The following is a 48,448-nucleotide window of genomic DNA, read 5'->3' on the forward strand; positions in this document are numbered from 1 at the left end:
GCGGCAGGCCGATAAAGCGGAAATTGACGAAGGTCAGGAGGGTGGTGAGGCAGATGAAAGCGGCGACGAGTTCAAGCATCCGGGGTCCTTTGGATGGAGAGTGAATGGAGCGCGACCGGAGGTTGGACGCAGGGGTTTGATGGGGCGGGGTTGGCTGAGGGCACATTCGAATGGCGCGTCATGCTCAACATCCCCCCACCCCAGCCCTCTCCCGAGGGAGAGGGAGCTGACCGAGGTGTCTGGCGAGGTGCATCGACCTCGATGACCGGGTCGAGCGCGGCGAACTCTTCCAGCCAGAAGCCGGTTTTCTTGCCGGTGTTGCCGATCATGGATTCAGCGAAGCACGGTCAGGTCGGCGCAGCTCTCAAGCATCCCCCGATCAGTCCCCTCTCCCTCTGGGAGAGGGCTAGGGTGAGGGCTCTATCCGACACACCACGATCAGCCAGACACATTGACCGCACTCGCCCGCCGACGTTGCAGGTAAATGAACAACAGCGCCGTCAGCACCGTCAGCACGCCAACCAGCGCCCCGGTCCACGGCAGGTCCGCCAGATCCGCGCCGCTGGCAACCACCAGCCCGCCGATCCAGGCACCTGCTGCGTTGCCAAGGTTGAACGCGCTCTGGTTCAGCGTCGAACCCAGATTCGGCGCTTCATGCGCCTGATCGATGATCAACAGCTGCAGAATCGGGCACAGCGCAAAGGCGAAAATTCCCCACAGCACCAGGGTGATCGCCGCCGGAATCACCGCGCGGCTGGTCTGGCTGAACGCCGCGAGAATCACCACAACTGCCAGTGCCACGCCGACCAGTGACGGCAGCAAGCGGCTGTCGGCCAGACGCCCGCCGAGCATGCTGCCCGCTGTCAGGCCGACGCCGAACAACAGCAGCATCACTGTCACGCCGTGGGGGCTGACGCCAGTGATGTCTTGCAGAATCGGCGCGATATAGGTGAACACGCTGAACAGGCTGGTCGAGGCCAGCACGCTCATGCCCAGCGCCAACAAGACGTTGGCCTTGCCCAGCACCTTGAATTCGCTGGCGAGATTGGCCTTGTCCATCGCGATGTGTTTCGGCAGCCACAACCACTGCGCCAGCGCGGCGACAATGCCGATCACCGACACCGCCCAGAAGGTCGAGCGCCAGCCAGCGTATTGGCCAAGCGCTGTGCCGAGTGGCACGCCGAGCACGTTGGCCAGGGTCAGGCCGGTGAACATCATGGCAATCGCCTGCGCACGTTTGTTCGGCGCAACCAGCCCGGCAGCAACCACCGAGCCAATGCCGAAAAACGCCCCGTGACACAGCGCCGTGACCACCCGCGCCGCCATCAGCGTCGCGTAGTTCGGCGCGAGCGCGCAGAGCACGTTGCCGAGGATGAACATCAGCGTCATGCCCAGCAGTGTCGCTTTGCGCGGCATATTGGCGGTGCCGATCGCCAGGATCGGTGCGCCGAACACCACGCCCAGGGCGTAACCGGTGATCAGCAGCCCGGCATGAGGAATGCTTACCGCCAGATCGCGGGCAACGTCGGGCAGCAGGCCCATGATGACGAATTCGGTGGTGCCGATGCCGAACGCGGCAACGGCGAGTGCAAGCAAAGCGAGGGGCATGCGCAAGGTCTCTGTCGGTAGTCTTGACGCTTTGATCAGGCATACGCGTGCCAGCGACCGTTTTCGAAGAAAGCGGAGCAGGCAGCTTTTATTGGAATTTTTTGGTGTGCAGCTGAGTACGGCGTGGTGGGTTGCAGTATAAACAGCTGCTGACACATGGCGAATCAATAATCTGACTAATCGACGGCGCGCTGGAAGTGCCGTGTTATATCCAGCTGAAAGAACCTTTCTGCCGGGCGCGGCTCTTAGCCTGTGGGCAGGTGCTGATCGGCATGCTGGTGATGAATTTCTGATCGCTCGCCAATTTCTCCAATCGAAAAAAGGACGACGTTATGACAGTGGCTCTGTGGTGTGTGTTGATCGCGATTTTCCTGCCTTACGTGTGCACGATCGTGGCGAAGGCCACCGGCGGTTTCCGCCTCAAGGACAATTATGATCCACGGGACTTTCTCGACAGCGTCAATGGCGTCGCCCGTCGCGCCCACGCCGCGCAACTGAACAGCTTTGAAGTAACGCCTGCGTTTGCCGCTGCGGTGATCGTTGCGCATCTGGTCGGCACTGCGCAGCTGGTGACGGTCAATGTGCTGGCGGTGCTGTTTATCACCAGTCGCCTGCTGTACATCATCTGCTACCTGGCTGACTGGGCTGCACTGCGTTCGGTGGTGTGGTTTATCGGGATGGGGCTGATTGCTTCGTTTTTCTTTGTGTCCATTTAAAAGCAAGGTCAAAAGATCGCAGCCTGCGGCAGCTCCTACAGAGGAATGCATACTCCTGTAGGAGCTGCCGAAGGCTGCGATCTTTTGCTTTTAGGGTTTGTCAGCCACCTGCGGCACTTGCGGCAACTCTTGTCCTTTAGGCCAGAGCATCCAGATCTGCCCCTGCTGTTTCATGTCCCCGGCCAGTTGCCCGGCCGCATCACCCGTGCCCCAGAACAGATCCGCGCGCACCTCGCCGGCAATCGCGCCGCCGGTATCCTGCGCCGCGACCGGGCGCACCAGTGGGGTGCCATCCGGCTTGGTGGTCGACAGCCATAACAGACTGCCCAACGGAATCACCTTGCGATCCACCGCCGCGCTGTAGCCGGCGGTCAGCGGTACGTTCAGCGAGCCGCGTGGCCCTTCGTTGCTGTCCGGGTTGCGGGTGAAGAACACGTAGCTCGGGTTGCTGGCCAGCAGTTCCGGAATGCGCGTGGGGTTGGCCTTGGCCCAGTTGCTGATCGCGCTCATGGTCACGTCTTCTTTCTTCAGCTCGCCTTGCTCGACCAGCCAGCGACCGATCGGCCGGTACGGGTGGCCGTTCTGATCGGCGTAGGCGATGCGCAACTGTTTGCCGTCCTCGGTCTGAATCCGGCCCGAGCCCTGAATCTGCAGAAATTGCAGATTCATCGGATCAGTCAGATAGGCAACAACCGGTGCGTTCACGCCTTTGGATTCAATGGTCGCCGCGTCGTCGTAAGGCTTGAGCACGCGACCTTCGAGGCGGCCGCGCAGGCGCTTGCCTTTCAATTCCGGGTAGATGCTGTCGAGCGAGACGATGATCATGTCTTCCGGCACGCCATACACCGGCACGTTTGCTGTTGCGGTTGGCGTCAGGCTGCCGGGGTACACCGGTTCGTAGTAGCCGGTGATCAGACCATTGGGGTTGTCATTCTCGGCGCGCAGGCCGTAGACATCGAGATTCTGCTTGAGGAATGCGCGAATCTCGGCGGCGCTTTGCGGCACATTCACCGCCGCAGCGCAGGTCGGCCCCCAGACTGCGTCGGCTTTGAGTCGTGTGCAGGCGCTGCGCCACGAGCCGAAACCGGCGACCAGATCGCTGTCGGAAACCGCTGGCAAGGCTTCCCAGGTCGCGCTGGAATAGGTGGCCAGCGCATGGGTTTTCGGTTTGGCGCTGTCGCCGCCTGTGCAACCGGCGAGGATGGCGAGCAGTGGAAGGGTGACGATAAGCGGGTGACGCCAGGCCGTGAAGCGGCTGTTCATGGAGTGATTCCTGTGCCGGTTGGCCGAGTGCTCCATGCGCTCGACCAACCCGTATTTTTAATAGGGCTATTGGTGTTTGGCGGTGAGCCGAGGATACTGGCCGCCGATTTCCGCGACCTGAAGCCACCATGACTCTGAAACCCATTGCTGTTGTATTGCTGGCCTGCCTGACCTTGTCCGCCTGTGGCGGTGTCGACCCGAATTCGCCGCTGGGCCAGCGCAAGGCGATCTTCAAGCAGATGCTCAAGACCAGCGAAGACCTCGGCGGCATGTTGCGCGGGCGCATTGCCTTCGACGGGCCGAAATTTGCCGAGGGCGCGGTCAGACTTGATGCGTTGGCCCATGAGCCGTGGAAGCATTTTCCGCAGGTGCGCGAGGAAGATCACACCAGCGCCAAAGATGATGTCTGGCAGAAACAGGCGCGTTTTCAGGAACTGGCCCGCGCCCTCGAAGCGGCTACCGGTGAATTGGTGGTCGCCAGTCAGGTTCAGCCGTACAAGGCCAGCAGTCTTGGGCCGGCAGTGCAGAAAGTTGAAGATGCCTGCAGTGCTTGCCATAAAGAGTTTCGCGATCATTGATTTGTGTCGCTTGAGCTGAACCTTCGCGAGCAGGCTCGCTCCCACAGGGGATATGCATTCCAATGTGGGAGCGAGCCTGCTCGCGAAAGCGGTCTGCCATTCCCCTCCAGACTAATCTCTTACTTATCGATTTCGTCCAGCGCTTCCTGCAGTTCCTTGCGCGACTCGGCGAGCTTTTCCTTGCGCTTGTTGATCTTCTCCGGATCGCCCTTCTTCATGGCCTTGTCGAGGTCCGCCTGACGCTGGCTCACCTCATGCTTGGCCTCAAGCACTTTGTTCTCACGTTCTTTCTTCAGCCCGGCGTCGGTGCAATGTTCGTTCACTTCACGCAGTGCGGTTTCCAGGCCTGCCTGCTGCTCCATGTTGCCGCGCGACTTGGCCTGTTCGATCTGATTGATGATGCCCTGCTTCTTGGCAGCGCAACCGGTCAGGCCCGGGCCGTCTTCTTCGGCCATGACCGGAGCGGCCATGACGCCGCAAAGAGTAAGCAGGGCGAGCGGTGCGAGAAATTTCATAAAAGCTCCATGTGCAAAGGCAATCGGGGTTGGAGGGCACTGCGCTGTTGGAGCGTCTGGCCGGCCGTTGGGTTCCCGTCGGGCGGGGATTGCATGTTCAGAAGCCGTCGATTCCGGCGGCTTTCAGAGTTTCACTCAAAGCCACTACCTGCGGGTCGCGAAAGAATGCACTCAGTTGCGCGGCGCGTCCCGGGCCGATGCCGGCTTCTGCCTGCCATTGTTCAGTGTCGCGTTGTGCCAGGGCCTGCCACGAATCGTCCAGTTGTGCCTGTCCGGTCGGCGGCATGCCCAGGGCTTTCAACCATCGAGCAAACGGCTGTTGCCGCGCGCCGTGAAAACTATGGATCAGACGTGCGCTGCTGCGCTCGCCGAGGCCGGCAATGTTAGCAAGCTCTGACGCATCGAGGGTCAGCCAATCCAGCAGGTGTTTCAGACGGCCTGTTTCCAAAAGTTTCTCCCAGGTGCCGCGACCGACATGCTGCATGGCCAGGCCCTGCTTGCCACTGAGCCAGGTCAGACGCGCGAGAAATTGGCTTTCACACCCCGGCGTCGGTTGCCAGCAGCTCAGGGCGTGGTAGTCGCCAGCATCGGGGATGTTGATGTCCGCCCGTTCGTTGGTGCGCAGCACGACACTGTCGAGGCGCGGAATGGTCAGCCCGGCCAGACTGATTGCCACCTGATCGCCGGGACGGATGTCGAGGGTTTGCCAGCGCTTGAGTGAGCTGACGCTGACCCGTTTGATTTCGCGGTCATCGAGTCTGACCGGCAGCAGTTCCAGCACCGGCGTGATCCGCCCGGTGCGGCCGATCTTGAAATTGACCTTGCGCACTTCGGCCAATGCCTGGGCGAAAGGGTATTTCCAGGCGATCGCCCAATACGGCGCGCGAGCCTGCCAGCGTTCGGCAGGTGGCCGTTGGCTCTGACGCAGCACCACGCCGTCGCTGGCAAAGGGCAGGGGCGAGCGATACCAGTGCTCGCGCCATTTTTGTGCGTCTTCGAATCGGCTGACGGGCTGTGTAAAGGGCTCGGTTGTGGCGAACCCCAATGTCTGAAGTTCGGACAATCTTTCCGGCAGCCGCACAGGACCTTGCGGCCAGTCCCATACAAACAGACCGATCCCGGCGGCCTGGTCGGCATCCAGGGATTTGCGCCCCATCAGCCCGGCGATGGTGGCGCGGACATTGACGCTGCCGGACTGTGATTGAACATGTGCGTTCAGGCGCCAATAGAGTTCGCCCTGTACCAGCAGATCCCGTGGCTGACTCAACCGTTGCGGAATGGCTGCGATCCTGCGCGCGGAGGCGGTCCAGTCCTGGCCGTTGACCCCGTCACCGCGACTGATCACCTGCTGCAATATTCCCTGGCGGTAGATCAGCGTGACAGCCACGCCGTCGACCTTGGGCTGCACCCAGACGTTCTGGCGTCCGCGCAACCAGTGGGCGACGTCTTCGGCTTTGTGCAGCTTGTCCAGACCGGTGTGGGCGATGGGGTGCGTAACCGTGCCGGACGCGGTGCGCAACGGCTGCGGGGATGATGGTTGGTTGAAACAGGCTTGCCATTCTTTCAGCCGTAGCTGGGACTGGTCATAGAGTTCGTCGCTGATCAATGAACGGCCTTCGCGGTGATAGGCGTCGTCCCATTGGTCGATCCGGTTTTGCAGCAGCGTGATTTCGCGTTGGGCTTGGGATAAGGGCCAGTCGGGGCAATTTGCTTGGCTGACGAGGGTGATGAGTGCCAGCAGGAAGGCCAGCAACAGGCGCAGTGTGAAGAGCATCGTTGAGCGTCCTTGCTCGGGGGTGATGCTTGAAGGGTAGGTGAGGATCTGAAGAACGTTGCGCGGCTTTTTTGCGAACTGTTTCGGGGCAGGGGAACTGGTGCTGCACGGGCGGGCGCCTTCGCGAGCAGGCTCGCTCCCACAGGGATCTCGAAAATCTGTAAGGCATGAAAAAGCCCCGCACGGCGCGAACCGTGCGGGGCTTTCATGCAGCCAGGGTTTTACAGGCCAGCGGCGGAACGCAGGGCGTCGGCGCGGTCGGTTTTTTCCCAGGTGAACGTGGTGAAGCTGTCTTCGCCAACGGTCTTGGTCTGCGGTGCACGGCCGAAGTGGCCGTAGGCTGCGGTTTCCTGGTACATCGGGTGCAGCAGGTCAAGCATGGTGGTGATTGCGTATGGACGCAGATCGAATACTTCACGCACCAGTTTGATGATCTTGTCATCGCTGATCTTGCCGGTGCCGAAGGTGTTCAGCGAGATCGACGTAGGCTGAGCCACACCGATCGCGTAGGAAACCTGAATCTCGCAACGCTCGGCCAGGCCGGCTGCAACGATGTTCTTGGCCACGTAACGGCCAGCGTAGGCAGCCGAACGGTCAACCTTCGATGGATCCTTGCCGGAGAACGCGCCGCCGCCGTGACGGGCCATGCCGCCGTAGCTGTCGACGATGATCTTGCGACCGGTCAGACCGCAGTCACCTACCGGGCCGCCAATGATGAACTGGCCGGTCGGGTTGATGTGAAACTGGGTGTCCTTGCTCAGCAGTTCGGCAGGCAGTACGTGCTTGACGATCAGCTCCATCACGCCTTCGCGCAGGTCTTTGTACGACACTTCCGGGTTGTGCTGGGTCGACAGAACAACAGCGTCGATGCCGACAACCTTGCCGCCTTCGTAACGGCAGGTCACTTGCGACTTGGCATCCGGACGCAGCCAAGGCAGCAGGCCCGACTTGCGTGCTTCAGCCTGACGCTGCACCAGCTGGTGCGAGAAGGTGATCGGCGCTGGCATCAAAACGTCGGTTTCGTTGCTGGCGTAGCCGAACATCAGGCCCTGGTCGCCGGCGCCCTGATCTTCAGGCTTGGCACGGTCAACACCCTGATTGATGTCGGGGGACTGCTTGCCGATGATGTTCATCACGCCGCAGGTCGCGCCGTCGAAGCCGACTTCGGAGCTGGTGTACCCGATGTCGCAAATCACGTCACGAACGATCTGCTCCAGGTCGACCCAGGCGCTGGTGGTCACTTCACCGGCAACGATGGCCACGCCGGTCTTGACCAGGGTTTCCACGGCCACGCGAGCGTGTTTGTCCTGGGCAATAATGGCGTCCAGCACCGCATCGGAAATCTGGTCGGCGATTTTGTCCGGATGTCCTTCAGACACGGACTCGGAGGTGAAGAGGGAGTATTCGCTCATCTCGATGTTTTCCTGAATTTACCGATGGTGAGTGTCGCCAGCCGGTCGCTGAAAGTGGCGAACCTGGATCTGGAAACCATTACGTAAGCCTACATAGAGGCTTTCCCCGGGAACGAGTCCCGCAGCGGTGGCCCAACGGGCCAGATCGTCCTGTTCAAACCCCAACCAGAGATCACCGCAGGCCTCCCTGGCCCAACTCTGGTTGTGGCTACATAACTCTGTCACGAGCAGGCTACCGCCCGGTTGCAGCAAGTCGGCCATGTGCCTGAGCGCATCGGCCGGGGCGGCGAAATGGTGCAGGACCATGTTCAACACCACGCAATCGGCTTGAAGGCTTGTGCCGTTCAATGCATCGGCCAATTGCAGGCTGACGTTAGCCAGCTGTTCACGTTCACACACCTGACGCGCCAGTTCGAGCATCGCCGGGCTGTTGTCCAGCGCGGTTACGGTGCCGAAGCGACGGGCCAGTTCTGGCAGAAAAGCACCATCGCCGGGGCCGACTTCAATGGCCGTGGCTGCACCATCGAAGTTCAGTTTGTCGAGCAGGGCCAGCACGCTGTCACGGTACTGCGGCAGGCCTGCGATCAAATCCTGCTGGGCACGGAATTTTTCCGCGACCCGGGCGAAAAAGTCCCGGCTGGCGGCGGCACGCTGACCATGAACCTGCTCGATGCGCGCTTGCACTTCATCAGGCAGATGCAGATTGTCGACTTCTTCCAGCAATGCCGCATGCAGCTTGCCGCCGAGCAATTCGCTGTGGGGCAGGGCGCGACGATAGAAAATCGCGTTGCCCTCACGGCGTGTCGCCACCAGATCGGCTTGCGCCAGCACCTTGAGGTGATGGCTCATGCCCGACTGGCCGATGCCGAAAATCTGCGCGAGCTCCAGCACGCCAAACGAATCGTTGGCCAGCGCGCGCAATACATTCAGCCGCAGCGGATCGCCGCCGGCCTTGCACAGGGCCGCCAGCTCGTCGCAATCGTCATGGCGAATGGAAGGCACGCGTAAGTTCATAGGGCTGGCAGTCTAGAGACGGGGGCAAGGCACCGCAAGGCCAATATCAAAAAGTTTTGATATTGCTCGATAAATGGCACTTCTCGGCGGACGGCAGTCTCTACAAACGAATAGCGGAAAGGTTTCACCAAGCGAAACCTGCTCTATCGATTGGAAAAACGCCTGTCGATGACTATCTGTCATTGCCCCGAGGCGCATGGGTGAGGGAAAATGCCCTCCTTTTTTCCGTTTCAGTCTATTCACACCCAGGAGATCAGCGATGCCTAGCCGTCGTGAGCGTGCCAACGCCATTCGTGCCCTCAGCATGGATGCCGTGCAAAAAGCCAACAGCGGCCATCCCGGTGCCCCTATGGGTATGGCAGATATTGCCGAAGTGCTGTGGCGCGACTACCTCAAGCACAACCCGAGCAACCCGTCGTTCGCCGACCGTGACCGCTTCGTGCTGTCCAACGGCCACGGCTCGATGTTGATCTACTCGCTGCTGCACCTGACCGGCTACGACCTGTCGATCGACGACCTCAAGCAGTTCCGTCAACTGCACAGCCGCACTCCAGGCCACCCGGAATTCGGTTACACCCCGGGCGTTGAAACCACCACTGGTCCGCTGGGTCAGGGCCTGGCCAACGCCGTCGGTTTCGCCTTGGCGGAAAAAGTCATGGGCGCGCAGTTCAACCGTCCCGGCCACAACATCGTTGACCACCACACCTATGTGTTCCTCGGTGATGGCTGCATGATGGAAGGCATTTCCCACGAAGTCGCCTCTCTGGCCGGCACGCTGGGCCTGGGCAAGCTGATCGCCTTCTACGATGACAACGGCATTTCCATCGACGGCGAAGTCGAAGGCTGGTTCACCGATGACACGCCGAAGCGTTTCGAAGCCTACAACTGGCAGGTGATCCGCAACGTCGACGGTCACGACCCTGAAGAAATCAAGATCGCGATCGAAACGGCACGCAAAAGCGAGCAGCCGACCCTGATCTGCTGCAAGACCACCATCGGCTTCGGTTCGCCGAACAAGCAAGGCAAGGAAGACTGCCACGGCGCCCCACTGGGTGACGCGGAAATCGCCCTGACCCGTCAGGCGCTGAACTGGAACCACGGCCCGTTCGAAATCCCGGCCGAGATCTATGCCGAGTGGGACGCCAAGGAAGCTGGCCGCGCGGTCGAAGCCGAGTGGGATCAGCGTTTCGCCGCTTACTCCGCTGCATTCCCGACTGAAGCCAACGAGCTGATCCGCCGTCTGAGCGGCGAGCTGCCGGCCGACTTCTCGGAAAAAGCCTCGGCCTACATCGCCGAAGTCGCGGCCAAGGGCGAAACCATCGCCAGCCGCAAAGCCAGCCAGAACACCCTCAACGCCTTCGGCCCGCTGCTGCCGGAAATGCTCGGCGGTTCGGCTGACCTCGCCGGCTCCAACCTGACCCTGTGGAAAGGCTGCAAAGGCGTCAGCGCTGAAGATGCCAGCGGCAACTACATGTACTATGGCGTGCGCGAGTTCGGCATGACCGCGATCATGAACGGCGTCGCCCTGCACGGCGGTCTGGTGCCTTACGGCGCGACGTTCCTGATGTTCATGGAATACGCACGCAACGCCGTACGTATGTCGGCTTTGATGAAGAAGCGCGTGATCCACGTCTACACCCACGACTCCATCGGTCTGGGCGAAGACGGCCCGACGCACCAGCCGATCGAGCAATTGACCAGCCTGCGCAGCACGCCGAACCTCGACACCTGGCGCCCAGCCGATGCCGTGGAATCGGCAGTGGCCTGGAAAAACGCTCTGGAGCGCAAGGACGGCCCGTCGGCGCTGATCTTCTCGCGGCAGAACCTGCAACATCAGGAACGCGACGCTGGGCAGATTGCCAACATCAGCCGTGGCGGTTATGTGCTCAAGGATTGCGCAGGCGAGCCTGAGCTGATCCTGATCGCCACCGGTTCGGAAGTCGGTCTGGCGGTTCAAGCCTTCGACAAACTGACCGAGCAGGGCCGCAAGGTTCGCGTGGTGTCCATGCCGTGCACCAGCGCGTTCGATGCTCAGGATGCCGAGTACAAGCAGTCGGTGCTGCCGTTGCAGGTCAGCGCACGTATCGCCATCGAAGCCGCCCACGCCGATTTCTGGTTCAAGTATGTGGGTCTGGAAGGTCGTGTGATCGGCATGACCACCTACGGTGAGTCGGCGCCGGCTTCGGCATTGTTCGAAGAGTTCGGTTTTACCCTGGAAAACATCCTCGGTCAGGCTGAAGAGCTGCTGGAAGACTAAATCTGACAGTTATGTTGTCCGGGCTGACGCCTTCGCGAGCAGGCTCGCTCCCACAGGGAAATGCATTCCAATGTGGGAGCGAGCCTGCTCGCGAAAGCGTTGGTTCAGGCAATATCGCACTGCATGATTCACCACGGTAATCGAGAACCCCATGCCTCAACCGCGTCCCTACAAAGTTGCACTCAACGGCTACGGCCGCATTGGTCGTTGCGTCTTGCGGGCGTTGTTCGAGCGCGGCGCGCAGGCCGGGTTTGAAATTGTCGCGATCAACGACCTGGCCGACATGGCCAGCATCGAATACCTGACACGCTTCGACTCCACCCACGGCCGGTTTCCCGGCGAAGTGCGGGTTGAAGGCGATTGTCTGCATATCAATGGCGACTGCGTGAAGGTCCTGCGCAGTGCCACCCCCGAAGGCATCGATTGGGCGTCGCTGGGCGTCGATCTGGTGCTGGAATGCTCCGGCGCTTACCACACCCGTGCCGATGGCCAGCGGTTTCTCGACGCCGGCGCACCGCGCGTGCTGTTCTCGCAGCCGATGGCCAGCGAAGCGGATGTCGACGCCACCATCGTCTACGGCGTCAATCAGGACTGCCTGACCGGCGATGAACTGCTGGTGTCCAACGCCTCCTGCACCACCAACTGCGGCGTGCCGCTGCTGCGTCTGCTCGATCAGGCGATCGGTCTGGATTACGTGTCGATCACCACGATTCACTCGGCAATGAACGATCAGCCAGTGATCGACGCTTATCACCACGAAGACCTGCGCCGCACGCGTTCGGCGTTCCAGTCGGTGATCCCGGTGTCCACTGGTCTGGCACGCGGTATCGAGCGCCTGCTGCCGGAACTTGCCGGGCGAATTCAGGCCAAAGCCGTGCGCGTGCCGACAGTCAACGTGTCCTGCCTCGACATCACGATGCAGACCGCCACCGCGACTGACGCCAATGAGGTCAACCGGATCCTGCGCGAAGCCGCCACCAGCGGCCCGCTCAAAGGCCTTTTGGCCTACACCGAGTTGCCGCACGCCAGCTGTGATTTCAACCATGACCCACATTCGGCCATCGTCGATGCCAGTCAGACCCGTGTCTCCGGCCCCAAACTGGTGAACATCCTGGCCTGGTTCGACAACGAATGGGGTTTTGCCAACCGAATGCTGGACGTTGCAGACCACTATCTGCAAACAGCAACTTCAAAAAAACCGTAGGAAGTGCGACCCATGACCGTGTTGAAGATGTCCGACCTCGATCTGCAAGGTAAGCGCGTATTGATCCGCGAAGACCTCAACGTCCCCGTCAAGGACGGTGTTGTCACCAGCGACGCGCGCATCCTGGCTTCGCTGCCGACCATCAAGCTGGCCCTGGAAAAAGGCGCGGCAGTGATGGTCTGCTCGCACTTGGGCCGTCCTACCGAAGGCGAATTCTCCGCCGAGAACAGCCTGAAACCTGTTGCCGACTACCTGAGCAAGGCGCTCGGCCGCGAAGTGCCGCTGGTGGCTGACTACCTCGGCGGTGTCGAGGTCAAGGCTGGCGACATCGTGCTGTTCGAAAACGTGCGCTTCAACAAGGGCGAGAAAAAGAACGCCGACGACCTGGCCCAGCAATACGCGGCCCTGTGCGACGTGTTCGTGATGGACGCTTTCGGCACTGCTCACCGCGCCGAAGGTTCGACCCATGGTGTAGCCAAGTTCGCCAAAGTCGCTGCCGCTGGCCCGTTGCTGGCCGCTGAACTGGACGCACTGGGCAAAGCCCTGGGCGCACCGGCCAAGCCAATGGCGGCCATTGTTGCCGGCTCCAAGGTCTCGACCAAGCTCGACGTACTCAACAGCCTGAGCCAGATCTGCGATCAACTGATCGTCGGCGGCGGCATCGCCAACACCTTCCTCGCTGCCGCCGGCCACCCGGTTGGCAAATCGCTGTACGAACCGGACCTGCTCGACACCGCCCGTGAAATCGCGGCGAAAGTCAGCGTGCCGTTGCCGGTTGACGTCGTGGTCGCCAAGGAATTTGCCGAAAGCGCTGAAGCGACTGTGAAGCTGATCGCTGATGTTGCGGCTGACGACATGATTCTCGACATCGGCCCACAAACCGCAGCCAACTTCGCCGAGCTGCTGAAGTCGTCGAAAACCATTCTGTGGAACGGCCCGGTCGGCGTGTTCGAGTTCGATCAGTTCGGTAACGGCACCAAAGTGCTGGCCCTGGCTATCGCTGAAAGCTCGGCATTCTCCATTGCCGGCGGTGGCGACACCCTGGCGGCGATCGATAAATATGGCGTGGCTGAGCAGATCTCCTACATTTCCACCGGTGGTGGCGCGTTCCTCGAATTCGTCGAGGGCAAGGTGCTGCCTGCCGTTGAAGTCCTGGAAAGCCGGGCCAAGGCCTGAGGCCGCCCGTTTGGCCAGGCAAAGGAGTGTTCACATGGTCAAGTCGTTAGCGCTGTTGTTGCTGACCGGTACGCTGGCGGCCTGCGGGAGCACCCCGAAGGCTGACGCGACGCCAGCACCGAGCGAGCCGCAGAAGGGCTGTTATCAGGCCGACTGGCAGGCCGAAACCAACCCGGTGCTGAACAAGCGCTCGGGCCCGGACGGCCTGGACAAATACGAGACGCAAACCCCGGTCAAGGAACATGGTTGTCCTTGACGGGTCTGACTCTTTAACTCAGGGCTGGCGGCGTGCGTCGTCAGTCGAGGAACACGGATGAAAGGCTTGATCGCCGTTGCGGCGTTGGCATTGTTAGGCGGTTGCGCGCAGTTGAACCTGTTTCAGGCGTCGGCCCCGGCGGACAACTGGACGACCTGGACCTGCGACAGCCAGGCCAAGGTGTTGTGGCGTTACGCCGATGCCGGCCAGAAGGCAGTCGACGTTCGCCTCGGCGGCGGTGATCAGGTCTATCGCCTGAAAGAAGAGCCGGGCGCCTCGGGCACGCTGTACAGCGATGGCATGCTGGCGTTTCACGTCAAGGGTGACGAAGGCCTGGTGTACTGGGTCGCCACCAATGACCTGATTGGCCGTGGTTGCAAGGCCGAGTAACACGATTGAATTGATGTACAAAGATCCAAATGTGGGAGCGAGCCTGCTCGCGAAAGCAATCTTGCCGTCGATGATGCAGTGTCTGTCAGACCGCTTTCGCGAGCAGGCTCGCTCCCACAGGGATTCTCTGTTGTTCACACAGTTTTGGTAACACCGAATCACCAGGCCGGGCCTCAACCCCCGATCTGCATTAACTTGAATAGCCGCCGCCGCTCCGGCAGGCTGGCACGATCAACGACCCTCAACCGGGAGAGACACACACAATGGCACTTATCAGCATGCGCCAGATGCTGGACCACGCAGCCGAGTTCGGCTACGGCGTTCCAGCCTTCAACGTCAACAACCTTGAGCAGATGCGCGCCATCATGGAAGCCGCTGACAAGACTGACTCCCCGGTGATCGTCCAGGCTTCGGCCGGCGCCCGCAAATACGCCGGCGCACCATTCCTGCGTCACCTGATCCTGGCCGCGATCGAAGAGTTCCCGCACATCCCGGTGTGCATGCACCAGGACCACGGCACCAGCCCTGACGTCTGCCAGCGTTCGATTCAACTGGGCTTCAGCTCGGTGATGATGGACGGCTCGCTGGGCGAAGACGGCAAGACCCCGACCGACTACGACTACAACGTCCGCGTTACCCAACAAACCGTGGCCATGGCCCACGCCTGCGGCGTTTCGGTAGAAGGCGAGCTGGGCTGCCTGGGTTCGCTGGAAACCGGCATGGCCGGTGAAGAAGACGGTATCGGCGCTGAAGGCGTTCTGGATCACAGCCAGATGCTGACCGACCCGGAAGAAGCCGCTGACTTCGTCAAGCGCACCCAGGTCGACGCCCTGGCCATCGCCATCGGCACCAGCCACGGCGCCTACAAGTTCACCAAGCCACCCACCGGCGACGTGCTGGCGATCGACCGCATCAAGGAAATCCACAAGCGCATCCCGAACACTCACCTGGTGATGCACGGTTCGTCCTCCGTGCCACAAGAGTGGCTGGCGATCATCAACCAGTACGGCGGCGACATCAAAGAAACCTACGGCGTCCCGGTTGAAGAAATCGTCGAAGGCATCAAGCACGGCGTGCGCAAGGTCAACATCGACACCGACCTGCGCCTGGCCTCCACCGGCGCCATGCGCCGTCTGATGGCCACCAACCCGAGCGAATTCGACCCGCGTAAATTCTTCGGCGCCACCGTGACTGCGATGCGTGACGTGTGCATCGCGCGTTACGAAGCGTTTGGTACTGCGGGTAATGCTTCGAAGATCAAACCGATCTCGCTGGAAGCGATGTACCAGCGTTATCTGAAGGGTGAGTTGAACGCCAAGGTTAACTGAGCCTGAGTGTTGAGCTGATTAAAAGAAACCCGCCGATAGGCGGGTTTTTTGTCGGCAAATATTACGCCTGACGAAGTGATTTAAAGTAAGAGCAATTTATAATGCTTCGAAGACTCAGCAGATCTCGCTGGAGGCGATCTATCCGCGTCATCGGAAGGATGAGATAAACGTTGAGGTTAACTGATTTATCCATTTTTGTCGGTAATAAAAAAGTCAGCTTCTTGTGAATTTGATTCCGTAGGTCTGGCCGACATTCGGCCCACCTGATTCAACTTTAACCGTACCTTCCAAGTAGCTGTCGGTCCCGTCAGACGATTTCATCTTGATCGAGAGAGAGCTTGGGCCATGGTTAAGCTCATCTCTTTTCGTGGCATCTGATTTCGCTTGAAGATTAAAAGATCTGGTGGGGTTTTGTATAGGTGCCAGTGACGATAAAATCGAGTCCGCAATAGTCCATGTAGCCTTTACTTATATTGCCGTTTTGCTGGCCTAGATCGTCAAATTTGAGTGTGGCGGCATGTTGCTCACTAGCGTTGAATACGAAGCCATTGTAAGTTTTCATAATGTTCACCTTCTGCATTCGAGTATTAAAGTCAAATAGGTTGTCTCCTGTTGCGTTCATGAGGTTAGGCAAGAAAGGCTCGCAGGTAACCTGATATAAATGACAGTTGTTTATAATCTTTAGCTATGGATGATGCATGCGGACTTAATTTTTTGATCTGTGAGATGAGCCAGTGAAATAATCTGCGGGGTTACTGGAGGAGTTCGATGTATCGGCGTGTCCCCTTTATCGGTCCCTTTGTCGATGAAGGTCATAGATGCTATTTAACATTATTCAATAGGTCTGGTGCATGCTGAGCCGTTGGACACCATAGAAAACGTAAAAGCAAAAATTCAAGATAAAGAGGGTATTTCACCCGATCAGCAACGCCTGATTTTTGCTGGCAAACAGCTCGACGATGGTCGAGCATTGTCTGACTACAAGAAAAAAAGGAGCAGTTCTTGACTTGGTCCTTAGATGGTAGAACGGTAATCACGGCTTCCGCTGTATTATTTTTTTTGTGATCGCCGAGCTGTAGATCCGGTTATTGAACGTCCGGTGATGCAGAAAGGATTTTGAAGGTCAATCCGATCTCGCTGAGGTGCGATCTTTCGATTTGTCTTTTCAGCATCCAAAACAATCAAAAGATCGTAGCCCGCAGTGGCTCTTACAGGAGGACGTAAGCTATTTGTCGTGATCAATATCCAGTTTGGTAAACGTCACCTGCCCACCTTCACTGGTGTAGCCAGTGTTGTCCTGCACATAAACCCCAGCCTTGAAGTACAACGGCTTGTCGCGCCAGGTCGCGCTGATTTGGGAGTCCCACTGATACCCCGCCGCACTCACGCCCAGGGCACCGCCGGGGCTCAAGTGGATGAGGTAGTTGAATTCGCGATCAAGCTTGACGCCGGTGGCGAGGGTGATGACGCGGCTTTCGGCGTCGTCCGGGCGCATGCGCACTTTGATCACCAGATTGCCGGTCTGGGTTTTTTCCTTGTACTGATATTCGAGCTTGACCATCGGCCGCTGGCTTTCGTACGCGTGGATCTGGCCGATGACGATCTTGCCCGAGCTCGGCACCTTGTTCACCGCGAGGGTCGCGCGCAGCAGGTTGTCGGCGTCCGGGTAGTACCAGTTGCGCAGGGTGCCGTTGCTGTAGGTTTCGCGCAGTTCGGTACGCGGGTAGATGGCGTTTTCGGTTTTCGAGCCAGTCACCGGGGACCAGAAGAACAGGGTGCCGGTGTCGGAATGGAAGTACTGATCCTTGAAGCCATCCACCAGTTTTGAGGTTTCGACGGTGTACGGCGGGCTGCCAACAGGAACGCTGAGGTTCCAGGTTGCGAGGTCGATCATGACGGTTCTTCCAATCAATTCATCCGGAACGCCGGTGCCAGAAGCTCTAGCCCGCGCGTTTTCGGGCGTCTTTATAAGCGTAGCGGCAATTTTTGTTAATGCCCGCCCGGCGATTACTTGACGTCAAAGTCCTGTCGAAATGCCATCCCGCCCGGTTTTCGGGGGCTGTAGCGGTGACCGTTAGTCGGCTGGGTTGAGCATTGTTTAAATGATGGCGGGATGACAGCTTCTGCTTTCACTGATCCGCGTCTAGAGTGAAGGCTCAGTACGTCTATGGTTTTGCCGGCAACCGGTCCCGATAAGAGAAGCAGCATGGAATGCGCGCAACCCCAGCCAGGTGAAGGCAGCTCGGTCCTTTTGATCGTCGATGATTACCCCGAAAACCTGATCAGCATGCGCGCGTTGTTGCAGCGTCAGGATTGGCACGTGATGACCGCCGCCTCGGGTTTCGAGGCGCTGAACCTTTTGCTCGAACACGACATCGACCTGGTCCTGCTCGATGTGCAGATGCCCGGCATGGACGGTTTCGAGGTCGCGCGCTTGATGCGCGGCAGCCAGCGCACGCGGCTGACGCCGATCATTTTCCTCACCGCCAACGAGCAATCCCAGGACGCCGTGATCAAGGGCTATGCCAGCGGCGCGGTGGATTACCTGTTCAAGCCATTCGATCCGCAAATCCTCAAGCCCAAGGTCCAGGCGCTGCTCGAGCACCAGCGCAATCGCCGTGCCTTGCAACGCCTGAGTCATGACCTGGAAGTGGCGCGCGCCTTCAATGCCTCGGTGCTGGACAACGCCGCCGAAGGCATTCTGGTATTGAGCGAGGACGGCGTGATCCGCTTTGCCAACCCGGCGATTTCGCGACTGCTCAATGCGCCGGTGAAGGATCTGGAAGGCAAGGAGTTTCTCGATTTCCTGCAGAAGCCACACATTCCCCTGTGGGCCGATTCCGAGTTCTACGCCGGTTACCTGCGCGGTGAAACCCTGCGCCTGCATGATGCGTTGTTGCGTACTGCGCCGGGGCAGCAAGTGCCGGTGGCATTGTCCTGCGCGCCGCTGCCCTCGGAGCAGCACGCGATGGTGGTGACGGTGCTGGACATGTCGGTGGTGCGTCATTTGCACCAGCAATTGGAATTTCAGGCGGTGACCGATCCGCTGACCGGCCTGCTCAACCGGCGCGGGTTCTACCAGACCGTGGAAAACCTGTTGTTGCGCGGCGAACGCAGCGACAGCAGCTGGGTGCTGCTCTACCTCGATCTCGATGGCTTCAAACGGGTCAATGATTCCCTCGGCCATGACGCCGGCGACCGCGTGTTGCGTTGGGTCTCCGAACAATTGAAGGCGTGCCTGCGGCCGTTCGATATTCTCGCGCGCATGGGCGGCGATGAATTTACCGCGCTGCTGGATCTGGAGTTCCCCGAGCAAGCGGCGAAGATTGCCGAAAAACTCATCGAACGGGTATCGGTCTGTCAGCAGATCGAAGGCCTGGATATCGTCCTTGGCGCCAGTATCGGCATCGCTACTTATCCCGACTGTGGCCGTAACCTCGACGGCTTGCTGCGCGCTTCGGACATTGCCATGTACGAAGCCAAGCGTGCCGGGCGTCAGCAATATCGCTTCTACGATCATGAAATGAACGGCCGCGCACGTTCGCGTCTGATGCTTGAAGACAGCGTACGCGAGGCTATCGAGAATCGTGATTTCAATCTGGTCTATCAGCCGCAGGTGGCGATCGGCAGCGGGCAGATTCGCGGGTTCGAAGCGCTGCTGCGCTGGCAGCACCCGAGCGTCGGCGATGTGCCCCCGGGGTTGTTTCTGCCGTTGCTGGAAGAGGCGCGCCTGATCAGTCGCCTCGGCAGCTGGATCTACCACCGTGGCGCCGGCCAGCGCAAAGCCTGGGAAGCGCTGTTTGCCGATGATCTGGTGCTCGGCGTGAGCCTGAGCAACACCCAGTTCGGCCTGCCGAATCTGGTCACCGAATTGCGTCAGGTCATGGAACGCCATGCGCTGCAACCGCAGCAACTGGAAGTCGAGGTCACCGAAGAAGCGTTGATGCAAAACCCCGACGAAACCCGCAAGCAACTACGCTTGCTGCGTCATCTCGGGGTGCGTGTGGCACTGGATGATTTCGGTTCCGGGCCTTGCTCGCTGACGCATCTGCGCGATCTGGAACTGGACACGCTGAAGCTCGACCGCCACCTGATCGCGCGCCTGCCGGACTCGCCACGCGATGCGGCGCTGGTGAGCATGGTGCTCGACCTGTGCAAGCAATACGGGTTGCTGGTGATTGCCGAAGGAGTGGAAACCCTCGAGCAATATCAGTGGCTGCAAGCCCATGGCTGCGAATACGTGCAGGGCTTCCTCGTCGCGCGGCCGTTGATCGCCGAAGACGCCGTGCGCTTCGCCGAGCCGTTCGACTGGAGCGCGCTGCCTGGCTGAATTCGCTACACTGGCGCACCTTTTTTCGAACCGTGCTGCCCGTCCATGACTGTGTTGAAGTACCTCCAGGCCTACCCCGAGCGTTTGCAGGATCAGGTGCGCCAACTGATTGCCGAAGGGCGACTGGGTGATTACCTCGATCAACGCTATTCGGGGCGGCATGACGTGCAAAGCGACAAGGCCTTGTACAGCTACGCGCTGGAGCTCAAGCAGCAGTACATGCGCAATGCGCCGGCCATCGACAAAGTGCTGTTCGACAACCGCCTCGACCTGACCCACCGCGCGCTCGGCCTGCACAGCACAGTCTCGCGGGTGCAGGGCGGCAAGCTCAAGGCCAACAAGGAAATCCGCATCGCCGCGCTGTTCAAGGACGCCGCGCCGGATTTTCTGAAGATGATCGTGGTGCACGAGCTGGCGCACTTCAAGGAATCGGATCACAACAAGGCGTTCTATAAACTGTGCGAGCACATGCTGCCGGGGTATCACCAGATCGAGTTCGATCTGCGTGTGTACCTGACGTGGCGGGATATGCAGGCTTGACCAATCAGGAAGGTGTGGATGGACGTCAGCAAGACCAAGAGCAGTTTCTATCGCCGTTTGTACGTGGCTTATCTGATCGATAGCGGCCTGGCGCCGAGTGTGCCGACGCTGACCGAAGTCACCGGCATGCCGCGACGCACGGCGCAGGACACGATTGCCGCGCTGGCCGATCTGGACATCATCTGTGAATTCGAACAGGAGGAGGGCGCGCGCAATCATGCCGGGCGCTATCGGATTCGTGAGTGGGGAGCGATTGATCGCGGGTGGATCGAGCGCAATTTGCGGCAGATAAAAGCGGTGCTGGAATACCCCTGATTTCTGCGCCGACGGTTCTTACGCCTTCGCGAGCAGGCTCGCTCCCACAATGGATATGCATTCCCTGTGGGAGCGAGCCTGCTCGCGAAAGGGCCTTCAGGACCGACGCATGCCGATGTGCGGAATGTCATCCTCGAGATATTCCTCGCCGACTGCGACAAACCCGTACTTGCCGTAATACCCCTGCAAGTGTGCCTGCGCCGACAGATAGATCGGAACCTGCGGCCAGTGCTTCTCGGCCTGTTTCAGTGCCTGTTCCATCATCTCGTGCCCCAGCCCCTTGCCACGCCCGGCAGGGGCGGTGATCACCCGGCCAATCACCACGTCGCCGCCTTGGGATTCCGGGTCCAGCAGGCGCAGGTATGCCATCAACTGATCATCTTCCCAACCCATCAGATGATGGGTATCGCCCTCCAGATCCTGGCCGTCGAGGTCCGGATAGGCGCATTTCTGTTCGACCACGAACACATCCGAGCGCAGCTTCAATAATGCGTACAACTGCTCTTTGCCCAGATCGCTGTGATGTTTGCAGATCCACTCGATTGTCATTTTGCGATTCCTTGACGATGTCGCCCGATACTAAGCGCAGCAGCGCCGTATGTCTGTATGGCGCAACAGTCTGTGATAAAGGTCAAAATGCCACTATTCCTTTCTCGCGCTGGCTGCGACTTTGTGTAATCTGCTCCAGAGCACTGTCCACTGGCTCCCATGAGCTAATGTTCAATGCTTGGGTTTTGCCGGTAAGGGGCCTTGGGTTTTGACGTGAAACCACGTCGGGCGGTTGCCCGCTGAGGATGTTCAAGCATGCTGCGATTGCTTCAAGCCGTTGCTTTGATCGGACTGCTGGTGCTCGGCCAGGATGCTGCGGCGCAGAAGCTGCGGCTGGCGTTCGATAATTGGCCGCCATTTACCGACGATGCACTGGTCAACGGTGGCCTGGCCACTGACATTGTCAGCACCGCACTGGCTCGCGCCGGTTATGCCAGCGGTTACGAGCAAGTGCCATGGGCGCGCGCATTGCTGGGGATTGGCGAGGGGCGTTACGACGTGCTGGTCAATGCTTGGTACAACGACGAGCGCACGCAGATCGGCCAGTTTTCCGGTGAGTACCTGATCAACCGCATCCGCTTCCTCAAGCGTAAAGACGCACCTATTGAATACAACAGCCTCGAGCAACTGCACACCTATCCGATTGCAGTGGTGCGCGGGTACGCCTATTCCGCACCGTTCGATGCCGACACGGCGATGCAGAAAGTCCCTGTGCACAACTTCGCCATGGGCGTGCGCATGCTCGCGGCGGATCGGGTCAAGCTGACGCTTGAAGATGAGTACGTAGCGAAGTATTACCTGGCGCGGGAATCGGCCAAGGTACGCAATTCGGTGGAGTTTTTACCCAAGCCGTTGAGTGAGAACAGCCTGCATATTCTGGTCAGCCTGAAGAACCCGCAGCATGAGCAGATCGTCGCCGGGTTTGACCGGGCGATTGCAGCGATGAAGGCTGACGGGACTTATGAGAAGTTATTGCGGCGGCATGGAATGTAGTTGGGAGCTACAAGCTTCAAGCGGCAAGCGGCAAGTTAGAAGCCGGGTAGCGTTTGGCTTGTAGCTTGTAGCTTGCAGCTTGCAGCTAGACCTCTTTGATCAAATGCGCCGCCAATGTCCGAAGCGGTCCCAACTGCCGGCAAATCAGGGCCAGCTGCGTCTGCACCAACCGCTGCCCTTCATCGATTTCATCCGGCATCTGCTCCAGCTCATTGGCCAGCGCTTCTTCTTCATCACTCTGAATTGCAATCGGTTGCTTGCTCGCAAGGCCTTGGGCGATTTCGTCGATGCTGCTCGCCAGTTTCGCCCCGGCGCCTTCGATCAGATGCTCACGAACCTCGGCCGGCAACTGTGTTTCGCGGTGCGCGCCGAGCCCTGACAAATAGCTGAGCAACGTGTGCGACAGCACCAGGAAGCGGAAGCCGACATCCGCCTCCTTACGGAAGTGTCCCGGCTCCATGAGCATGTTCGCCAGTGTCGTCGACAGCGCCGCGTCGGCGTTATGGGCGTTGCGGCGGGCCAGGCGATAGGCGAGGTCGTCGCTTTTGCCGGCGGCGTATTGCTGCATGATCTGGCGCAGGTAGATGCTGTTGCAGGTCAGGGTGTTGGCCAGCACTTTGTTCAGGCGCCGACCCTGCCAGTCCGGCAGGAACAGGAACACCGCCAGCCCGGCAATCAGGCTGCCCAACAGCGTATCGAACAGCCGTGGCAGAAACAGCCCGTAGCCATCGCCGACCTGATTGAAGCAGAACAGCACCATGATGGTGATCGCCGCCGTCGCCAGGGTGTAGCGGGTGGTGCGATTGGTAAAGAACACCACACCGGCAGCGATGGCGAAGCACGATTGCACCACCGGGTTGGGGAACAGATCGAACAGCGCCCACGCCACCGTCAGGCCAATGGCCGTGCCGATGATCCGCTGGCCGAGTTTGCGCCGGGTGGCGCCGTAATTCGGCTGGCAGACGAACAGCGTGGTGAGAATGATCCAGTAGCCTTGCGACGGGTGGATCAGGTGCACCATGCCGTAGCCGATGCTCAGTGCCAGCGGCAGGCGCAGGGCATGACGGAACAGCAGCGAAGTCGGCGTCAGTTGTGTACGCAGGCGAATCCACACGTCCTTGAGATTGCGCGGTGAGCGGTCGAGCAGGCTGCTGTCGGTGGCGTCCGCCAGGGCATCGGGGTTGCTGGCATCGCTGAGCAGGCGGTCGAGGGTGCCGAGGTTGGCCGCCAGTGCGCGTAGCGAGCGCAGCAGACCGCGCCATGCCGGGTTGCTCTGGATGCGCAAGTGTTCGAGGGAGGCGTGGAGGTCGTTCAGGGCTTCGGCGAAACTTGCGTCGTAGATGAACGGCTGGCGCATCTGGATTGACTCGGCCAAGGCCCGGCAGGCCTTGCCTTGCTGGCGCAGCAGGCGCTGGCAGCGGAACAGCACGTCGCTGTGGAAGAACGCCTCGGCCAGCGCGTTGTACGGATAGTGCGAAGAGCTGGCGCGTTCGTGAATGTCCTGCGCGAGGAAGTACAGCTTCAGATAACGGCTGACTTTCGAGCCGGGCCGACCGTTGCCGACCCGGTGCAGGATGATTTCCTTTGCAGTGTTCAGGGCGGCGACCACCCGGCCGTTCTGCTGCGCCAGTTCGAGGCGGCGGGCTTCGACGTCCATCTGCCGGATCGGCTCGAACAGCGAGGATTTCAGCTTCAGGTATAGGCCCAGTTCGCGGAACAGCCGCGCCAGACTTTGCTGCACCGGTTGATTGGAAAACAGCGCCTGCCATAGGACCGAGAGCAGGCCATACCACGCCGCGCCGGCGACCAGCAGCATCGGTTCATGCCAGAAATCGGTAACCGCGCCGCCGCGCTGATCGACGCCGATCATCGTGTACACGGAGAGAATCAGCGTCGCCGAGGCGATCGCGCCGTAACGCTCGCCCAGTGCGCCGAGCATGGTCAGGCCGAAACTGGCCAGCGCCAGGGCTACGGCAAAAATGATCGGGTAGGGAAAAAGCAATTCCACCGACAGCGCGGCGATGCTGAAACACACCAGCGTCACGGCGAGGGCGTTGAGGCGGCCCTGCCAACTGTCGTCGGTCTCGGCCAGGGCGCTGGCGATGATGCCGAGGAACAACGGGATCAGCAGGCCCATTTCATCCTGATACCAGCACAGCGCCATGCTGCCGGTCAGGGCGATGAATACCCGCACGCTGTAGCTGAATTTATCCAGCGCCCACAGGCGCCGCAAAGACTGACGAAACGAGGTCGAGGACATGAAGTGCGAAGGCCTTCCGAGGCGATGCCGCTAAATTGAGCCAGTAATGACGCCGACGCAATGGCGCCGAGCACATCTGACAGCAAAAAGTGTTCCTTTTACTTACACCACAAACCATTGTGGGAGCGAGCCTGCTCGCGAAAGCGGAGTGTCATTCAACATTGATGTCGACTGGTACACCGCATTCGCGAGCAAGCTCGCTCCCACAGGGTTTTGTATTTGGCCTTGAGTTAAGCGTACTGCGCGGCGGCGTAACCAGAGGCCCAGGCCCACTGGAAATTGAAGCCGCCCAAGTGCCCGGTGACGTCGAGCACTTCACCAATGAAGTACAGGCCCGGGCTTTTCAGCGATTCCATGGTCTTCGACGACACCTCGCGGGTGTCGACGCCGCCCAGGGTCACCTCAGCCGTGCGATAGCCCTCAGTCCCCGCCGGCACGACTTTCCAGCTGCCGAGCTTCTCGGCAATCTCCGCCAGTTCGGCGTGGGTGTACTGCTTCATTGGTTTGGAAACGAACCAGTTGTCCGCCAGCAGATTGGCCATTTTCTTGGTGAAGATCTCGCCAAGCAAAGTCTTCAGCTCGCTGTTCGGACGCTCGGCGACTTGCTCTTGCAGCCAGCTCGCCGCGTCGTGATCCGGCAGCAGGTTGATTTCCACCGTGTCGCCGGGCTCCCAGAACGAAGAAATCTGCAGAATCGCCGGGCCGCTGAGGCCACGGTGAGTGAACAGGATGTTCTCGCGAAAGCTCTGGTCATTGCAGCTGACCAGACAATCCACCGAAGTGCCGGACAGCTCTGTGCACAACTCCTTGAGCTGGTCGGTAATGGTGAACGGCACCAGCCCGGCGCGGGTCGGCAGCAGCTCATGGCCGAACTGTTTGGCGACCTGATAACCGAAACCGGTAGCACCGAGAGTCGGGATCGACAGCCCGCCGGTGGCGATCACCAGAGACTGGCACTGAACCTGACCAAGTGTGGTGTCGAGCAGATAACCGCTGTCGGTTTTTTCGATGGTCTGGATCGAAGTGTCCAGGTGCAGCTCGACGCCGGCCTGATCGCATTCATCAAGGAGCATGCCGAGGATGTCGCTGGATTTGTTATCGCAGAACAGCTGGCCGAGTTTCTTCTCGTGGTAGGGCACGCCATGTTTGCCGACCAGGCCGATGAAATCCCACTGGGTGTAACGCGCCAGCGCCGATTTGCAGAAATGCGGATTCTGCGAGAGGAAATTGCTCGGTTCGGTGTACATGTTGGTGAAATTGCAGCGGCCACCGCCGGACATGAGGATTTTCTTGCCGGCCTTGTTCGCGTGGTCGAGCAGCAACACCTGACGCCCGCGCCCGGCGGCGGTCAGGGCACACATCAAGCCGGCGGCGCCAGCGCCAATGATCACGACTTCGGTAGAGCGCAAAACGGTGTCCTCGGAAATATCACCACAAAACCAACTGTGTAGAAGCTATGCAGGAGCTATGCAGGAGCTATGCAGGAGCTATGTAGGAGCTGACGAGTGAAACGAGGCTGCGATCTCTTGATCTTGATCTTGCTTTTCAAGATCAAGATCAAGGTCAAGATCAAGATCAAGATCAAAAGATCGCAGCCTTCGGCAGCTCCTACAGGGGCATCGCGTTGTTCTAGAGAATGCGCACGCGCAACGAGCGGCCCTTGATCTTGCCGTCGTTCAGGCGCTGCAAGGCCTGCATGGCCACGGTGCGTTCAACGGCGACGTAGGCCTGGAAATCGAAGATCGCGATCTTGCCGACCTGCGCACCGGGAATGCCCGCTTCGCCGGTCAGTGCGCCAAGAATGTCGCCCGGGCGCACTTTGTCTTTGCGGCCAGCGCCGATGCACAGGGTGGTCATCGGTGGTTGCAGCGGCGCCAGGCCCTGGGACTTGAGGTTGTCGATCTGATCCCAGTTCAGCGGCGCTTTCTGCAGTTGTTCGATGGCTTGCGCACGATGAGCTTCGGACGGCGCGACCAGGCTGATGGCGATGCCTTTCTCGCCCGCGCGACCGGTACGGCCGACGCGGTGGATGTGGATTTCCGAATCGCGCGCCAGCTCGACGTTGATCACCATGTCCAGCGCATCGATATCCAGACCACGGGCCGCGACGTCGGTGGCAACCAGTACCGAGGTGCTGCGGTTGGCGAACATCGCCAGCACCTGATCGCGGTCACGCTGTTCCAGATCGCCGTGCAGGCCGACGGCGGAAATGCCTTTGGCGGTCAGGTGATCGACGGTTTCCTGCACCTGCTGCTTGGTGAAGCAGAACGCCACGCAGGACGCCGGACGGAAGTGGTGCAGGACTTTGGTCACCGCGCTCATGCGCTCTTCCGGGGAAATCTCGTAGAAGCGCTGCTCGATCTGCGTGTCGTCGTGGAAGGCTTCAGCCTTGACGGTCTGCGGATCGCGCATGAATTTCGAGGCCAGTTGCTTGATGCCCACCGGGTAGGTCGCGGAGAACAGCAGAGTCTGGCGGCGCTCCGGGGTCTTGATGATGATGTCTTCGATGGCGTCGTAGAAACCCATGTCGAGCATGCGGTCGGCTTCGTCGAGGATCAGCGTGTTCAGGCCATCGAGCACCAGCGAACCCTTGCGCAAGTGCTGCTGAATGCGCCCCGGGGTGCCGACGATGATGTGTGCGCCGTGTTCCAGCGAAGCGATCTGCGGGCCGAACGACACGCCGCCGCACAGGGTCAGGACCTTGATGTTGTCTTCGGCGCGGGCCAGACGGCGGACTTCCTTGGCCACCTGGTCGGCCAGCTCGCGGGTCGGGCAGATCACCAGCGCCTGGCAACCGAAGTAGCGCGGGTTGATCGGGTTGAGCAGGCCGATGCCGAACGCGGCGGTCTTGCCACTGCCGGTCTTGGCCTGGGCGATCAGGTCCATCCCCTTGAGGATCACCGGCAAGCTCTGCGCCTGGATCGGCGTCATCTGGGCATAACCGAGTGATTCGAGGTTAGCCAGCATGGCGGCGGACAGCGGCAGAGTATTAAAAGCGGTGGCGATGGTGGTCACGGGACTGGCCTGCAAAACAAAATGTCGCGCAGTGTAGCAGCCCCTTGCCAGTTTCCTCGACAGTTCTGGACGAACAGCGACTCAATCGATGTCCGCGAGCGGTTCCTGTCCGAAGATGACCCGTGGCGGGCGGATGTATCTGTGGCGAGGGGATTTATCCCCGATGGGGTGCGCAGCACCCCCAATACCTGCCACCTCAATTCATCCGGCTGACCGCATCCAACCTTTTGGGGCTGCTGCGCACCCCAGCGGGGATAAATCCCCTCGCCATAGAAGCTCTTCAGCAGCCACAGAAGTCCTTCAGCATTCACAGAAGTCCTTCAGCAGCCACAGATGTCCTTCAGCACAATCAGTGTTCGATGTGCTCCTGCGGCCGTTTCGCCCGGCGCCCGTCTTCCTTGGACAGCTGCGAGAAAATCGTCGCGGCGAGCATGGCCATGATGCCGACCGTGACGAAGGTCAGCTGGAACGCACCGAGTACGGTTTCCACGCCATCGTTGCCGACCTTCGCAGTGAAGCCACCAAGCAGCGCACCGGCGCAGGCCACGCCGAGGCTCAGCGACAACTGCGCGACCACCGACAGCAGACTGTTGCCGCTGCTCGCGCTGGCATCGTCGAGGTCGATCAGCGTCACCGTATTCATCGCGGTGAATTGCAGCGAGTTGATTGCACCCAGCACGGCTAGCAGGCACAGCAGCAGCCAGTATGGCGTCTGCTCGCTGACCAGACCCATGCTCGCCAGCATGATCCCCAGCGCCAGCGTGTTTCCGGTGAGCACGATGCGATAGCCGAGGCGTTCGATCAGCGGACGCGCGACCCACTTGGCGATCATTGCTGCAGCGGCCAGCGGCAACATGCTCATCCCGGCTTGCGACGGCGAATAACCCAGCGCCACTTGCAACAACAACGGCACCAGAAACGGCAAAGCGCCGCTGCCCAGTCGCGCGAACAGGTTGCCGAGAATGCCGACGGCAAACGTGCGGGTCTTGAACAATGACGGCGCGAACAACGGGTTTTCGATGTGCCCGGCGCGCAGCCAATACGCCGCCAGGCAGGCCATGCCGGCGAACAGCAGCAACATCACCCGCAGGTGCGGCAGGTGCAGTTCGCCAAGGCCTTCCATGGCGATGGTGATGAGGATCATCGCCGCGCCGAACAGCAGAAAACCGAGGCTATCGAAGCGCGTGCGCTCCGTGCCGCGCAGGTCGGGAATGAACTTCCACACCGCATAACAGCCGATCACCCCGACCGGCAGATTGATCAGGAAGATCCAGTGCCACGTCACGTATTCCACCATCCAGCCGCCCATGGTCGGGCCGATCAGCGGGCCGAGCAGGCCGGGAATGGTGATGAAACCCATGATCCGCACCAGTTCCGAGCGCGGGTAGGCACGCAGCACCACCAGTCGCCCGACCGGCAGCATCAGCGCACCACCGAGGCCCTGAATCACCCGCGCACCGATGAGCATGCTCAGACTGCTGGACAAAGCGCACAGCAACGAGCCGAAACTGAACAGCAGAATCGCGCCGAAGAAGATTTTCTTGGTGCCGAAGCGGTCGGCGATCCAGCCGGAGGCCGGGATCAGCAGGGCCACGGTGAGCATGTAGGCGATGATCACGCCCTGCATGCGCAACGGGTCTTCGGCCAGATCGCTGGCCATGGCCGGCAGCGCGGTGTTGAGGATGGTCCCGTCGAGGGACTGCATGAAGAACGCAATGGCAACGACCCACGGCAACCAGCGGGCGGTGATGGCGTCGAGAGGCGGGCGGTTGGGCATGGAACCTCGTGTGGGTGGTTAATCCAGATTTTTGTTCAAACATGAAACCCTGTGGCGAGGGGATTTATCCCCGCTGGGTCGCGCAGCGGCCCCAAAAAAGCGGGACTGCTGCGCAGTCCAGCGGGGATAAATCCCCTCGCCACAGTTTCTATTCCAACAGGTGATCCCCTGTGTGCCGGGGATCTTTGTTTTACAGCGTCAGGGTCAACCGGCTGACCAGCGCCCCCGGCAACAGCGATGACGAGGTATTGCGCTGGCTGTAGGTACTCGCCGACAGCAGCAGTTCGCGCTCGGTGGTCAACGCTTCCAGCTGCGAGCCGAGCAGGTTGTAGGCGCTGTCATCGAAACGCATGGTGCTGACCGGCGCCTGGATCTCGCCGTTCTCGACCCAGAAGGTCGCGAAGCGGGTCATGCCGGTCATGCGCGCCGCCGGTTGATCCGAGTAGTTCAGGTACCACAGGTTGCTGATGTACAGCCCGGTGCCCAACTGCTTGAGGATCTCTGCTTGCGACAGATCACCGGCGGCCATGTTCAATGCACTGGGCATTTCGCCGCCGCCCGCACCGTTCGCCGCCAGACCATATTCGGCGGCGCTGCGCGAGCCGACCAGCTGATCGCCGGCCCGGCCTTCGATGATCAGACGCAGATCGCTGCGCGGATAACCCTCGGCGGAAAACGCCGGGCTCAGGGATTCGCTGACTTTCTCATCCAGCGACACCAGCGGACTGAACGCCTGATCGCCGACGTAGAGTTTCTGCAACGGACTGCTCTTGCTGGCGATCGACTGGGCCGAGAACCCGCCCCAACTGAGCATGCCCATGATTTCTTCCAGCGCCGCTGGTGCCAGATAGGCGCGGTACTGTCCCGGTGCCAAAGTGCGTAACGGTCGGCCGAGAAACTCCAGTTGTTCGCGGGCCTGGGCGAAACGCCGGGCAAACCCTTCGTCGCTCCAGTCGTGCCCGGCGTAGCTGGCCTTCACCGCTTCGCCGTTTTCATGGAACAGGCTGAAGTCGAAATTGAAACTGTTGGCTTCATGCCAGCCGAACGCGCCGGCGGAGCTGGCGAACCCGCGACTGATCGGGCCGGCAGCATAGAAGCCGACCAGATCCAGACCTTCAGCGGCGGCGCAGATTTGCCCGACGACATCTTCGGTGTCCGGCAGCGGATGCGCTTGTACGTGCGTGCTCTGCCAGCTGTTGTGATTGAGCAGCAGGTACGGATCCTGCGGCAGCAGCGGCAGGGTTTCGCGCAATTGCTGCAGGCCCTCGGCGAGGCGTTGCAGATCGGCTTCCTGATCCCCGGACAAGGTGATCTGCAGGTCGGCGTGTCGACCGTCGTCGATCAGTTTCAGGCCGACGTTGGCCTGCTGTACTTGCCCGGCCTGGCGCACCTTGGCGTGATTGAAGCGCACGAACGCCGAGGCTTCGGCGGCGTAGCTGAGCGTGAACTGTTCCGGCTCGCGCACGCTGTCGCGCAGCCAGTTGACCATGACCTTGAAGGCGTCGGACTGACGCTTCGAAATGCTCATCAGGCGTCTCCCCCAAACACATCAATGTTGCTGAATACGCAGGCCGGCGAAGCGTGGCCGACGCGAATCACCTGGTTCGGTTCGCCCTTGCCGCAGTTCGGCGTGCCCAGCACCTTGACGGTGTTGGCATCGCCGACGGCGCGCAGGCTCTTCCAGAAGTGCGCGGAAATGGCCCGGTAGTTGGGATTTTTCACCACGCCTTTCAGTTCACCATGCTCGATCAACTGGCCCCATTCGCAGCCGAACTGGAATTTGTTGCGCGCATCGTCGATCGACCACGAGCGATTGGTGCTCATCAGGATGCCGTGCTCGATACCACCGATCATCTGCTCCAGCGTCTGATCGCCCGGCTCGATGTTGAGGTTGGCCATGCGGTCGATCGGCGGCCGGTTCCAGCCGCAGGCGCGGCTGTTGGCAACACCGTCGAGGCCGGCGCGATATTGCGACAATGCTCCGCCCAGCGGCCGCAACAGCAGGCCGTCGCGAATCAGGAATTGTTTGCTCGCCGCAGTGCCGTCGTCGTCATGGCCGTAGCTGGCGAGTTCTTCGGGAATGCCCGGATCGAAGGTCACGTTGAGCAGGTTGGAGCCGTATTGCAGGCTGCCGAAATCGCTGGTCTTGACGAAACTGGTGCCGGCGTAATTGCGCTCATCGCCAAGGATCCGGTCAAGCTCCAGCGGGTGACCGATGGATTCGTGGATCTGCAGCATCATCTGATCTGGCATCAGCAGCAGGTCGCGCGGGCCTTGCGGGGTGTTCGGCGCGAGCAGCAGTTGCAGGGCCTGATCGGCGACTTGCGGACCGGCACCGACCAGGCCGCAACGGCTGATGACATCGGCGCCACCCTGCTGGCCGAAGTTCTCGCGGCCGAGGCTGCGGGTCTGGCTGTCGTTGCCGTCGTAGGCGGTGACGTCGAGGCTCGGATAAACGAAGCGCTGGGCCTGGCGCAATTCGGCGCCGGCGCTGCTCAGGTAGATCTGCTCGACATGGGTGATGCCGATGCTCACCTGCCAATTGACCAGGCGCTCATCCTTGGGCACCGAGGCGGACTCCGCACCGAGCAGATCGAAGCATTCGCTCAGGGACGGGAAGGGCTGTTCGAGGTTGGGTGAAAAATAATCAGCGCGGTCACTGGAAAGCGTCTGCTCGCGCAGGTCGAGCAAGGCGTGCGGCTTGAGCCGGCGGGCTTGCAGTTCGGCGCGTTCAAGCGCGGCTTGCAGGCCTTGTTGCGACAAGTCGTTGGTCGCCGCGTAGGCTTCGACGCCATTGACGCGCACGGTGAGCATCGCCCCTTCATCGCGGCTCAGGCTCGGCGGTTCGGCGACGTTCTTGCGCACCGACAGAAACTGCCCGGACTCGCGCACATACCGCAGGGAAAAAAATTCAGCGCCCGTGCGCAAGGCAGCAAAGCGCTGCTTGAGCTGGGGGTGGAAATCGAACATTCGGGAACCTCCTTGTAATGGAGTAGCGGCATGGCGACAGCGGGGAGGGGTGAAACGGTTGCGCGAGGTCTAGAGTAGGCCTGCGTGGGGGTAGGATCAAGTGAAGAGGGGGTGTAGGGGGATTTACTGTGCAGCGGGGGAATTTGTGCTGAATTTGAGGGCCCATTCGCGAGCAGGCTCGCTCCCACAGTTGAAATGCATTCCAATGTGGGAGCGAGCCTGCTCGCGAAGGTCGCGCCTCGGTCTTACGACTTACTGCGTAACCGGAGTGATATCCCGCATCGGCTTGCCCTTCACCGGCGCGCCGTTCGCGACGTAATAAGCAGCGTTGCTGCGCGGCAGCGGCTTGCGGCCACGGATCTTGTCGGCGATTTTCTCGGCCATCATGATCGTCGGTGCGTTGAGGTTGCCGGTGGTGATGATCGGCATGATCGAAGCATCGACCACGCGCAGGCTCTGCATGCCGTGCACACGACCTTCGCCATCGACCACGGCCATCTCGTCGGTGCCCATCTTGCACGAGCAGGACGGGTGGAACGCGGTTTCGGCGTGCTCGCGGATGAACTTGTCGAGCTGCTCATCGGTTTGCACGTCGATGCCCGGGCTGATTTCGCGACCACGGAACGCGTCGAGGGCCGGCTGCTGCATGATTTCGCGGGTCAGGCGGATGCCGTCGCGGAATTCCTGCCAGTCCTGCTCGGTGGCCATGTAGTTGAAGAGGATGCTCGGGTGCTGGCGCGGGTCCTTGGATTTGACCTGGATGCGACCACGGCTCGGCGAGCGCATGGAACCCATGTGCGCCTGGAAACCGTGCTCTTTCACACCGTTGCTGCCGTTGTAGTTAATCGCCACCGGCAGGAAGTGGTACTGGATGTTCGGCCATTCGAATTCCGGACGCGAACGAATGAAACCGCCGGCCTCGAACTGGTTGCTGGCGCCGATGCCGGTGCCGTTGAACAGCCACTCGGCACCGATCGCCGGCTGGTTGTACCAGAGCAGCGATGGATACAGCGAAACCGGTTGGGTGCAGGCGTATTGCAGGTACAGCTCAAGGTGATCCTGCAGGTTTTCACCGACGCCCGGCAGATCGTGGACCACCGGGATGTCGAGGCTTTCCAGCAGTTTCGCCGGGCCGACACCGGAGCGCTGCAGAATCTGCGGCGAAGCGATGGCGCCGGAGCACAGCAGGACTTCCTTGCGCGCCTTGGCTTCAACACGTTCTTCAGCGTCGCCGATCAGGTAACGCACGCCGACCGCGCGCTTGCCTTCGAACAGAATCTTGTCGGTCAGGGCGTGGGTGACGATGGTCAGGGTCGAACGCTTCTTGGCGATGTCGAGGTAGCCACGGGCGGTGGAAGCACGGCGGCCGTTCGGCGTCACGGTGCGGTCCATCGGGCCGAAGCCTTCCTGCTGGTAACCGTTGAGGTCTTCGGTGCGCGGGTAACCGGCCTGCACGCCGGCTTCAACCATGGCGTGGAACAGCGGGTTGTTGCCGGCTTTCGGCGTGGTCACGCTGACCGGGCCGTCGCCACCGTGGTAATCGTTCGGGCCGATGTCACGGGTTTCGGCTTTGCGGAAGTACGGCAGGCAATCGAGGTACGACCAGTCTTCCAGGCCCGGCAGTTTCGCCCAGCCGTCGTAGTCCATCGCATTGCCACGGATGTAGCACATGCCGTTGATCAGCGAAGAGCCGCCGAGGCCCTTGCCGCGACCGCATTCCATCCGGCGGCCGTCCATGTGCGGCTCTGGATCGGTTTCATAGGCCCAGTTGTAGCGACGACCCTGCAGCGGGAAGGCCAGCGCGGCTGGCATCTGCGTACGGAAGTCGAGGCGGTAGTCCGGACCCCCGGCTTCGAGCAGCAGAACGGTGACGCCTTCGTCTTCAGTCAGACGGGTGGCAAGTGTGTTACCTGCAGAGCCGGCGCCTATGATGATGTAGTCGTATTCTTGAGTCATAAATTCTCCTGCGGGAGCTACAAGCCACTAGCTTCAAGCTGCAAGAAAAAGCAGCGAGCTGTGGCTTCGAAATCGGGGAGGGCGGCAACCCCAGACTGCTTTTACTTGCAGCTTGAAACTTGCCGCTTGCAGCTGATCAGCTAGCTGATCAGAACACCGAGACGTAATCGCCCAGCTCGACCTGTACCGATTTGATGCGGGTGAAGTTGTTCAGCGAGCTGATCCCGTTCTCACGGCCCACGCCCGACTGCTTGTAGCCGCCGACCGGCATTTTTGCGTCGGACTCGCCCCAGGCGTTGATCCAGCAGATACCGGCTTCCAGCTGATGAATCACGCGGTGCGCGCGGTTCAGGTCGCGGGTGACGATGCCGGCGGCCAGGCCGAAGTCGGTGTCGTTGGCGCGGCGGATCACTTCTTCTTCGGTTTCGTAGGAGAGGATCGCCATCACCGGGCCAAAGATTTCTTCACGCACGATGGTCATGTCGTCAGTGCAGTCGGTGAACACGGTTGGCGCAACGAACGCGCCTTTGGCGAATTCGCCGTCGGTCAGACGACCGCCGCCACACAGGACGCGCGCGCCTTCTTCTTTACCCTTGGCGATGTAACCCAAAACGCTTTCCATGTGCGGGAAGCTGACCAGCGGGCCGAAGTTGGTGTTTTCGTCTTCCGGGTTGCCAACGCGGATGCGGGCAACGCGCTCAACGATCTTGGCCTCGAACGCCGCTTTCAGGTGCGCCGGTACGAACACGCGGGTGCCGTTGGTGCAGACCTGACCGGAGCTGTAGAAGTTGGCCATCATCGCGGTGTCGGCGGCGCGATCGAGATCGGCGTCGTCACAGATGATCAGCGGCGACTTGCCGCCCAGTTCCATGGTCACGTCTTTGAGCGACGAAGCCGAAGCGCTGGCCATGACTTTCTTGCCGGTGTCGGTGCCGCCGGTGAAGGAGATTTTCTCGATGCGCGGGTGCTCGGTCAGCCAGGTGCCGACTTCGCGGCCGCTGCCGGTCAGGACGTTGAACACGCCGTTCGGCACGCCCGCTTCGGTGTAGATCTCCGCCAGTTTCAGGGTGGTCAGCGAGGTGACTTCGCTTGGCTTGAAGATCATCGCGTTACCGGCGGCCAGGGCTGGAGCGGATTTCCACAGGGCGATCTGGATCGGGTAGTTCCACGCGCCGATACCGGCGACCACGCCCAGCGGCTCGCGACGGGTGTAAACGAAAGAGGTGTCACGCAGCGGGATCTGCTCGCCTTCGATGGCGGGCACCAGGCCTGCGTAGTATTCCAGCACGTCAGCGCCGGTGACGATGTCGACGTACTTGGTTTCGGAGAAGGATTTGCCGGTGTCCAGGGTTTCCAGTGCGGCCAGCTCATCGTTGCGCTCGCGCAGGATGTCGACGGCGCGGCGCAGGATGCGCGAACGCTCCATGGCGGTCATGGCGGCCCAGATTTTCTGGCCCTTTTCGGCGCTGACCACAGCGCGCTCGACGTCGTCTTTGGTCGCACGTTGCACCAGTGCGAGGACTTCACCGTTCGCCGGGTTGATGGCTTCGAAGGTGGCGTCGCTGCCGGCGTCGGTATACGCGCCATCGATGTAGAGTTTTTGCAGTTCGAAACGGGCCATAGTGTCCTCGCAAGTGCATTGGTGGTTGGCGTTGCCCACCGCGATCACGCTGCGGTGGAGTTCAGGGGCTGAGCGTTTTCTGTGTGCTCTAGCTCACCTTCTTGGCCAATTGGAAATCCATGTATTCGTAAGCGATCTGTTGCGCCTGCGCCGTGTCGAAAGCGTCTCCCGACAGCGCGCCGCGCAACCACAAACCGTCGATCAACGCTGCCAGACCCCGGGCGGCGCTGCGCGCATCTTCGAGCGGCAGCACACGGCGGAACTGGCAGCACAGGTTGGAATACAGACGGTGATCGTTGATCCGCTGCAACCTGTGCAAAGACGGCTGGTGCATGCTGGTGGCCCAGAAGGCCAGCCAGGTTTTCATTGCCGGGCCATTGACCTGGCTGGCGTCGAAGTTGCCTTCGATGATCACCTGCAGATGCGCCCGTGGGCTGTCATCTGCCAGCGCCTGACGGCGCGCGGTGACGCTCTCGCTGAGGGCGGTCATCAGGTACCGCATCGTGGCGGCGATCAGGCCGTTCTTGTCCTGAAAGTAATGACTGATGATGCCATTCGAGACACCGGCCAACCGGGCGATCAGCGCAATGCTGGCGTCCCCCATTCCGACCTGATCGACCGCTTGCAAAGTGGCTTCGATCAATTGTTGGCGGCGGATGGGTTGCATACCGACCTTGGGCATCTTGCACATCTCCTTAGGCCTTCCGAGGGGCGAATGACGCCGATCGGATTGAGGGCCAGTCTATTTTGTTTTGATTGAACGTTCAATCAACAAAGAATAAGATCTGCGACAATTCGTCGCTGCCTACAGAAAATTCCTACGTGTGATGACGATAAAAACCGACACCTGAAACGGCTCGAAACCTGCGTGGGGCATGGCGCGGTTCGCGATTCGATGGACGTGTTGAAAGGGCAAGACGCTCGGGGCCAGGTTTCGGATGAACGTCCGTCGCCTCTGGCCACGAAAGCGAATACGCAACGCCATTTCGGCAGGTTCGGGCTTTTTTCGGAGTGTCTTTATATCACCCGCCGGTCGGCTGCCAACTAACCGATTGGTCGGGTTCCGTGATGCCTTGTGTTCTTCTCTCGCACTGCCTGGAGCATTTGTGCCATGAGTTCTGCCTCGCTAATAAAGACCCCGCCCGAGAAGGTGACGGTCAACGGTTGGGTGTTCTACACCTCGACCGCGCTGATTCTGTTGTTGACCGCCATTCTGATCATCGCCCCGCAAGAGGCCGGCAGAATGTTGGGCATGGCCCAGGCCTGGTTGTCGCGCAGCTTCGGCTGGTACTACATGGTGGTGATCGCCGCCTACCTGGTGTTCGTGGTCGGTCTGGCGTTTTCCTCGTACGGCAAACTCAAACTGGGCAGCAAGGACGACACCCCGGACTTCAGTTACGGCGCCTGGGCGGGGATGCTGTTCTCGTCGGGCATCGGCATTTCGCTGCTGTACTTCGGCGCGTCCGAGCCACTGGATCACTACTTCAATCCGCCGGAAGGCACCTCGGCCACAAACATGGCCGCGCGCCAGGCGGTGCAACTGACTTTCCTGCACTGGGGCCTGCACGGCTGGGCGATCTACGCACTGGTCGGTCTGGCCGTGGCGTATTTCGCCTATCGGCATAACCAGCCGCTGGCGCTGCGTTCGGCGCTGTATCCGCTGGTCGGCGAGCGTTGGGTCAAAGGCGCGGCCGGGCACGCGGTGGACGGCTTCGGCATGTTCGTGACCCTGCTGGGTCTGGTGACCAACCTGGGGATTGGCTCGCTGCAAGTGTCGTCCGGGCTGGAAAACCTGTTCGGCATGGAGCACAGCAACACCAACCTGCTGATCGTTATCATCGTCATGAGCACCGTGGCGACCATCGCCGCAGTGTCCGGTGTGGAAAACGGCATCCGTCGTCTGTCCAACCTGAACATCGTGCTGTTCAGCGGCCTGCTGATTTTCGTCCTGCTGTTCGGCCCGACCCTGCACCTGCTCAACGGCTTCGTGCAGAACATCGGTGACTACCTCAACGGCGTGGTGCTGAAGACCTTCGACCTGTACGTCTATGAAGGCGACAGCGCCAAGTCCGATCGCTGGCTGGGCCTGTGGACCCTGTTCTACTGGGCCTGGTGGATTTCCTGGGCGCCATTCGTGGGCATGTTCATCGCACGGATTTCCCGTGGCCGCAGCGTGCGTGAACTGGTCGCTGGCGTGCTGCTGATTCCGCTGGGCTTCACTTTGGCGTGGCTGTCGATCTTCGGCAACTCGGCGCTGGATCTGGTGATGAATCAGGGCGCGGTGGAGTTGGGCAAGACGGCGCTGGAACAGCCGTCGATGGCGATCTATCAATTGCTTGAGCATTATCCGGCGTCGAAAGTCGTCATCGGGGTGTCGATCTTTGTCGGCTTCGTGCTGTTCCTGACCCCGGCCGACTCCGGCGCGGTGATGATGGCGAATCTTTCCTGCAAGGGCGGCAACGTCGATGAAGACGCGCCGCACTGGCTGCGGATCTTCTGGTCGGTGGTGATCACGCTGGTGACCATCGGCCTGCTGTTCGCCGGCAACTTCGAAGCCATGCAGACCATGGTCGTGCTGGCCGGCCTGCCGTTCTCGGTGGTGCTGATCTGCTTCATGTTCGGCCTGCACAAGGCGATGCGCCAGGACGTGCAGATCGAACAGGAGCAAGCGCAACTGGCCGAGCGCGGACGCCGTGGTTTCAGCGAGCGCCTGACGCAACTGGATCTGCAGCCGAGCCAATCGGTGGTGCAGCGCTTCATGGACAAACACGTCACCCCGGCGCTGGAAGATGCAGCGGCGCAATTGCGCAATCAGGGCATTGAAGTGCAGACGCTGCTGGGCAAGGCCAAGCGCTGCATGGGTGTGCGGGTCGAGATGGAAGAGGGCAACCCTTTCGTTTACGAAGTGAGCCTGGATGGTTATCTGGCGACCCCGACCGAATCGGCGCAATCGGATGAAGCGCGTCAGCGTTACTACCGTGCTGAGGTGTATTTGCACAATGGCAGTCAGGATTACGACTTGATGGGCTTCACTCCTGAGCAGATCACCCGGGATGTGTTGGACCAGTTTGAAAGCCATCGGCAGTTGTTGGGGCGGGTTTATAGCTAAAGTCAAAAGCCTGCCCTCACCCCAGCCCTCTCCCGGAGGGAGAGGGAGCTGACCGAGGTGTCTTGCGCTATACGCCGACCTGGAAGACCGAGTCGATTATGGGTTTGGAACCCGACCGGAAGCTTCTCCAAGCCTGAGTTCGACTCGATTTCTCAGGTCGATGTAGCTCGAAAGTTCAACTGGGTCAGTCCCCTCTCCCTCTGGGAGAGGGCTAGGGTGAGGGGCTATTCCTGACCCAACAAAAAGGGATCGCTCACCGCGATCCCTTTTTTTATCCCACCTGGCGCATTACCCCAGATTCTTGCCCAACAACGCGTGATACAACTCGCTGTCGCCGAGAATCCCCACCACATGATTGTTATCGTGCAGCACCAGCTTGTTGCCGGTCTGATAACGGATCTGCAGCGCGTCACGCATGCCGATGTTCGAGTCCACCAGCGTTGGCTTGCGCTCCAGGCCTTCCACCGCTTGCCCCGGTGCCCAGTTCTGCAGATTCAGCACTGAACCGTTCTGCCGTGCGCCTTTGATGGTGTTGCCTTCGGCCAGGTCCAGCCACGAGTCGCCGCCCGGATCGAGGCACACCGAACCGTTGATGCGTTTGCACTTGTCCAGGGTGCGCATCAGGCTGCGGCCGCAGAGCACGTTGAGCGGATTGGTGTGGGCGACGAAGGTGCGCACATAGTCGTCCGCCGGGTTGAGGACGATTTCTTCCGGCACGCTGTACTGGATGATCCGACCGTCCTTCATGATCGCGATGCGGCTGCCGAGTTTGAGTGCTTCATCGAGGTCGTGGCTGACGAACACGATGGTTTTGCTCAGCTTGCGTTGCAGTTCCAGTAGTTCATCCTGCAGGCCCTGGCGGATCAGCGGGTCGAGGGCCGAGAACGGTTCGTCCATCAGCAGAATGTCGGCGTCCATGGCCAGCGCGCGGGCGAGGCCGACGCGCTGCTGCATGCCGCCGGAGAGTTCGTCGGGCTTCTTGTTGCGCCATTGGGTCAGGCCAACCAGTTCGAGTTTCTCATCGACCAGTTTCTTGCGTTCCTTCTCCGGTCGACCCTGCATTTCCAGACCGAAACTGATGTTCTCGCGCACTGTCAGCCAGGGCATCAGGGCGAACTTCTGGAACACCATGGCAATGCGCTTGGTGCGCATCATCTTCAGCTCGGCGGGCGTGCAGGACGCGATGTCGATCTGACGGTTTTCATGCTCGACGAACAGCTTGCCACGGCTCACGGTGTTGAGGCCGTTGATGCAGCGCAGCAGGCTCGACTTGCCCGAGCCGGACAGGCCCATCAGCACGCAGATCTCGCCTTTGTTGATGTCCAGCGTGGCTTTTTCCACGCCGACGATCTGACCGGTCTTCTTCAGGATCTCGTTGCGGGTCATGCCCTGATCGAGCAGCTTGAGTGCCTCGCGCGGGTCCTTGGAGAAGATTACGTCGACGTCTTCGAAGCGAATTATGCTCATGCGTCACCCCCTACTTTAGCGTCGGGTTGTTTGCAGATACGGTCGAGCATGATCGCCAGCAGTACGATTGCCAGGCCTGCTTCGAAGCCCAGCGCAATATCAGCAGTGTTCAGTGCGTTGACCACCGGTTTGCCGAGTCCGTCGGCGCCGACCAGTGCCGCGATCACCACCATCGACAGCGACAGCATGATGCACTGGGTGATGCCGGCCGCGATGCTCGGCATGGCGTGCGGCAGTTCGATCCTTGAGAGTAATTGGCGACGCGAGCAGCCGAAGGCCTTGCCGGCGTCCATCAGTTCTTGCGGGACATCACGGATGCCCAGGTAGGTCAGGCGGATCGGCGCCGCGATGGCGAACACCACTGTGGAGATCAGGCCCGGAACCACACCCAGCCCGAAGAGGGTCAGGGTAGGAATGAGGTAAACGAAGGTCGGTACGGTCTGCATCAGATCGAGCACCGGCCGCATCATGGTGTAGAACATCGGTTTGTGCGCGGCGACGATGCCCAGCGGCACGCCGATCAACACGCAGACCAGGGTGGCGAACAGCACCTGGGCGAGGGTTTCCATGGTTTCCTGCCAGTAACCCAGGTTGAGGATCAGCAGGAACGAGGCGACCACGAACGCGGTCAGGCCCCACTTGCGTTGAATCAGATGGGCAATGATGGCAATCAGGCCAATCAGCACCAACGGGTTGAACCAGGTCAGCGCAAACGTCACGCCGTGGATCATCGTTTCCAGTGTCACGGCGATTGCGTCGAAGGTGTTGGCGCCGTGTTGCGTCAACCATTCGACGAAGCCCGCGATGTACTGGCCTAAAGGTATTTTCTGATCAATCAGCATGGTAGTGAACGTCCGCATGCAAGGAAATTAACAGCCCGGGCAGGCACGCCTGCCCGGCATAAGCGGTGCCTTTCAAATCAAGGCGCGAGCTTGGCTTTCACGGCCTCCAGGCCTGGTTTACCGTCAATGGTGGTCACGCCAGCGAGCCAGGTATCGAGCACCTGTGGATTCTTTTTCAGCCAGGCCTTGGCGGCCGCGTCAGGCTTCATCTTGTCGTCGAGAATGTTGCCCATCAGTTCACTTTCCATGTCGACGGTGAACTCCAGGTTTTTCAACAGCTGACCGACATTGCTGCATTCTTCGGCGTAACCCTTGCGGGTGTTGGTCGCCACGGTGGCTGCGCCGAAATCGGGGCCGAAGAAGTCGTCGCCGCCGGTCAGGTACTGAATCTTGAAGCGCTTGTTCATCGGGTGCGGCGCCCAGCCGAGGAAGACCACGGCGGTGTCGCGCTTCTGCGCCCGGTCGACTTGCGAGAGCATGCCGGCCTCGGAGGATTCGACGATCTTGAAGCCTGCGGTTTTCAGGCCGAAGGCATCCTTGTCGATCATGCTCTGGATCAGCCGGTTGCCGTCGTTGCCCGGCTCGATGCCGTAGATCTTGCCGTCGAGTTCTTTCTTGAATTTGGCGATGTCGGCGAAGTCATGCAGGCCTTTGTCGTACAGGGCTTGCGGCACGGCGAGGGTGTATTTGGCACCCTTGAGGTTGGTGCGCACGGTGTCGACGGTGCCGGCATCGCGATACGGCTTGATGTCGTTCTCCATGGTCGGCATCCAGTTACCGAGAAACACGTCCATGTTCTTGCCGTCGGCCAGCGACTTGTAGGTCACGGGCACGGAGATCATGGTGGTTTTGGTCTTGTAGCCGAGGGCGTTGAGAACAACGGAAGTGGTGGCGGTGGTTGCGGTGATGTCGGTCCAGCCGACATCGGAGAAGTTAACGAGGCTGCACTGTGCCGGTTCTGCGGCTTGCGCCAGTAACGGCAGACTCAGCAGGGCGGCCAACAACAACGACGGGGAACCTTTCATGGATGGACTCCTTGGTGTTTTTTTTGGCAGTGTTCCGACTGTGGACCACCGCACTTATGGGTTGCGGTTGGTGGCGTTCTGACGACAGCTCTACCGCAGCGCCTTGCAATCGAGTCATCCCGATCATGTACCAGTGAAAATCTGACGCCTACAGGGAGGGTCGTATCCAGTACAGGGATGGTCGCTTCCAGTGTCGGTGACGTCGCTTACAGCTTTTTTCCGCCCCCGATGACCTGCTCAACGGCATAAAAACGGCGTATTTGCGGGGCGAAAACGTAACGACGCTGCTGGACATGACTGCGTCGGTGTCAGACGCCGAGCGCGCCGACAAAAGCCCGATGATGCCGGCATTCGGCGGATCGCAGCTTGAGCGTAGCAGCTCCGCCAGCGGGCGCTTTTGCCGCCCGGACCGGTATTCTCAGGAGCTTCGCAGCAATGGCTATCAGCGTTTTCGACCTGTTCAAAATCGGCATCGGCCCTTCCAGTTCCCACACCGTCGGGCCGATGCGCGCCGCCGCACTGTTCGTCGAGTCGCTGCGCGGCAAGCATCAGCTGGAACAGGTGCGGCGCATCGAGGTGCAGTTGTTCGGATCGCTGTCGGCCACCGGCATCGGTCACGGCAGCGACAACGCAGTGATCATGGGTCTGATGGGCGAGTGGCCGGACGCAATCGACCCGGCGCAGATCGGCCCGCGCATTCAGGCGCTGCGCGAAACCCATACGCTTTTATTGGATGGTCGCCTGTCGGTGCCGTTTGTGTGGGCGCGGGACATGCGCCTGATCGATGAAAACCTGCCATTCCATCCCAACGCCATGACGCTGGTGGCCGAAGGCGAGTTCGCTGAGCTGCACCGTGACACCTACTATTCGGTCGGCGGCGGCTTCGTCGTTGATGAGGCGCAAGCGTCCAGTGGTGTGGTCGATCTGGATCGCACCGAATTGCCCTACGATTTCTCCAGTGCGGTCGAGCTGCTGGAGTTGTGCAAAACGCACAACCTGCGCGTTGCCGAACTGATGATGGCCAACGAAAAGGTCTGGCGCAGCGAAGAAGAGATCCGTGCCGGGCTGATGAAACTGTGGCGGGCGATGCAGGATTGCGTCGAGCAAGGCCTCAAGCACGAAGGCATTCTGCCCGGCGGCCTGAACGTGCGGCGGCGTGCGGCGAAGTTGCACCGCAGCCTGCAAGAGCTGAATAAGCCCAATGTCATCGGCTCGACCCTGAGCGCGATGGAGTGGGTCAATCTGTTCGCCCTGGCCGTCAATGAAGAGAATGCTGCCGGCGGGCGCATGGTCACTGCACCGACCAACGGCGCGGCGGGGATCATCCCGGCGGTGCTGCACTACTTCATGAAATTCAGCGAGGCAGTCACCGACGCCAACGTCGTCGACTATTTCCTCGGCGCGGCGGCAGTCGGCATTCTGTGCAAGAAGAATGCGTCGATCTCTGGGGCCGAGGTGGGCTGCCAGGGCGAGGTCGGTTCGGCCTGCGCCATGGCAGCGGCGGGGCTGGCGGAGATTCTCGGCGCCACGCCCGAGCAATTGTGCAACGCGGCGGAAATCGGCCTGGAGCACAATCTGGGCCTGACCTGCGACCCGGTCGGTGGCCTGGTGCAGGTGCCGTGTATCGAGCGCAATGCGATCGCCGCCGTGAAAGCCATCAACGCGGCGCAAATGGCCCTGCGCGGCGACGGTCAGCACTTTATCTCGCTGGACCGGGTGATCCGCACCATGCGCGATACCGGCGCCGATATGCATGACAAATATAAAGAAACTTCGCGCGGTGGCTTGGCGGTCAGTGCGGTTGAGTGCTGAGCCAGCCACACCGAGGTGGATTCTTCGCGAGCAGGCTCGCTCCCACAATAGATCTCCAGTGAACACAATATTTGTGAACCCCAGATTCCAGTGTGGGAGCGAGCCTGCTCGCGAAGGCGCCAGACCAGTCAAAACTGCTCAACAAAAGAACACCCCAATCCAGCCACGCCACCTTTTGGCGCGTCGCAATCAGACAAGCGTCACTGTCAGTCGTGACTTGTCAGTCGCTACTCGACCGTCCGTCGTCCGTGCTTGCGGTGACACTCTGTGCAAATCCGCTGCAGGCCAGTTCCCACAAGTGCTACCGATCTGCTCACAGGCTGCGCGGCAGGGCTCTCGTGGCGCTTGATGGCACTTCGAAATGGCATGTTCCGAGGTCTCGTATAGACGCGTCGCGAGGTCGTTTTCAGGAGTTATTGAATGGCCGTCCAATTTCAGGCACGGCAATTGCTCTGTCATAACAAAGCCTGCTTTCTCTGTGAGACGCGGGCAATAACAAGAGCCTCCGCCTGAGGCCGCCACCCGCTTTGTGTGAGGAGATACCGCGATGACGTCGTTCAACTCCGGGGCCCAACCCCAGAACCGTGCGCCTCAATCCATCGGCTTTCTGCTGCTGGACAATTTCACGCTGATTTCCCTGGCGTCCGCCGTTGAGCCGCTGCGCATGGCCAACCAGTTGTCCGGTCGCGAGCTGTATCGCTGGAGCACCCTCACCGTCGATGGCGGCCAGGTCTGGGCCAGTGACGGTCTGCAGATCACACCCGATGCCTCCATGCACAAAGCCCCGCCTCTGGACACGGTGATTGTCTGCGGCGGCATCGGCATTCAACGTACCGTAACCCGTGAACACGTCTCGTGGCTGCAAAGCCAGGCGCGCCAGTCCAAGCGCCTGGGCGCGGTGTGCACCGGCAGTTGGGCGCTGGCCTGCGCCGGTCTGCTCGACGGCTTCGATTGCAGCGTGCACTGGGAATGTCTGGCGGCGATGCAGGAAGCTTTCCCGCGGGTGGCCATGAGCACACGGCTGTTCACCCTCGATCGTAACCGCTTCACCAGCTCCGGCGGCACCGCGCCGCTGGACATGATGCTGCACCTGATCAGCCGCGATCACGGTCGCGAACTGTCGGCAGCGATCTCGGAGATGTTCGTCTACGAGCGCATCCGCAACGAACAGGATCACCAACGTGTGCCGCTCAAGCACATGCTCGGCACCAACCAGCCGAAGTTGCAGGAAATCGTCGCGCTGATGGAAGCCAACCTGGAAGAGCCGATCGATCTGGATGAACTGGCGGTGTATGTCGCGGTGTCGCGTCGACAGCTGGAGCGGTTGTTCCAGAAATACCTGCACTGCTCGCCGTCACGCTATTACCTGAAGCTACGCCTTATCCGCGCCCGGCAACTGCTCAAGCAGACGCCGATGTCGATCATCGAAGTGGCGTCGGTGTGTGGTTTCGTCTCCACGCCGCACTTCTCCAAGTGCTATCGCGAGTACTTCGGCATCCCGCCGCGTGACGAGCGCGTCGGCTCCAACACCACCCAGCAGGTGGCGATGCTGCCACTGCCGCAGGCCATCGTGATGTCGCCGCTGTCGGGGCCGATGTCAGCGCTGAGTCAGGCGCGCAATGAGTCGACGTTTGCCAGCGTAAGGCTGTAAAGCAAACGATCGCAGCCTTCGGCAGCTCCTACATTTGGAATACGTTCCCCTGTAGGAGCTGTCGAAGGCTGCGATCTTTTGATCTTTTCTCAGGCGCTGTGGGACTGCTGATAATCCGAGAGGGCCGGCAACAACTGCTTGTCGATCGCCTGACGCACCGCCGGCTGAATGCTGGCGCCGCTGGTGTACATGTCCTTGACCATCTTGCGCAGTTCGAATGCGCGAACATTATCCAGGCCACGCACCGCACACTCGCAGGCCTGCTCGGCGGTGGTACCGCTCGGCACCTGAATACCCAAGGCCTTGAGCTGGCCCAACAGATCTTCCTGGTCAATCAAATCGGCGTACATCATTACGCAAATCCTTCTGTGGCAACGGAGGTCTTGGCTCGATTCTGGTGGCCCCGACCGGACGCGGCAAGGGCGTTTTGTCGCGGTGGCCGGGACGACTATGAACAGGTCGTTTTCGGCTAACCGACTGAATGGACGACTAGGCACACTGGCCCCAGCTCGCTTCACGAAGGTTTGGTCACCCTCGCCTGGCAGCTCCTCAACAGTACCCTCCTCAGCTCCGATCCTGTCACGGCTTGATCGGAGTTTTTTTTGCTTGTGAATCAGCCAGAGATTTGTTGTTCCCGCTGACGCTTTCGCGAGCAGGCTCGCTCCCACTTTGCAATGCGTACCCCTGTGGGAGCGAGCCTGCTCGCGAAGAACGATGACGCGGTTCAACGTTGCAACACCAGAACCCGCGACAACAACTCATCCCGGTCGACATAGCAGCCCTGAAAATGCCGCGCCCCGGTCGCTGGATCAAAGGCATTGCGCGCATGCAGCGTGCGGCGGTTGTCAAAGCACCACAACTCGCCCGGCTTGAGCCGCTGCATCAGCCGAAACCGCGGCTCGCGGGTCATCGCAATAAAGCGCCGATAGGCTCGATACAGCAGCGGCATCTGCGCCACCGACGTATCGAACGCCCCGCGCAGAAAGTTGGCCATGCGAATCTCCGCCACCCGGCCCAGCGCATCCACAGCGATGATCGGCGCCAGGCAGCGATAGTCGCTGTGCCGGTCCTTGTTGCGAAATTCCACGGGGATTTCACACAGGGCCTCAAACAGCTGCGGCTCCTCCTGACGCAAGGCGTCGGCGATCGCAAAACCATCGACGAAAATGCTCTCGCCACCCTCGGCATCATTCACCAGGCAATGCAGAAATTGCAGCCCCGGTTGCAGCTCGCGAGTCGGCAAATCCGTGTGCAATGGCAGGTTGAAGGCGGTGTAGGCGTTGCTGTCGGCGTCGGCTTTGGATTGCACATTGAACAGCACGCCGAAGTTGCTTTCGCGAATGAAGGAAATCCGCTGCGCGATGAGCTTCAGCGAGCCCGGCTCTGTGGGCACGCCGCGCACTTGGGTCAGGCCGATGTCGCGCACGGCGAGCAACCATTGCAGCAGCGCGGCGTTGTCGTTCATCAGCGCGGTGTAGTCGAACACCGGCAACTGCAGATCGCTGTGCCACAATTGGGGCTGCGGTTTGCCGGCCAGGCGTTCGGCGCGGGATTCATCGTCATAGGCATGTGCGCGCAACCAGCCCGGGTCAAAGCGGCTGAGGTGACCGTCCTGCCAGTCGATACGCAGGCAACCATCGCTGTCGATGCGCGTGGCCAGCGGTCGCAAATCCTCTGCGGCATCGACGCTCTCGAAAACCTGCTCGCGAGTGACGCTGTAGACACATTGATCACACGGGCAATTGTCGCGCAGCCATACGTGGTGAAACGGGCTGACACGCCCGTCAGCCCATTCGATAACAACGCGATCCGCCAGACCCTGCACGCCACCGAGCGCGCTGATCAACGGATAAGTACGAAAATCGGCAACAGCGACGGCGGTATTCATGGCGGCTCCTTGGCAGTGGGGGGGATTTACCGAGCGGGTGGCAGCGCGATCACGCGGCCGATGTAAGCGGGAGCGGGCAGGTCGGTCTGATCGGCGACGATGGCTTGCAAGCGATGTAACGTATCAGGGCTGAACGGCGCCGAGCGCGGGCCGGCGAGGTCGACGTGCAAAAGCATCTGTTCATTGCCGGCCAACTCTTGCTCATCGCCGACCTTGTGCAGGCTGTGGTAGAGGTGCAGGCGCTTGCTGTCGTGGCCGATGATTTGCGTGCGCACTTCCACCTCGGTGTCGAGCTTCACTTCGTGCAGATAATTGAGGTGCAGCTCAAGGGTGAACAGCGAGTGGCCGCTGGCCTCGCGGTTGCTGCTGTCCATGCCGAGGCGGTCCATCAGGGCATCGGTGGCGTAGCTGAAAATCAGCAGGTAGAAGGCGTCGCGCAGGTGGCCGTTGTAGTCGACCCAGTCGGGGATGATGCTGGTTTGGTAGGTGGTGAGGTGGGGCATGGTTTCGGTTCCAACATTGATGATGACTGGACTGCCGTCTTCGCGAGCAGGCTCGCTCCCACATTGAAATGCGTTTACCTGTGGGAGCGAGCCTGCTCGCGAAGAGGCCGGAAGCGCTCTGCAAGGTCTATTCGCTGAAACTCATTCCATGCTTTTCCTTGGTGGTCTTCACCGCTTCAAGCACCGCCAGCAAACAATCATCACGATAGCGCTCCAGCGCGGAAATGCTGTGCCGACCGAGCTGATCAGTGGTGCCATCGACCACATCATCGATCAACCTGTCGGTCAGCTCCGGTGCCGGCAGATACGTCCACGGCAACTGCAACGCCGGGCC

The 48,448-nt window shown here is 60.5% G+C and carries 40 protein-coding genes and 2 pseudogenes; 15 read left to right on the forward strand and 27 right to left on the reverse strand.

What is annotated here, in order from left to right; translation table 11 throughout:
* The coding region (locus D6877_RS29980; RefSeq protein WP_241662923.1) for a hypothetical protein at positions 1–79 on the reverse strand (79 nt) is incomplete at its 3' end.
* Between the two features lie 359 nt (positions 80–438).
* Positions 439–1,608, reverse strand: a complete 1,170-nt coding sequence (locus D6877_RS18055; RefSeq protein ID WP_071173880.1) for an MFS transporter — start codon at positions 1,606–1,608, stop codon at positions 439–441.
* A 332-nt stretch (positions 1,609–1,940) separates the two neighbouring features.
* Between D6877_RS18055 and D6877_RS18060 the strand changes: the two genes are divergently transcribed.
* Positions 1,941–2,324, forward strand: a complete 384-nt coding sequence (locus D6877_RS18060; RefSeq protein ID WP_130911654.1) for an MAPEG family protein — start codon at positions 1,941–1,943, stop codon at positions 2,322–2,324.
* Between the two features lie 90 nt (positions 2,325–2,414).
* On the opposite strand, the gene D6877_RS18065 is transcribed toward D6877_RS18060, so the two are convergent.
* Entirely contained in the window at positions 2,415–3,587 is a 1,173-nt protein-coding gene (locus D6877_RS18065; protein ID WP_130911655.1) for an MltA domain-containing protein, read from the reverse strand.
* Between the two features lie 128 nt (positions 3,588–3,715).
* Between D6877_RS18065 and D6877_RS18070 the strand changes: the two genes are divergently transcribed.
* Positions 3,716–4,165 carry a cytochrome c gene (locus D6877_RS18070; protein ID WP_130911656.1) on the forward strand — a complete coding sequence of 150 codons (450 nt, stop codon included), beginning with the start codon at positions 3,716–3,718 and terminating at the stop codon, positions 4,163–4,165.
* Positions 4,166–4,284: 119 nt separating this feature from the next.
* Here the strand turns inward: D6877_RS18070 and D6877_RS18075 are convergent, their stop codons facing one another.
* The 4 genes from D6877_RS18075 to D6877_RS18090 all read right to left on the reverse strand — a co-directional run bounded on the left by D6877_RS18075 (position 4,285) and on the right by D6877_RS18090 (position 8,880).
* The gene (locus tag D6877_RS18075) at positions 4,285–4,680 is read right to left on the reverse strand and encodes a DUF1090 domain-containing protein (RefSeq protein ID WP_016772779.1); all 396 of its coding nucleotides are present in this window, start codon (positions 4,678–4,680) and stop codon (positions 4,285–4,287) included.
* A gap of 97 nt (positions 4,681–4,777) precedes the next feature.
* Positions 4,778–6,454 carry an NAD-dependent DNA ligase LigB gene (ligB, locus tag D6877_RS18080; protein ID WP_130911657.1) on the reverse strand — a complete coding sequence of 559 codons (1,677 nt, stop codon included), beginning with the start codon at positions 6,452–6,454 and terminating at the stop codon, positions 4,778–4,780.
* A gap of 221 nt (positions 6,455–6,675) precedes the next feature.
* Positions 6,676–7,866 (reverse strand): methionine adenosyltransferase, encoded by a 1,191-nt coding sequence (gene metK, locus D6877_RS18085; RefSeq protein ID WP_024014624.1) that lies wholly within the window; start codon positions 7,864–7,866, stop codon positions 6,676–6,678.
* Between the two features lie 18 nt (positions 7,867–7,884).
* Complete coding sequence (locus D6877_RS18090; protein WP_130911658.1) at positions 7,885–8,880, reverse strand: metalloregulator ArsR/SmtB family transcription factor; 996 nt, start codon at positions 8,878–8,880, stop codon at positions 7,885–7,887.
* Between the two features lie 259 nt (positions 8,881–9,139).
* Between D6877_RS18090 and tkt the strand changes: the two genes are divergently transcribed.
* From tkt to fba, 6 genes are all read left to right on the forward strand, one after another.
* A complete protein-coding gene (tkt, locus tag D6877_RS18095; RefSeq protein ID WP_130911659.1) occupies positions 9,140–11,137 on the forward strand; it encodes a transketolase in 1,998 nt (665 codons plus the stop codon).
* 151 nt (positions 11,138–11,288) lie between these two features.
* Entirely contained in the window at positions 11,289–12,341 is a 1,053-nt protein-coding gene (gene epd, locus D6877_RS18105) for an erythrose-4-phosphate dehydrogenase (RefSeq protein WP_130911661.1), read from the forward strand.
* Between the two features lie 12 nt (positions 12,342–12,353).
* Complete coding sequence (locus tag D6877_RS18110; RefSeq protein ID WP_130911662.1) at positions 12,354–13,517, forward strand: phosphoglycerate kinase; 1,164 nt, start codon at positions 12,354–12,356, stop codon at positions 13,515–13,517.
* A gap of 34 nt (positions 13,518–13,551) precedes the next feature.
* Positions 13,552–13,773: a hypothetical protein gene (locus tag D6877_RS18115; protein ID WP_016772786.1), complete on the forward strand. Its 222-nt coding sequence runs from the start codon at positions 13,552–13,554 to the stop codon at positions 13,771–13,773.
* A gap of 57 nt (positions 13,774–13,830) precedes the next feature.
* Positions 13,831–14,163 (forward strand): MliC family protein, encoded by a 333-nt coding sequence (locus D6877_RS18120; protein ID WP_130911663.1) that lies wholly within the window; start codon positions 13,831–13,833, stop codon positions 14,161–14,163.
* 263 nt (positions 14,164–14,426) lie between these two features.
* Complete coding sequence (gene fba / locus D6877_RS18125; RefSeq protein ID WP_008081027.1) at positions 14,427–15,491, forward strand: class II fructose-bisphosphate aldolase; 1,065 nt, start codon at positions 14,427–14,429, stop codon at positions 15,489–15,491.
* A gap of 391 nt (positions 15,492–15,882) precedes the next feature.
* On the opposite strand, the gene D6877_RS29985 is transcribed toward fba, so the two are convergent.
* Positions 15,883–16,053 carry a hypothetical protein gene (locus D6877_RS29985; RefSeq protein WP_241662922.1) on the reverse strand — a complete coding sequence of 57 codons (171 nt, stop codon included), beginning with the start codon at positions 16,051–16,053 and terminating at the stop codon, positions 15,883–15,885.
* A gap of 663 nt (positions 16,054–16,716) precedes the next feature.
* A complete protein-coding gene (locus tag D6877_RS18140) occupies positions 16,717–17,385 on the reverse strand; it encodes a polysaccharide lyase family 7 protein (RefSeq protein ID WP_016772792.1) in 669 nt (222 codons plus the stop codon).
* A 312-nt stretch (positions 17,386–17,697) separates the two neighbouring features.
* On the opposite strand from D6877_RS18140, the gene D6877_RS18145 reads away from it, so the two are divergent.
* From D6877_RS18145 to D6877_RS18155, 3 genes are read left to right on the forward strand one after another with little or no spacing between them, the layout of a single operon-like run.
* Positions 17,698–19,821, forward strand: coding sequence for an EAL domain-containing protein (locus D6877_RS18145; protein WP_130911664.1), 2,124 nt, complete (start codon positions 17,698–17,700; stop codon positions 19,819–19,821).
* A gap of 45 nt (positions 19,822–19,866) precedes the next feature.
* Positions 19,867–20,361 (forward strand): M48 family metallopeptidase, encoded by a 495-nt coding sequence (locus tag D6877_RS18150; RefSeq protein ID WP_130911665.1) that lies wholly within the window; start codon positions 19,867–19,869, stop codon positions 20,359–20,361.
* 18 nt (positions 20,362–20,379) lie between these two features.
* The gene (locus D6877_RS18155; RefSeq protein WP_016772794.1) at positions 20,380–20,676 is read left to right on the forward strand and encodes a winged helix-turn-helix domain-containing protein; all 297 of its coding nucleotides are present in this window, start codon (positions 20,380–20,382) and stop codon (positions 20,674–20,676) included.
* A gap of 96 nt (positions 20,677–20,772) precedes the next feature.
* Here the strand turns inward: D6877_RS18155 and D6877_RS18160 are convergent, their stop codons facing one another.
* On the reverse strand, positions 20,773–21,225 hold the full coding sequence (locus D6877_RS18160; RefSeq protein WP_130911666.1) for a GNAT family N-acetyltransferase: 453 nt from the start codon (positions 21,223–21,225) through the stop codon (positions 20,773–20,775).
* Positions 21,226–21,480: 255 nt separating this feature from the next.
* Between D6877_RS18160 and D6877_RS18165 the strand changes: the two genes are divergently transcribed.
* Positions 21,481–22,218, forward strand: coding sequence for a transporter substrate-binding domain-containing protein (locus D6877_RS18165; RefSeq protein WP_071173870.1), 738 nt, complete (start codon positions 21,481–21,483; stop codon positions 22,216–22,218).
* An 85-nt stretch (positions 22,219–22,303) separates the two neighbouring features.
* Here D6877_RS18165 and yccS read toward each other — a convergent pair whose 3' ends face one another.
* From yccS to betI, 10 genes and pseudogenes are all read right to left on the reverse strand, one after another.
* On the reverse strand, positions 22,304–24,478 hold the full coding sequence (yccS, locus tag D6877_RS18170) for a YccS family putative transporter (protein ID WP_130911667.1): 2,175 nt from the start codon (positions 24,476–24,478) through the stop codon (positions 22,304–22,306).
* Positions 24,479–24,595: 117 nt separating this feature from the next.
* A pseudogene (locus tag D6877_RS29990) lies at positions 24,596–24,697 on the reverse strand (metal ABC transporter ATP-binding protein); the annotation flags it as partial.
* An 11-nt stretch (positions 24,698–24,708) separates the two neighbouring features.
* Positions 24,709–25,887, reverse strand: a complete 1,179-nt coding sequence (locus D6877_RS18175) for an NAD(P)/FAD-dependent oxidoreductase (protein ID WP_130911668.1) — start codon at positions 25,885–25,887, stop codon at positions 24,709–24,711.
* A gap of 220 nt (positions 25,888–26,107) precedes the next feature.
* Positions 26,108–27,493, reverse strand: a complete 1,386-nt coding sequence (gene dbpA, locus D6877_RS18180; protein WP_024014613.1) for an ATP-dependent RNA helicase DbpA — start codon at positions 27,491–27,493, stop codon at positions 26,108–26,110.
* A gap of 349 nt (positions 27,494–27,842) precedes the next feature.
* A complete protein-coding gene (gene mdtD, locus D6877_RS18185; RefSeq protein WP_130911669.1) occupies positions 27,843–29,270 on the reverse strand; it encodes a multidrug transporter subunit MdtD in 1,428 nt (475 codons plus the stop codon).
* Positions 29,271–29,460: 190 nt separating this feature from the next.
* A complete protein-coding gene (locus tag D6877_RS18190; RefSeq protein WP_073476436.1) occupies positions 29,461–30,798 on the reverse strand; it encodes a TldD/PmbA family protein in 1,338 nt (445 codons plus the stop codon).
* Entirely contained in the window at positions 30,798–32,240 is a 1,443-nt protein-coding gene (locus tag D6877_RS18195) for a TldD/PmbA family protein (RefSeq protein ID WP_130911670.1), read from the reverse strand. The genes D6877_RS18190 and D6877_RS18195 overlap by 1 nt, the downstream gene beginning before the upstream one ends.
* Before the next feature lie 252 nt (positions 32,241–32,492).
* Entirely contained in the window at positions 32,493–34,196 is a 1,704-nt protein-coding gene (gene betA, locus D6877_RS18200) for a choline dehydrogenase (RefSeq protein WP_122612391.1), read from the reverse strand.
* A 148-nt stretch (positions 34,197–34,344) separates the two neighbouring features.
* The gene (betB, locus tag D6877_RS18205; protein WP_130911671.1) at positions 34,345–35,817 is read right to left on the reverse strand and encodes a betaine-aldehyde dehydrogenase; all 1,473 of its coding nucleotides are present in this window, start codon (positions 35,815–35,817) and stop codon (positions 34,345–34,347) included.
* An 88-nt stretch (positions 35,818–35,905) separates the two neighbouring features.
* A complete protein-coding gene (gene betI / locus D6877_RS18210) occupies positions 35,906–36,499 on the reverse strand; it encodes a transcriptional regulator BetI (RefSeq protein WP_008085771.1) in 594 nt (197 codons plus the stop codon).
* A 486-nt stretch (positions 36,500–36,985) separates the two neighbouring features.
* On the opposite strand from betI, the gene D6877_RS18215 reads away from it, so the two are divergent.
* Complete coding sequence (locus D6877_RS18215) at positions 36,986–38,926, forward strand: BCCT family transporter (protein WP_223630511.1); 1,941 nt, start codon at positions 36,986–36,988, stop codon at positions 38,924–38,926.
* A gap of 288 nt (positions 38,927–39,214) precedes the next feature.
* Here the strand turns inward: D6877_RS18215 and choV are convergent, their stop codons facing one another.
* From choV to D6877_RS18230, 3 genes are all read right to left on the reverse strand, one after another.
* Positions 39,215–40,393 carry a choline ABC transporter ATP-binding protein gene (gene choV / locus D6877_RS18220; protein WP_016772804.1) on the reverse strand — a complete coding sequence of 393 codons (1,179 nt, stop codon included), beginning with the start codon at positions 40,391–40,393 and terminating at the stop codon, positions 39,215–39,217.
* Positions 40,390–41,235 carry a choline ABC transporter permease subunit gene (gene choW / locus D6877_RS18225; protein WP_016772805.1) on the reverse strand — a complete coding sequence of 282 codons (846 nt, stop codon included), beginning with the start codon at positions 41,233–41,235 and terminating at the stop codon, positions 40,390–40,392. The genes choV and choW overlap by 4 nt, the downstream gene beginning before the upstream one ends.
* A gap of 77 nt (positions 41,236–41,312) precedes the next feature.
* Positions 41,313–42,260 (reverse strand): choline ABC transporter substrate-binding protein, encoded by a 948-nt coding sequence (locus tag D6877_RS18230; RefSeq protein ID WP_016772806.1) that lies wholly within the window; start codon positions 42,258–42,260, stop codon positions 41,313–41,315.
* Positions 42,261–42,695: 435 nt separating this feature from the next.
* Here D6877_RS18230 and D6877_RS18235 point away from each other — a divergent pair, with 435 nt between their 5' ends.
* Complete coding sequence (locus D6877_RS18235; RefSeq protein WP_130911672.1) at positions 42,696–44,072, forward strand: L-serine ammonia-lyase; 1,377 nt, start codon at positions 42,696–42,698, stop codon at positions 44,070–44,072.
* Between the two features lie 547 nt (positions 44,073–44,619).
* Complete coding sequence (locus tag D6877_RS18240) at positions 44,620–45,723, forward strand: GlxA family transcriptional regulator (RefSeq protein ID WP_007949927.1); 1,104 nt, start codon at positions 44,620–44,622, stop codon at positions 45,721–45,723.
* A gap of 89 nt (positions 45,724–45,812) precedes the next feature.
* Here the strand turns inward: D6877_RS18240 and D6877_RS18245 are convergent, their stop codons facing one another.
* The 4 genes and pseudogenes from D6877_RS18245 to D6877_RS18265 all read right to left on the reverse strand — a co-directional run.
* Complete coding sequence (locus tag D6877_RS18245; RefSeq protein WP_016772808.1) at positions 45,813–46,076, reverse strand: hypothetical protein; 264 nt, start codon at positions 46,074–46,076, stop codon at positions 45,813–45,815.
* A 371-nt stretch (positions 46,077–46,447) separates the two neighbouring features.
* Positions 46,448–47,611: a gamma-butyrobetaine dioxygenase gene (locus D6877_RS18255; protein WP_130911673.1), complete on the reverse strand. Its 1,164-nt coding sequence runs from the start codon at positions 47,609–47,611 to the stop codon at positions 46,448–46,450.
* 26 nt (positions 47,612–47,637) lie between these two features.
* On the reverse strand, positions 47,638–48,114 hold the full coding sequence (locus tag D6877_RS18260; protein WP_130911674.1) for a thioesterase family protein: 477 nt from the start codon (positions 48,112–48,114) through the stop codon (positions 47,638–47,640).
* A gap of 127 nt (positions 48,115–48,241) precedes the next feature.
* A pseudogene (locus D6877_RS18265) lies at positions 48,242–48,448 on the reverse strand (L-carnitine dehydrogenase); the annotation flags it as partial.

Source organism: Pseudomonas sp. Sample_9 (genome assembly GCF_004307535.1).
Taxonomy (GTDB): Bacteria; Pseudomonadota; Gammaproteobacteria; order Pseudomonadales; family Pseudomonadaceae; genus Aquipseudomonas; species Aquipseudomonas mercuritolerans.

What these genes read in the sequence shown, in the direction of transcription:
- D6877_RS18090 (WP_130911658.1), bottom strand. Translation starts at nt 8,880, where the DNA reads ATGAACTTACGCGTGCCTTCCATTCGCCATGACGATTGCGACGAGCTG.
- D6877_RS18060 (WP_130911654.1), top strand. Translation starts at nt 1,941, where the DNA reads ATGACAGTGGCTCTGTGGTGTGTGTTGATCGCGATTTTCCTGCCTTAC.
- betB (WP_130911671.1), bottom strand. Translation starts at nt 35,817, where the DNA reads ATGGCCCGTTTCGAACTGCAAAAACTCTACATCGATGGCGCGTATACC.
- choW (WP_016772805.1), bottom strand. Translation starts at nt 41,235, where the DNA reads ATGCTGATTGATCAGAAAATACCTTTAGGCCAGTACATCGCGGGCTTC.
- D6877_RS18165 (WP_071173870.1), top strand. Translation starts at nt 21,481, where the DNA reads ATGCTGCGATTGCTTCAAGCCGTTGCTTTGATCGGACTGCTGGTGCTC.
- D6877_RS18145 (WP_130911664.1), top strand. Translation starts at nt 17,698, where the DNA reads ATGGAATGCGCGCAACCCCAGCCAGGTGAAGGCAGCTCGGTCCTTTTG.
- tkt (WP_130911659.1), top strand. Translation starts at nt 9,140, where the DNA reads ATGCCTAGCCGTCGTGAGCGTGCCAACGCCATTCGTGCCCTCAGCATG.
- D6877_RS18065 (WP_130911655.1), bottom strand. Translation starts at nt 3,587, where the DNA reads ATGAACAGCCGCTTCACGGCCTGGCGTCACCCGCTTATCGTCACCCTT.
- D6877_RS18230 (WP_016772806.1), bottom strand. Translation starts at nt 42,260, where the DNA reads ATGAAAGGTTCCCCGTCGTTGTTGTTGGCCGCCCTGCTGAGTCTGCCG.
- D6877_RS18195 (WP_130911670.1), bottom strand. Translation starts at nt 32,240, where the DNA reads ATGTTCGATTTCCACCCCCAGCTCAAGCAGCGCTTTGCTGCCTTGCGC.
- D6877_RS18115 (WP_016772786.1), top strand. Translation starts at nt 13,552, where the DNA reads ATGGTCAAGTCGTTAGCGCTGTTGTTGCTGACCGGTACGCTGGCGGCC.
- D6877_RS18160 (WP_130911666.1), bottom strand. Translation starts at nt 21,225, where the DNA reads ATGACAATCGAGTGGATCTGCAAACATCACAGCGATCTGGGCAAAGAG.
- D6877_RS18120 (WP_130911663.1), top strand. Translation starts at nt 13,831, where the DNA reads ATGAAAGGCTTGATCGCCGTTGCGGCGTTGGCATTGTTAGGCGGTTGC.
- D6877_RS18055 (WP_071173880.1), bottom strand. Translation starts at nt 1,608, where the DNA reads ATGCCCCTCGCTTTGCTTGCACTCGCCGTTGCCGCGTTCGGCATCGGC.
- D6877_RS29985 (WP_241662922.1), bottom strand. Translation starts at nt 16,053, where the DNA reads ATGAAAACTTACAATGGCTTCGTATTCAACGCTAGTGAGCAACATGCC.
- D6877_RS18140 (WP_016772792.1), bottom strand. Translation starts at nt 17,385, where the DNA reads ATGATCGACCTCGCAACCTGGAACCTCAGCGTTCCTGTTGGCAGCCCG.
- D6877_RS18235 (WP_130911672.1), top strand. Translation starts at nt 42,696, where the DNA reads ATGGCTATCAGCGTTTTCGACCTGTTCAAAATCGGCATCGGCCCTTCC.
- D6877_RS18155 (WP_016772794.1), top strand. Translation starts at nt 20,380, where the DNA reads ATGGACGTCAGCAAGACCAAGAGCAGTTTCTATCGCCGTTTGTACGTG.
- yccS (WP_130911667.1), bottom strand. Translation starts at nt 24,478, where the DNA reads ATGTCCTCGACCTCGTTTCGTCAGTCTTTGCGGCGCCTGTGGGCGCTG.
- choV (WP_016772804.1), bottom strand. Translation starts at nt 40,393, where the DNA reads ATGAGCATAATTCGCTTCGAAGACGTCGACGTAATCTTCTCCAAGGAC.
- betA (WP_122612391.1), bottom strand. Translation starts at nt 34,196, where the DNA reads ATGACTCAAGAATACGACTACATCATCATAGGCGCCGGCTCTGCAGGT.
- D6877_RS18245 (WP_016772808.1), bottom strand. Translation starts at nt 46,076, where the DNA reads ATGATGTACGCCGATTTGATTGACCAGGAAGATCTGTTGGGCCAGCTC.
- mdtD (WP_130911669.1), bottom strand. Translation starts at nt 29,270, where the DNA reads ATGCCCAACCGCCCGCCTCTCGACGCCATCACCGCCCGCTGGTTGCCG.
- D6877_RS18190 (WP_073476436.1), bottom strand. Translation starts at nt 30,798, where the DNA reads ATGAGCATTTCGAAGCGTCAGTCCGACGCCTTCAAGGTCATGGTCAAC.
- D6877_RS18110 (WP_130911662.1), top strand. Translation starts at nt 12,354, where the DNA reads ATGACCGTGTTGAAGATGTCCGACCTCGATCTGCAAGGTAAGCGCGTA.
- ligB (WP_130911657.1), bottom strand. Translation starts at nt 6,454, where the DNA reads ATGCTCTTCACACTGCGCCTGTTGCTGGCCTTCCTGCTGGCACTCATC.
- D6877_RS18255 (WP_130911673.1), bottom strand. Translation starts at nt 47,611, where the DNA reads ATGAATACCGCCGTCGCTGTTGCCGATTTTCGTACTTATCCGTTGATC.
- D6877_RS18260 (WP_130911674.1), bottom strand. Translation starts at nt 48,114, where the DNA reads ATGCCCCACCTCACCACCTACCAAACCAGCATCATCCCCGACTGGGTC.
- D6877_RS18240 (WP_007949927.1), top strand. Translation starts at nt 44,620, where the DNA reads ATGACGTCGTTCAACTCCGGGGCCCAACCCCAGAACCGTGCGCCTCAA.
- D6877_RS18075 (WP_016772779.1), bottom strand. Translation starts at nt 4,680, where the DNA reads ATGAAATTTCTCGCACCGCTCGCCCTGCTTACTCTTTGCGGCGTCATG.
- D6877_RS18070 (WP_130911656.1), top strand. Translation starts at nt 3,716, where the DNA reads ATGACTCTGAAACCCATTGCTGTTGTATTGCTGGCCTGCCTGACCTTG.
- fba (WP_008081027.1), top strand. Translation starts at nt 14,427, where the DNA reads ATGGCACTTATCAGCATGCGCCAGATGCTGGACCACGCAGCCGAGTTC.
- metK (WP_024014624.1), bottom strand. Translation starts at nt 7,866, where the DNA reads ATGAGCGAATACTCCCTCTTCACCTCCGAGTCCGTGTCTGAAGGACAT.
- betI (WP_008085771.1), bottom strand. Translation starts at nt 36,499, where the DNA reads ATGCCCAAGGTCGGTATGCAACCCATCCGCCGCCAACAATTGATCGAA.
- D6877_RS18150 (WP_130911665.1), top strand. Translation starts at nt 19,867, where the DNA reads ATGACTGTGTTGAAGTACCTCCAGGCCTACCCCGAGCGTTTGCAGGAT.
- epd (WP_130911661.1), top strand. Translation starts at nt 11,289, where the DNA reads ATGCCTCAACCGCGTCCCTACAAAGTTGCACTCAACGGCTACGGCCGC.